Raw genomic sequence first — 55,156 nt, 5'->3', positions numbered from 1 at the left:
CGTCTTATCCTCGGGCTCTCCCAGGAAGGACGAGGGACCGGTGACGGACAGCACCGATCCGATCTTCACGGTGTTCTGCGCGAGGGCGCCATGGGCGAGGCCGAGGCTCATGGCGCCGGCCGCCAGCGCGATCTTGAGCGTTGCTTTTGTCTTCATCTGTTTCCTCCTGGTTTCTTGTTGAATGTTCTTGTTGTCGCGCGAGCGATCAGGCTGATGACGGCCCTGGGGATCGCTGCAATTTCAGCTGGGTGATGTCGGGAGCAGCGACCGCTCCTCGGCAGATCGGCGTTGAACGATCATGCCGGCGCGAAGGCGCGGGGTTCAGGATGCCGGACACCCTTTGGTCGTCGAAACATGCCATCCCGTTCTGCTCCATGAAGGACCGAGTGTTGGCTCATTGACGCTGCTTCCCTCATCAATATAATTGACCGGACGGTTGGTCAATACTAAACAAGGTGCAGGACAGACTGCTTCCCATCGGCGACATCCCTGGAGGGCTATGGTGGAGAATGATCTCATCCTCACGGAGCGGCGGGAGGGGTATCGCGTCATAACCCTCAACCGACCCGATCGCCTCAACTCCTTCAACGAGGCGATGCATGCGGCGCTGATGTCTGCCCTTGTCGAGGCGGAGGAAGACCCTGCATGCCGGGCGCTCGTTCTCACCGGGGCCGGGCGCGGCTTCTGCGCCGGGCAGGACCTTTCGGACAGGGTTTTCACGCCGGGCGAAGTGCCGGATCTGTCCTCGACCCTTGAGCGCCTCTACAACCCGCTTGTGCGCAAGCTCCGCGCGCTGCGGATGCCGGTCATTTGCGCCGTCAACGGCGTTGCGGCCGGGGCTGGCGCCAACATCGCGCTCGCCTGCGACATTGTTCTGGCAGCGCGTTCCGCGAAGTTTATCCAGGCTTTCGCCAAGCTCGGCCTCGTGCCCGATTCAGGCGGGACCTGGTTCCTGCCGCGGCTCGTCGGCCCAGCGCGCGCGCGGGCTCTCGCTCTCCTCGCGGAGCCGGTTCCGGCCGAGCGGGCGGAGGCCTGGGGCATGATCTGGAAGGCGGTCGATGATGCAGGCTTGATGGAGGAGGCGCATCGCCTCGCCGCGCATTTCGCAACGCAGCCGACGGTGGGCCTGGGCCTCATCAAGCAAGCCCTGGATGCCTCGGAAACGAACGACCTCGACCGGCAGTTGGATCTGGAGCGGGATCTGCAGGGCCAGGCAGGCCGGACGCCGGACTACCGCGAAGGGGTCACCGCCTTCTTCGAGAAGCGCCCCGCGAAGTTCACCGGGAGAGCCTGATGGACGCGCAAGCTCCCCGTTCAGATACTCCTCCAGGTGAAGTCGCCGAAGCCTGTGCGCGGGCCATGTGGGCCGACGATCAGGCCAGCCAGGGCCTCGGCATGGTGGTCGAGCGCGTCGCCCCCGGCGAGGCTGTTCTCTCGATGACGATCCGCCCCGAGATGACGAACGGCCACGGCATCTGCCATGGCGGCTTCATCTTCACGCTTGCCGACTCGGCCTTCGCCTTCGCCTGCAACACCTACAACCAGCGCACGGTGGCCCAGCATTGCGCCGTCACGTTCCTGCAGCCGGGCCGGCGCGGCGATACCCTCACGGCCCATGCGGTCGAGCGCAACAGGTCGGGCCGCTCCGGGATCTACGACGTGACGGTTCGCGACGGCAGGGGCGAGGTCGTCGCTGAGTTCCGCGGTCATTCGCGCACCATCGCCGGCACGCTCCTCGCGCCGGAGACAGAAACGTCCGAAAAGAACGAATGAATGGGAGGTTCCCTTGCATCACATCCCACTCCGCAAACTTTCCGAACTCCAGCCCCACGCGAGTGCTCTCGACCGCTTCGAGCAGGCCTCCCGGGACGAGCTTGCCGCGTGGCAGCGCCAGCAGCTCGCGTGGACCCTGCGCCATGCCTATGAGAACGTGCCTGCCTACAAGGCGAAGTTCGATGCGGCGGGCGTCCACCCGGACGATTTCAAAGATCTGAGCGATCTCGCCAAGTTTCCCTTCACCACCAAGGCGGATCTCCGGGACAACTATCCTTTCGGCATGTTCGCCGTCCCGCAGGACCGGATCGCCCGTGTCCACGCCTCCTCCGGCACCACCGGCAAACCCACGGTCGTAGGGTACACCAAGCGCGATATCGGCACCTGGTCGGACGTGGTGGCCCGCTCGATCCGGGCGAGCGGCGGGCGGCCGGGCATGAAGGTGCACGTGGCCTATGGCTACGGTCTCTTCACGGGCGGACTGGGCGCGCATTACGGCGCCGAGCGTCTGGGCTGCATGGTCATTCCCATGTCGGGCGGCATGACGGAGCGACAGGTGCAGCTGATCGACGACTTCAAGCCCGACGTGATCATGGTCACGCCGTCCTACATGCTCGCGATCCTCGACGAGTTCAGGAAGCAGGGACTCGACCCGCGCAAGTCCTCGCTCAAGATCGGCATCTTCGGCGCCGAGCCCTGGACGAACGCGATGCGGTCGGAGATCGAAGAGGCTTTCGACATCCATGCGGTGGATATCTACGGCCTGTCCGAGGTCATCGGGCCGGGGGTCGCCTGCGAGTGCATCGAGACCAAGGACGGGCTCCACATCTGGGAGGATCATTTCTATCCGGAGATCATCAACCCCCATACGGGCGAAGTCGTGCCGGACGGGGAGGAAGGGGAGCTCGTCTTCACCTCGCTGACCAAGGAGGCGATGCCGGTCATCCGCTACCGCACCCGCGATCTCACCCGCCTCATGCCGGGAACCGCGCGCACCATGCGCCGCATGGAGAAGGTGACCGGCCGCACGGACGACATGATGATCGTCCGAGGCGTCAACGTGTTCCCGAGCCAGATCGAGGAGAAGCTGCTGGCGATTCCGACCCTGTCGGGCCACTACCAGATCGTTCTCACCCGCGAAGGTCGGATGGACCAGATGGAGATCAAGGCCGAGATCAGGCCGGAAGCGGATTATCCGGAAACCCGCAAGGCCGCCGCCGAGCGCTTGAGCCAGACCATCAAGGATACCATCGGCATCACGGCCCACATCAACATCCTCGACCCTGAAGGGATTGAGCGCTCGCTCGGCAAGGCGAGACGCGTGATCGACCGCAGACCGAAAGAATAGACACCTCTATGGCCCGTACCCGCGCCACCGACTACGACGACAAGCGCCGAGCGATCCTGGATCGCTCGGCCGAACTCTTTGCCGAGCACGGCTACGATCGTGCCTCCATGAGCAGGATCGCTGAGGCGTGCCGCGTCTCCAAGGCGAACCTCTACCACTACTACAAGGACAAGGAGGAGCTGCTCTTCGACGTGATCCGCTTCCACCTGGAGGAGTTGCTCGAGGTGGTGGAAGCTGCGGATCGCCCCGACTTCGCACCCGAGCAGCGGCTGAGAGCCCTCGTCGCAGCGATCCTGGAGGCCTACCGGGATGCGGATGCCGAGCACAACGTGCAGATCAACGGCCTCAGGCTCCTGCCGGCCGACCGGCAGGCGGAGCTCAAGGAAATGGAACGGGAGCTGGTGCGCATCTTCTCCGAGGCGGTGGCCGGCGTCGCGCCGCAGCTGAAAGGGACCAAGCTGCTCAAGCCGGTGACCATGTCCCTCTTCGGCATGGTCAATTGGCACTATCTCTGGTTCAAGAGCACCGGCGGGGTGACGCGCGCGGATTATGCGGAGCTCGTCTCGCAGCTGATCGTGGACGGCACCCGCAACCTTCATGCGGAACCCTCCGCCTCGCCCAGGCGGGCGACAGCTGCGGAATAGCTCTTCCGGAGTTCCTCTCACATTCTCGGTGCCTGACCGGGCACGCTCGATGATGCGAGTGTCGGCACCGAAAGGCCGAACCGGGTCAGGACCGGGTGAACGATCTCCTGCCACCGAGCGAGGAGCTCCTCCCTGCCCTTCTGGCGCAGGCCATACTTGCGATGCTGGGCGAAATGATCGGAGGAACTGCTGCCGAAGGTATCGGCCACGCGCGGGTACCAGTAGTTCACGGAAGCCTGCGCATCCGTTCGGTCGTGACCGCGCTCCAAGGCCGCCTGCAATCCCTTCTCGCCCAGCTCTGCATGGCGCCGCTCGACCGGCAGGATGACGGCGAGGGTGTCGGCCAGCGGCTGGTATGAGCCCCGGGTCAGCTCGTCGAGCTGCACCACGGTCGCCTGCCCCATCAGGCAGTTCATCACCACCGCGTCGACCCAGCCATTGATCGGGTAGTGGAACACGTTGAGGCGCATGTCGCCGTCCATGCGCCGGGTGCCGAGATGGACGCTGCGGTCGAGGCGCGAGGCCCAGGGATGCGCTCCCACATATTGCGCCGTGTTGGCGCCGAACTGCTCCATCAGCCCCAGAACCTGACGGGCATGATCGAATTTTTCCAGAACGATGTGGGTGGCGATGATCCGCTCCTTCAGGCCCGGCGCCAGGTTGATGCAATCGGCAAAGCCCGAGGCGCCAGCCATTTCCGAATCGACGAAGATCGCCATCAGGCGCATCAGCTCCCCGCGGTAGCGGGGCGTCACGTTGTCCGGCGCGCTCAGGCGGCCGCCGCCGGCTATGAAACCGATGAGGCTGTCTTCATCGACCATAGGAGCCCCCTCCTCACTTGTCGAAATCGACCAGGATCCTGTCGCTGACCGGATAGCTCTGGCAGGTCAGGATGTAGCCGCGGGCGATCTCGTAATCCTCAAGGGCGAAGTTCGCGTCCATGTCGACCTCGCCCTCGACAAGCATCGCCCGGCAGGTGGAGCAGACGCCGCCCTTGCAGGCATAGGGAACCTCGATGCCTTCGCTCGTCGCCGCATCGAGCACGGAGGCCGTGCCTTTTTCGAAAGACAGGGTGCGGGCGCGGCCGTCGAGAATGATGGTCGCCTCGCACATGTTCCGGCGATCGTCGGCCTTCGTCTCCTCGGGCCTGCGCTGCCGGCGGCTTGGGGTGGAGGTGGCGAAAAGCTCGAACTTGATGCGGCGCTTGTCGAGGCCATGCTCCTCGAGGCTCTGCGCCACGCCCAGCATCATGTCCTGGGGGCCGCAGATGAAGGCCGTATCGATCGAAGAGACGTCGATCCAGTGATCCAGAAGCTGGTCGCACTTGTCCTTGGTCAGGCGGCCATTGAACAGGTCGATGTCCTGCTGCTCGCGGCTGAGGATGTGGATCAGGCTGAAGCGGTCGAGGTGCTCGTTCTTGAGATCCTCCAGCTCCTCCCGGAACATGATCGATCCTGAAGCGCGGTTGCCGTAGAAGAGCGTGAAGGACGATTGCGGTTCGGCAACAAGCGTGGTCTTGATGATGCTGATGAGGGGCGTGATGCCGCTTCCGGCCGCGAAGCCGACGAAGTGACGCTTGCGCTCCTTGTCGAGCGGCACGAAGAAGTTGCCCATGGGGGGCATGGCTTCGATGATCTGCCCCGGTGAAAGCCTCTCGCTCGCCCAGTTCGAGAAGACGCCGCCCGCGATCTTCTTGATCCCAATGCGAAGCCTGCCGTCCGTCGGTGCCGCGCAGATCGAGTAGGATCGCCGCACCTCGTCGCCATCGATGGTGGTGCGCAGCGTCAGATACTGCCCGGGCGAGAAGCGGAACGCCTCCTTGTGCTCCTCCGGCACGTCGAGGGTGAGCACGATGGCGTCGCGGGTCTCACGTCTGACATCGGCAACGGTGACGGGATAGAACTTTGTCATGGAGCAGCGCTCGTTTCAGATGCACTTGAAGTAGTCGAAGGGTTCGAGACAGTCGCGGCACTGGTACTGCGCCTTGCATGGGGTCGAGCCGAACTCGCTCACGCGGTGGGTGTTCTCGGATTTGCAGCGCGGGCAGGCGACGACCAGAGGCTTGCGCAGAAAGCGATCAAAAGGAGAGGGACTATCACCCGCCCTCTCGGCGGGAGGCGCAATGCCATAGGCTTCGAGCTTCCGCCGTCCCTCCTCGCTGATCCAGTCCGTCGTCCAGGGCGGCGAGAGCCTCCGCTCGATCCGCAGGTGCTCAAGTCCCTTTGCGCGCAGGGCAGCCTCGATGTCGAGAGCGATGACGCTGGTCGCGGGGCAACCCGAATAGGTTGGCGTGATGGCCACGACGAGTTCGTCATTCTCCCAGCGCACCTCGCGGACGATGCCGAGATCCATGACGGAAACTGCCGGCACCTCCGGATCGGGAATCTCCTGCAGCCAGGTTCTGACCTGGCCCAGGTCCGGTTGCGTCAAGCTGCCGGTCATCGGTGTCCAGCTCCCTACCACACCGCGTTGGGATAGGCCCGCTGCAGGAATTGGAGATCGGCGAGGATATAACCGAGATGCTCGGTATGGATGCCACGCTTGCCGCCGCGCTGCGCCCAGCCCGGCTGCGGCAGCGCCAGCGTCGCCTCTTCCGCGGTCGCGCGCACAAGATCGAGCCAGGACTCCTGCAGTGCGGATGGATCTGGACCAAGGCCGGCCTGGATCATGGTCCGGTCGATCTCGTCTGCTTCGAACAGCTCGCCCGTATACATCCACAGATCGTCGATGGCCGCCTGCATGCGACGATGGCTCTCCTCCGTGCCGTCGCCGAGGCGCAGCACCCAGTCGCGACTGCGCTCCAGGTGGTAGGCCACCTCCTTGAGGCTCTTCGCAGCGATCTCGGCGATGCGGCTCTCCTTCGAGCCGGTCAGGCCCTGCAGCTGCAGGTAATGCCAGGCATCGAAGTAGAACTGACGCGCCATGGTCATGGCAAAATCGCCGTTCGGCTGCTCCACGAGGAGAAGGTTGCGGAAGTCGCGGGCGTCGCGCAGATAGGCGAGCTTGTCGGCATCCCGGCCCTTGCCCTCGATCTCCCCGGCCAGGTTCAGCCAGAGCTGCGTCTGCCCGATCAAGTCCAGGGCGACGTTGGAGAGCGCCAGATCCTCCTCAAGGGCCGGCGAATGGCCGCACCATTCCGACAGGCGGTGCCCCAGGATCAGGGCATTGTCGCCGAGGCGCAGGAGGTACTCGAAGAGGGCTTCCTGCTCGTTCATCACATATGCCCCAGCTCTTCGGGGATCTCGTAGAAGGTCGGGTGGCGATAGACCTTGCTGTTGGCCGGGTCGAAGAGCGGCCCCTTCTCACCGGGGGAGCTTGCGGCGATGTCGGAGGCCTTCACCACCCAGATGCTGACGCCCTCGTTGCGGCGCGTGTAGACATCGCGCGCATTCTTGATCGCCATCTCCGCATCCGGCGCATGCAGGCTGCCCACATGGCGATGGGCGAGACCATGCTGGCTGCGGATGAAGACTTCCCAGAGCGGCCATTCCTTCCTGTCGGTCATCTCTTCCTCCCCTCACGCGGCCTTGGCCTGAGCCCGCGCCGCCTTCTTTGCGGCGTAAGCCTCGGCGGCCTCGCGCACCCAGCGCCCTTCCTCATAAGCCTTCACCCGCGTACGCAGGCGCTGGCGGTTGCAGGGTCCGTTGCCGGCGATCACCTGATAGAACTCCTCCCAGTCGACCGCACCGAAATCGTAATGCCCGCGTTCGGCGTTCCACCTGAGATCCGGATCGGGCACCGTGAGCCCGAGATACTCGGCCTGCGGCACCGTCTGGTCGACGAATTTCTGGCGCAGCTCGTCGTTGGAGTTGATCTTGATCTTCCACTTCATCGACTGGGCACTGTGCACCGAGTCCGCGTCGGACGGGCCGAACATCATCAGCGACGGCCACCACCAGCGGTTCAGCGCATCCTGGGCCATCTGCTTCTGCTCAGGGGTGCCGCGGGCAAGCTTCATCATGATGTCGTAGCCCTGCCGCTGGTGGAAGCTTTCCTCCTTGCATATCCGGATCATGGCGCGGGAATAGGGCCCGTAGGAGCAGCGTTGCAGCGGCACCTGGTTCATGATCGCGGCCCCGTCCACGAGCCAGCCGATGGCGCCGATATCGGCCCAGGTCAGGGTCGGGTAGTTGAAGATGCTCGAATATTTGGCCTTGCCGCTGTTGAGCTGCTCCATGAGCTCGTCGCGGCTCACCCCGAGGGTCTCGGCGGCGCAGTAAAGGTAGAGGCCATGGCCCGCCTCGTCCTGAACCTTGGCGAGCAGGATGGCCTTGCGCTCCAGGGTCGGCGCACGGGTGATCCAGTTGCCCTCCGGCTGCATGCCGATGATCTCGGAATGGGCATGCTGCGAGATCTGCCGGATCAGGGTCTTGCGGTAGGCCTCCGGCATCCACTCCTTAGGCTCGATCTTGATGTCGGCGTCGATGCGCTCCTGGAAGGCACGCTCCTCGGGGGACATCTCTTCACTGGACTGGATCCGATCGACGCCCGTCTTCACCATCTGTGCATACATGGCGCTTCTCCCTGCCTCGATTTGTCGTGCCCCGCCCCGGGCCCGCTCCGCAGGCCGCCAGGACTTCCCTGCCGGACCGGAGCCGCTCCTATGGGCGCATATTCAACGCTGTTCCGGTCATCGGCGCTCCACTGAACAAGCAGCATGGTCCCGTGGGCGCCTGACGAGCCCCTTTAATATGTCACATAAAATGGATTATTCAAGAATTTTTTGTAACATATCCTGCAGAGATCGGTCACTGCAGGGCGGTCTCAAGGGATGCAAAGCGCTGTTGGAAGGAGCTGCCAGGGGCAGGGAGGGGACCTGTGTCGTTCTGGGCGTGAGCATCGATCCAATGCTCCGAGGCCTGGAGCAGGGTTCTGTAGATCATGCCGCAGAGGGAGCGGGCGGCCGTTCCCGCCCAGGGTGTCGGAAGCAGTTGGGCTGGCAGCAGCGGGTCCTTCAGAACGGCACGGCGGTAGTCGTGGATCAGGAGGATACGCACCAGAAGGGCATCGAGGTTTGTGAAGACAGCCCCGCTCCGAAGGGCTGCGAGGATGCCCGAATAGGTGTCGATGAACCGTTCGTAGCGTCCTTCGATCTCCGCCAGGGGCCAGGCGCGTTCCACGAGCCGACGGGCGGTCGCCGGGTCGGCCGGGGTCGCAGCAAGCCGCAGGAACCCGCCCTCCCTGCTCCCAGGAGCCGAGACGGCGATCATGAGATCGGGCCCCAGAGTTCCATATCCTGCCTCGGTGAGTTCGGTCCTGATTGCGCTGCGGTCCTGGACGTTGTCGAGCAGGACAAGATCGAAGGAGCCCGCCCAGTCCTGGGGCGGCTCCGCATAAATCCGCTGGGTGGCCTGGGCGAAGGCTCCCTGCCCCCGAGGCGTGAGCCGGTAATAGCTGTTTCGCCCCACCTTCCAGCGCTCGAACCAGCCTTCGGATACCAGCCGGGACAGGGCCGTCCTCACGAGCGTGTCGCTGATGCGGAAGGCGCGCATGATCTCGTGCAGGGTAGCCAGGGACAGCACCCCACCCCGGGGCATGACCGCATCCCCGAAGACGGTCACGATGAGAGAGCCCGCCCGAATCGGTGTCCGGTCATGGAATGCGTCGAGAAGATCGTCCACGAATGCGGTCATCCCCGCCTGCTCCGGTGCCTTGCCTGATAGGGCTGGCTTTGCCCCGCCCCCTCACCTACCGATTCTCGGCCATCCCTGTCGAGCCGCCGGCTCGTGAAACAGCGGCAAGACGCCTTGACTAACCGACCGGTCGGTCAATAATGCCGCAAAGATGCGGCTCCCCTGTAGCCGCCATTCATCACGCCAAGGTGTCCCATGAGACTTGAGAGCTTCGTTCGCGGAAGTTGGATGTCGCCCGGCCAGGAAATCGCCGAGGTTCGCAGCGCAGTCACCAGCGATGTGGTCGCCGAGGTCGCCAATGGCGGGCTCGACATGGGCGAGGTGCTGGCCTACGCCCGGCAGGTGGGCGGTCCCAACCTGCGGCGCATGACGTTCCACCAGCGCGCCGAGATGCTCAAGCGCCTCGCCCTCTATCTCACGGAGCGCAAGGACCAGCTCTACAAGCTCTCATACCAGACCGGAACCACGCGCTCCGACAACTTCATCGACGTGGACGGCGGCATTGGCACGCTCTTCGTCTATGCCTCCAAGGGCCGCCGCGAGCTGCCGAACACCACCTTCCTCATCGATGGCGCCGTCGAACCCCTGTCGAAGGGCGGCAGCTTCGTCGGACAGCATGTGATGGCGCCGCTGCACGGGGTCGCCGTTCACATCAACGCCTTCAACTTCCCCTGCTGGGGCATGCTGGAGAAGCTCGCGCCTGCGATCCTCGCCGGCGTGCCGGTGGTCACCAAGCCGGCGACCATCACTTCGTACGTGGCCCATGCCCTCGTGCGGATGATCGCGGAATCGCGCATCCTCCCTGAAGGCGCGCTCCAATGCATTGTCGGCTCTACGGGCGACCTGTTCGATCACCTCACCTGCCAGGATGTGGTCTCCTTCACCGGATCCGCCGACACGGCGCAGAAGCTGCAGCGCCACCCGGTCATCGCCCGCGAGTCCGTGCGCTTCATCGCCGAGCGCGACTCGCTCAACGCCGCGATCCTGGCGCCGGATGCCGGACCGGGCACGCCGGAATTCGACCTCTTCATCAAGGAAGTCGCGAAGGAGATGACCGTGAAGGCGGGCCAGAAATGCACCGCCATCCGCCGCGCCATTGCACCGACCGAGCACGTGCCTGCCGTGATCGAGGCCCTGCGCGAGCGACTCGCGAAGGTCACCGTCGGCAATCCCGAGCTCGAGAACGTCCGCATGGGTCCGGTGGTCGGCCTCGGCCAGCGCCGGGACGTACTGGCCCAGGTGGCGAAGCTGCGGAGCGAAGCCGACATCGTGGTCGGCGATCCGGAGAATTTCGCGGTCGAAGGCGCCGACCGCGAGCGCGGCGCCTTCATCCCGCCGCTCCTGCTGCACTGCCCGGACCCGATCCGCGCCAAGAACGTTCACAGCGTCGAGGCCTTCGGCCCCGTCTGCACCGTCATGGGCTACGACGGAATCGAACAGGCCATGACCCTGGCGAACCGCGGCGACGGCAGCCTCGTCGCCTCCGTCTACACCTACGATCCCGCCATTGCGTCCGATCTCGTCTTCGGCATCGGCGCCTTCCACGGCCGCCTGGTGCTCATCGACCGCGACTGCGCCAAGGAGCAGACCGGCCATGGCTCGCCCATGCCGCACATGGTCCATGGCGGCCCGGGGCGCGCCGGCGGCGGCGAGGAGCTCGGCGGCATGCGCGGCGTGCACCACTACATGCAGCGGACGGCGCTGCAGGGCTCGCCCGCCATGCTCTCCCGCGTGACGCGGAGCTGGATCAAGGGAGCGCCGATGGTTCAGGAGGGGCGGCATCCTTTCCGCTACCATTTCGAGGATCTCGCCATCGGCCAGACCTTCATCTCGAAGGAGCGCACGATCACCCTGGAGGACATCGAGCACTTTGCCGAGTTCACCGGCGACACCTTCTATGCCCATATGAGCGAGGAGGCGACGAAGGACCACCCGTTCTTCCCCGGCCGTGTCGCCCATGGCTACCTGCTCCTGTCCTTCGCCGCCGGCCTCTTCGTCGATCCGGATCTGGGGCCGGTGCTGGCCAATTACGGCCTGGACTCCCTGCGCTTCATCCGGCCCGTGCAGCCGGGCGAGACCATCAAGGTCCGCCTCACGGCGAAATCCAAGTCGCCGCGCAACGAGCAGTACGGTGAAGTACGCTGGGACGTGGAGATCACCACCGACACGGGAGAGACGGTCGCGACCTATGATCTCCTGACCATGAACGCGGTGCGTTCATGACGGACCTCTCGTCACCGTCGCAGGCGGGAGCCGGTCCGGTCCGCCTCGTTGCCGCTTCTCCCGTTGCGGTGATCGAGATCGACAACCCGCCGGTCAACGCCACCTCCCAGGCCGTGCGGGCCGGCCTGCTCGCCGCGATCCATGAGGTCGAGCGGGATGCCGAGGTCGAGGCCGTCGTGATCGCCTGCGCCGGCCGCACTTTCGTGGCTGGCGCCGACATTCGCGAGTTCGGCCAGCCCCCGCGCGAGCCGCACCTGCCCGATGTGATCAACGCCATCGAGGCCTGCTCGAAGCCGGTCGTCGGCGCCGTGCATGGAACGGCTCTTGGCGGCGGCTGCGAAATCGCGCTGGCCTGCCATGCCCGCATCGCCGATGCCGGAGCGGGTCTGGGCCTGCCCGAAGTCAAGCTGGGGCTGGTCCCCGGCGCCGGCGGCACGCAGCGCCTGCCCCGACTCATCGGCGTGGAGGCGGCCCTCGACCTTGTCTCGAGCGGGCGAACCGTGAAGGCGGCCGAGGCCCTGCGCCTCGGATTGGTCGACCGAATCGCCGGGCAGGATCTGCGACAGGAGGCGATCGACTTTGCCCGCGAGCTGATCGGCAAGCCGATCCGGCGCACCGGCGCGTTGCCTGCCAATGGCATGGAAGCGGAAGCTGCTGCCAAGAAGCTGCTTGAAATCCGCCGGAAGGCCCGCGGGGCAGAGGCTCCCGGCAAGGCGGCGGAGCTCGTGCTTCTCGCAGCGAGCCTTCCCCTCAAGGAGGGCATGGCCCGCGAGCGGGAGACCTTCCTGGAGCTGCGCTCGTCCGATCAGTCGGCCGCCCTGCGCCACGCCTTCTTCGCCGAGCGCGAGGTCGCGCGGGTTCCGGGCTTCGACTCCGCCGAGCCCCGGCCGGTGCAGCGAATCGGCGTCGTCGGCGCCGGGACCATGGGCTCGGGCATCGCCATCGCCTTTGCCGATGCCGGGTTCGAGGTGAAGGTCGTGGAGACGAGCGAGCAGGCGCTCGCCGCGGGACAGGCGCGGATTGCCGATATTTATGAGAAGCAGGTCGCGAGCGGCCGCCTCACGGCGGCAGCGCGGGACGAGCGGCTGGGAGCGATCCGGTACGGCGTCGGGGTCGATACGCTTGCTGACCGGGATCTCGTGGTCGAGGCCGTGTTCGAGGATCTGGAGGTCAAGCGGGCCCTGTTCCGCGAGCTCGACGCGATTCTTCGGCCTGGAACGATCCTGGCAACGAATACCAGTTATCTTGACATAAGCCTGATCGCGGATGCCACTTCGCGGCCGGCCGAGGTGGTGGGGCTGCATTTCTTCAGCCCGGCTCATGTGATGAAGCTCCTCGAGATCGTCCGCACCGACCGCACCGCCGCCGACGTGGTGGCGACGGGCCTGGCGATCGCCAGGCGCCTGCGCAAGATCCCGGTCGTCTGCCGGGTCTGCGACGGCTTCGTCGGCAACCGCATCCTCTCGCGCTACCGCCAGCAGGCGGAGTACCTGCTCGAGGAAGGCGCCCTGCCGCATGAGGTCGATGCGGCATTGGAGGCGTTCGGCTTCCCCATGGGCCCCTTCGCCGTATCGGACATGGCCGGGCTCGACATCGCCTGGGCCCGCCGCAAGCGCCTTGCTCCGACACGGGACCCGCGGGAGCGCTACGTGGACGTCGCCGACCGCCTCTGCGAGGCGGGCCGGTTCGGCCGCAAGACCGGGGCCGGCTGGTACCGCTACGAGGGCGGCAGGCGGGAGATCGATCCGGTCGTCACCGCACTTGTGGAGGAGGCCTCGCAAAGGCGTGGGCTGAGGCGTCGCCCGATCCCGCCCGAGGAGATCCAGGCCCGCATCCGCGCGGCCATCGTCAACGAGGCCTGCAAGATCCTCGACGAGGGCATCGTCGAGCGGCCGCTCGACGTCGACGTGGTGATGATGCACGGCTATGCCTATCCCGCCTGGCGCGGCGGGCCGCTGTTCGAGGCCGACCGCATCGGCCTGCAGCCGATCCTCGATCAGGTGATGGAGCGCGCCGGGAAGGACGGGCCGGGCTGGGAGCCGGCCGCCGGCCTTGTCAGCCGGGCCGCTTCGGGGGCAAGGTTCTATCCGTAGGCCCGCTTCGGGACCATAAGAACAACGGTTGGGGGAACATGAGCACGTTCGATCAAGCCGCCGCCGAGCGCATGCTCGCCGACGTTTTCGCGCCCTGGATCCAGGATCTCAACCTCTCGATCGAGAGCCTCGGTGCCGACGGCGCCGTGCTGCGCATGCCGTTCTCGGAAAGGCTGTGCCGCGACAACGGCGTGATCTGCGGGCAGGCGCTCATGAGTCTGGCCGACACGGCGATGGTGTTCGCGGTCTCGTCCGCCGGCGGCGCCTACCGCCCTATGACCACCGTGGACCAGACCATGCACTTCCTGCGCCCGGCGGCGAATGCCGCCGTGCTGGCGGAGGCGAAGGTCGTCCGCCTCGGGCGGACCATGGCCTTCGGCAGCGTGACGCTCACCACCGACGGCGATCCACGGCCCGTCGCCATCGCGCAGCTCGCCTATGCGCTGCTGCCGGAGAGCAAGTAGGCCCCGCTCAGAACGGCAGCGCCACGCTGGTCTTGATCTCCTTCAGGATCACGTTGGTGCGCACGGTGCGGATGCCGGGCAGGCGGAACATGAACCCGTCGAGGAACTCGTTGTAGGCGTGCATGTCGCGCACCACCACGCGCAGGTGGTAATCGGCGTCGCCGGTGGTGGCGAAGCATTCCAGCACCTCGGCGCGCGCTGTCACACGTGAAACAAATTCGTCCACGAACTTCGCATCGTGCCGCTCCAGCGACACGTGCAGAATGGCGGAGGTGGAAAACCCCGCCTTCTCCCGGTTCACCAAGGCCGAATAGCCGACGATCACGCCGGTTTCTTCAAGCGCCCGCACGCGCCGCCAGCAGGCGGAGGTGGACATGCCCACGTCCTCGGCGAGCTGCTGGTTCGTGGTCCGCCCCTCCTGCTGCAGCCGCGCCAGGATATGCTCGTCCTGCTTCTCCAGCATGGCGCGTTCCTCCTTGGTATTTTCTACCGTTTATAACGCCTCGATACGGAACATCTACCGCAGACAAGCTTCCATGAGGAACAAATAGGAAGCACCTACCAGCCGTTCGGGACTATCCTAGGTAGCCAGCAAAGGGGTGCTGCCCCTTCGGGAGTGAAGCTGATGACAAGCGTTGCCCGCCTCGACGATTACCGGCTGTCCGACCGCTACGCCCGCGAGACGGGCCGGGTGTTCCTCACCGGCACGCAGGCCATCGTGCGCATCGTTCTGGACCAGGCGAAACGGGACCGGCTGGCGGGCCTGAACACGGCGGGCTTCGTCTCCGGCTATCGCGGCTCCCCGCTCGGCGGCGTCGATCTCGAGTTCTGGCGCGTGAAGGAGCAGCTCGAAGCGCACCGGATCGAGTTCCTGCCGGCCGTCAACGAGGACCTCGCCGCCACCGCGGTTCTCGGCTCGCAGCAGGTGGAGACGGACCCGAACCGGCAGGTCGAGGGCGTGTTCGGGCTCTGGTACGGCAAGGGCCCCGGCGTCGACCGCTCGGGTGATGCTCTTAAACACGGCAACGCCTATGGCTCCTCGCCCCATGGCGGCGTGCTGGTGGTGGCCGGCGACGACCATGGCTGCGTGTCCTCGTCGATGCCGCACCAGTCCGACGTCGCCTTCATGAGCTGGTTCATGCCGACGCTGCACCCCGCGAGCGTCAGCGAGTACCTGGAGTTCGGCGAATACGGCTATGCGCTCAGCCGCTTCTCCGGCATGTGGGTGGGCTTCAAGGCGATCTCCGAGATCGTGGAATCCGGCACGTCCGTCGACCTTCGCCCGCCGCGCCGCTTCATCGCCCCCGATTTCACGCCGCCGCCCGGCGGCCTTCACTACCGCTGGCCGGATCTGCCGGGGCCGCAGATCGAGGAGCGCATGGAGGCGAAGAAGCACGCGGTCTATGCCTTCGCCAAGGCCAATCCCATCGACCGGCGCATCTACGACATCAGGGATGCGTCCTACGGCATCGTCACCACCGGCAAGGCCCATCTCGACCTCATGGAGGCCCTGCGCCTCATCGGCCTCGACGAGGCCGCCTGCCGCTCGCACGGCATCGACATCTACAAGGTCGGCATGGTCTGGCCCCTGCCGCTGCACGATGCGATGGAATTCGTGAAGGGCAAGCGCGAGATCCTCGTGGTGGAAGAAAAGCGCGGCATCATCGAAAGCCAGTTCAAGGAATATTTTTACGACTATCCGGGCTCCAAGCCGGAGCGGATGGTGGGCAAGCACGACGAACTGGGCCAGCGGCTCATTCCCTGGACGGGCGAGCTCTCGCCGCGCTTCCTCGCCGGCGTGCTGGCCAAGCGCCTCGATCCGATCTTCCCCGATCTCAATCTCGCGCAGCGCGTGGCGGCGCTCACGCCGGATCCGGAGCGCGTGATCGCCGTGCCCGGCGCGACGCGCACGCCCTATTTCTGCTCCGGCTGCCCGCACAACACCTCCACCAAGGTCCCGGAAGGCTCCAAGGCGCTCGCGGGCATCGGCTGCCACTTCATGGCGAGCTGGATGGACCGGGAGACCTCGTCGCTGATCCAGATGGGGGGCGAGGGCGTGAACTGGGCCGCCTCCTCCCGGTTTACGGGCCAGGGCCACGTCTTCCAGAACCTCGGCGAGGGCACCTATTACCATTCCGGCTCCATGGCGATCCGCCAGGCCATCGCGGCGGGCGCCAACATCACCTACAAGATCCTGTTCAACGATGCGGTGGCGATGACCGGCGGCCAGCCGGTGGACGGTCCGGTCAGCGTCTATGCCATCGCCCACAGCGTGCGCTCGGAGGGCGTGCAGCGCATCGCTCTCGTCTCGGACGATCCCGACAAATTCGCGCAGGCGGATCTGCCGAAAGGCGTGACGATCCACCACCGCGAGGAACTCGACGCGGTGCAGCGGGAGCTGCGCGAGATTCCGGGCGTCACGGTGCTCATCTACGAGCAGACCTGCGCCACGGAAAAGCGCCGCCGCCGCAAGCGCGGGCAGATGGAGGATCCCAAGCGCTTCGCCTACATCAACGATCTGGTCTGCGAGGGCTGCGGCGACTGCTCGGTGGCCTCCAACTGCCTCAGCGTGGAGCCGAAGGAGACGCCCTTCGGCCGCAAGCGCAAGATCAATCTCTCCACCTGCAACAAGGATTTCTCGTGCCTCGAGGGCTTCTGCCCCAGCTTCGTCACGGTGGAGGGCGCGACGCGCCGGGCGAAAACCACCTCGGGCTTCGATGCGGCAGCGCGGGCGTCGAGCCTGCCGTCCCCTGCCCTGCCCACTCTGGAAAAGCCCTTCGACCTGCTCGTCACCGGCGTCGGCGGCACGGGCGTGGTCACCATCGGCGCGCTCATCAGCATGGCGGCGCATCTCGAGGGCCGCGGCGTGTCGGTGCTGGACTTCACGGGCTTTGCGCAGAAGTTCGGGCCGGTGCTGAGCTACCTGCGCATCGCGGCGCGTCCGGAGGACCTCAATCAGGTGCGCATCGACCAGGGCGCCGCGGATGCGCTGATCGGCTGCGATCTCGTCGTCAGCTCCTCGCCCAAGGCCTCCGGCACCTACCGGCACGGCACGCGCGCCGTGATGAACACGGCGGAGATGCCCACCGGCGACGTGGTGCGCTTCCGCGATGCGGATCTGGCGAGCCGCGCGCGGCTTCGCGCCATCGAGCGCGTGATCGGCGCGGGCAACATGGCGACAATCGACGCCAATGCGCTCGCCGAGACGCTGCTCGGCGACACGGTCTTCGCCAATGTGATGATGCTGGGCTTCGCCTGGCAGCAGGGCCTCGTGCCGGTCTCGCTCGAGGCCCTGTCGCGGGCCATCGAGCTCAACGGCGTCGCGGTCGAACGCAACCGGCAGGCCTTCGCCTGGGGCCGTCTGCTCAGTGCCGATCCCGCTGTCGTCCATGAGATCGCCGACGACAGGCCGGAGGAGCCGGAGACCCTCGATCAGGTGATCGCGCGGCGTGTGGCCTTCCTCACCGCCTACCAGGATGCCCTCTATGCCGGCCGCTACGAGATGATGGTGTCGCGGGTGCGCCGGGCCGAGAGCGCGCTCGGCTCCGAGGCGCTCGCCGATGCGGTGGCGCGCTCCCTGTTCAAGCTCATGGCCTACAAGGACGAGTACGAGGTGGCGCGCCTGCACATGGAGACCGGGTTCCTCGACAGGCTGCAGCAGGAATTCGAGGGCGACTTCACGGTGAAGTACCACCTCGCGCCGCCGCTGCTGGCCTCAGGGACCGACGCGCGGGGACGCCCGAAGAAGCGCGCCTTCGGCCCCTGGATCCAGACACCCATGCGGGTGCTGGCCAAGATGAAGATCGTTCGCGGCACGGTCTTCGACATCTTCGGCTACACGGCAGAGCGGCGTAACGAACGGGCGCTGATCGGCTGGTACGAGGCCCAAGTCGAACGCATCCTCCAGAACCTCGACGCACAGCGTTTCACCGATCTGCTGGCCATCGCGAAAGCCCCAATGGACATCCGCGGCTACGGCCCCGTGAAGGAGGCGGCCATCCACAAGGTGCAGGCGGAGGTGGAGCGCCTGTGGTCGCGCGTGGCGGAGCAGCCGGAGGTGATCGACACCCGCCCGCGCGAGGCCGCGCACGCGTGAGTCTTGCCGCAGGCGCCCGCACTGCATCCCGAACCGGAGCGAGCGCATCTTCCCCCCTTGCGGGGAGGACGTGGGGGTGTGAGCGATCACCTCAGAAGGTCTGGCACCTGTTCACCTCTCCCTGAGGGAGAGGTCGACGCGCGTCAGCGCGGCGGGTGAGGGGTTAGTGTCCTCTCCGGCACACGCTCACCCCCTCACCCTCGCTCGACCTCTCCCCGCCGCAGGTCGGGTGTTCCCGACCTGCGCACCAGAAACGGATCTCGGGAACACCCGAGATCCGGGGAGAGGTGATCGGAGCCACGATCTGAAAGGGTAGCGCCGGCACCCCCACCCTCGATCCCTCCCCACAAGGGGGAAGGAAAATCACGCAGAAGCGTTCTGGAACGGCTGAGCCGATGAGCCGACCCTATGCCTCCGGCGCGAGGCTCCTGCGGGCTCTTGCCGACATGACGTTCTGGAGCGCGGCGATCAGGTCGTCGGGCCGGACGGGCTTGTGCAGGAAGGCCGCGTTGGGCGGCAGGTCGCCGGGACCCGGGCCGGTCTTGCCGGAAATGACGAGGACGCCCACCTCGGGCCAGCCCTGCCGCACGAGGCGCGCGAACTCGAAGCCGTTGATGGAGCCCGGCATGTTGACGTCCGTGAGGACGGCGTCGATCTCCGGCCGCGACTTGAGCAATTCGAAGGCCTCGTCGGCGTCCTGGGCCTCGACCACCCAGAACTCGGCCTCGCGCAGGATGTCGACCTGCGTCAGGCGGACCAGGGGCTCGTCCTCCACCAGGAGGACGACGGGTTGCTTCACGATGCGGCGATGGGGCTTCATGTTCCATCAAACGGGCATTTCGGTGCCCGGTTCCCGACACCTGCACAGGCGTGAGAGGCGAGCCTGCCCCATTTTGGGGAGCGTGGGCGCGCGGCGGGAAACTACCTCGCCTTGGCCGCGAGCTGCCTGATTCGGTCCACCACGTCCTGGGACGGGTAGGGCTTCTTCAGCAGGGGCCCGGCCTCGCAGAGGGTTGCCGCGATATCCGCCGAGCGCTCCACGCCCGAGGTGAGGATGACCTGGATCCCGGATTTGTGGGCCCGGACCCAGCGGGCCAGGGCGAACCCGTCCATGCTGCCGGGCATCTCGACGTCGCTGAACACGATGTCCACGGCGACCTCGGGCGATTCCAGGATGGCGATGGCCTCCTCCGCGTTCACCGCCTCGTGGACCCGGTAGCCGCATTCGCGCAGGTAGTCGGCGATGACGAAGCGGATCAGCACTTCGTCCTCGACCACGAGGATCGTCAGAGGGGGGGCGTCGGCCTTGGCCGAGAGATGTGTCGATGTTGTGCTCACGCCAGGCTAACCGCTGAGCTTTTTGCTTGGTTCCAGCGGTCAAGCTTCCGGAAGCTCCGGCCAGTTCAGGCTGCGCGCGATGGCGTCGACGACCTCGGGAATATGGTAGGGCTTGAGAAGGAAGGGGTCCGGGACCTCCTCGCCCGTTCTGGTGCGGGAGGAAAGAATCACCCGGATCGGACTCGCGCTGCTGCGGGCCTGACGGGCCACCTCCAGACCGCCCCCTTCCCCCGGGAGATCGAGGTCCAGGAAGAGCAGATCGATCCCCACGGCCCCGAGCACCGTGAGCGCCTCCCCGGCGGAACCGGCTTCCAGGACCTTGTACCCCTTGAAGCGCAACTCGTCGCTGACGAGGCAGCGCAGCCGGGCGTCATGTTCGACAACGAGAATGGTCGGGGGTGTCCGGCGTGGAAAGACCGTGACCGATGCAGCGCTCATACCTGCCCCATACGCCTTACAATAAGCCGGACAACGTGCAGCCGTCCCAGGGGTTCTGCCGCAGGTGTGCGTTAAGTCACCGCGCAGGCCAGATTGGCACAGCCAAGCGGAACCGTCTATCAATGGCCACGTTTGCCTCCTGTCCCGTCCTCTTGTCGCGTCGTCACCGTGTCCGATCAGCAAGCTTCTGGCATTGTTCTCCTCGTCGAAGACGAACCGCTCGTGCGGCTGGTCACGGCCGAGATTCTGGCCGATGCCGGCTTTCGCGTCATCGAGGCGGCAGGCGCCGAGGAGGCCCTGAAGGTTCTCAAGGCCGGCGTCGAGGTGGACGTGCTGCTCTCCGACGTGGAAATGCCGCCGGGGATGAACGGCTATGGGCTTGCCTGGGAGATCCACCGGCTCCATCCGGAGGTAGCGATCCTCATGACCTCCGGCCGGGAATGGCCGGGGCCGAACGACCTGCCTCCGGGAGCGGCCTTCCTGGCGAAGCCCTGCCCGAACGGGATGCTGGTGGCCCATGTCCGATCCGCCGCCCACCGGGTGCGGGAGGCGCGGCTGCGCCTGAAGCTGGAAAGCGGGCCCGACCCGGCCGCCCGCACGGCCTGAGCCGTCCGGCCCCTCTGGGGCAGGCGCAGCCCGGGTGAGCTGCGCCCGATCCCGGGCCTTACGCGGCGCGCACGCCCTGAAGGAAGTCCTCCACCTGCCGGGTGAGGGCGGACGAATTGGCCGACAGCTCGCCGGCCGCCGCCAGCACTTGGGAGGCCGCCGAGCCGGCATGGGTCGCGGCGCCCTGCACCTGCACGATGCTCTCGCTCACGTCCTGGGTGCCCCGCGCCGCCTCGCTGACATTGCGCGCGATCTCCTGGGTGGCGGCCTGCTGCTCCTCGACGGCGGCGGCCACGCTGGAGGCGATCTGGTGCACCTCCTCGATGGTCGCGCTGATCTCGCGGATCGCCTCGACGGCGCCCTTGGTCGATTGCTGGATCTGGTTCACATGCGCGCTGATGTCCTCGGTGGCGCGGGAGGTCTGGTTGGCGAGCTCCTTCACCTCCGCGGCCACCACGGCAAAACCCTTGCCGGCCTCGCCGGCGCGGGCCGCCTCGATGGTGGCGTTGAGCGCCAGGAGGTTCGTCTGGGCCGCGATGGTGTTGATGAGGGCGACCACCTCGCCGATCTTCTGCGCCCCGTCCGCGAGCGTCGCCACCAGCTCGTTGGTCTTGTAGGCGTTCGCGACCGCGCGGGCCGCCGCGGCCGAGGTCTGCGACACCTGCGAGCCGATTTCGTGGGAAGAGGCGGCAAGCTGCTCCGCGGCCGCAGCCACGGCCTGCACGTTGCTGGAGGTTTCCTCCGCCGCCGCGGCCACGGAGTTGGACTGCTGGTTGGTCTGCTGGGCGGTGACGGCCATGGTGCGCGCCGTCGCCTCCATCTGGTGGGCCGCGGCCGAAAGGTGCTGGACGAGGCCGCCCACGCTGCCCTCGAAGCTCTGCGCCAGGGACAGCATCTCCAGACGCCGGCGCTCGGCCGCCTTCTTCTCCGCCTCCGCCTGCTGATGCCGGAGCCCGTCCGCCTCCTGCATGGCGGCGGCAAAGACCTGGGTGGCCTTCCAGATGTCGCCGATCTCGTCGGGGCCGGCGCCCACCTTCGGAAGATCGTAATTGCCGGAGGCGAGCCGCTGGAGCGCCTCCGTGACCGACCTCAGCGGGCGGGCGATCTGCCGCTGGCCGACGAGCCATCCGAGCAGCAGCGCCAGCACGGTGCCGCCGAACGCGCCGCCTGCGAGGAGCATGAGACGCTCGCGGTAGATCTCGTCCGCCCGCTGCGCGACGGCCTCGACCTCCTCGCCGCCCCGCTTCGTCAGCGCATCGATGCTGGCCTGGAAGGCCTTTCTGTTGGCGCGGTTGGCCTCGTTGTTGCCCTGCGCGTTCGCCGCCTCGGGCGAGACCTCGGTGCCGAGCCGCACGGTCTCGGACCGGAAGGCCTTGAAGGCCGCCGCATCCTTGACCACCGCATCGAACAGCGCCCTGCTGGAGCCCGGAACGATGGGCTCCCACGCCTTGAGGAGGTCGTCGATCTCCTTGAGGCTGGCGAGCAGCCCGTCGCCGAACTTGCGGGCCTCCTTGGTGTCCTTGGCCGCATAGATGCCGCGCGCCTCCATGACCACATGGGTGACGAGCCGGTTGAGGCGCTCTCCATGGAAGGCCCGCCGGGAGGCGAGCTGCACGTCCTCGATGGCTTGGTGGTAGGTCTGGACGGTGCTCATGCCGATGGCAGCCGTCACGACGGCGATCAGGGCCAGCGCCGAAACGAGTGCAAAAATCTTCGTTCTGATCTTCATGGATTCCCCGGCAGGTCGGCGGCGCAATGTGGGTGGATGGACAGGCTTCATCCAAATCACAAGGCGCTTGTGCGGAGCTTGCCGCGGGCTCTCGACATCACATCATTTTCTCTACGGCAGGTGATGAATTGTTAAGTATAAGCTCATAGGAATGATTGCGCGTAATTCTAGATGCGGCGGTCGTCATGGGTATTCGGTTCGACAAAGTCTTGGAGCAGGTCGCCAGAGCCGGGCAGACGGGGGGCGATGTCGTCGCCCTCGAGAGCAGGGAGCGGAAGATCCAGCGGATCGAGGAGCTCATCCGCGCCCGCGAGGCCACCGGCGACCGCATCGTCATCTGCCTCGGCCTGGCGCTGACCCTCTCGGCGATCGGCCTGCCGGTCTATGCGCTCCACTTCAGCGAATCCCACATCTATCTTCAGGGTGCCGGCGACATCGTGGGAAGCAGGGGCGTCCTGGCCGCCCAGACGCGCTCCGCCGAACTGAGCCCGGCGACCACGGGATCGCTGAAGAAGTCCTCCGGCGCGGGCGACCTCGCCCCCGGCAGCAGCGCCGAGGCCTCCGCGGCGTCGAGCGGCGCGCGCACCCAGTTCCAGAACTACGTGATCCACCGGGCTACGGGCCAATCCGCCTTGATCGAGGGTCCGGAAGGATTGTGGTGGGTGACGCCGGGCATGACGCTGCCCGGCATCGGCCAGATCATCTCCATCGAGCGCTCGGACAGCGGCTGGGTCGTGCTGACCTCGGAGACGATGATCACCCAGCCTCCGGCCCCCGGCCCGTCGAGCTGATCGCGCAGCACGGATCCCGCAACGCAGGAGAGCGACCTCGGCCGCTCTCTTTTCATGTCTGGTACTCTGCCGGGTGCAGGACATCGTCTGCCGCTGGCGGGTCGCTGCGTCAGCGGCGGAACCTGCCCTCTCCCGCCGCGCACGCCGTGTCAGCGTGTCGCCGTCACGATCGGCGCGGCCTGGTTGCCGAGCCAGACCCATGCCGCGCTGTCGGAGCCTTCCCGCTTCACATAGCGGTATCCGGTCTCCTGCCACGGCAGCACGGCCTTGCGCTTGTTGTCGAGGATGAAATCGCCCCGGTCCGTGCGCGCCATGAGAACCGCGTGGCCTGCCCCGAGCTCGTCGATGACGACGGTCATGCGCAGGGCGCGATGCGGCAGTCCGGCATCGGTGAGCATCCGGCGCTTGAGCAGCTGGATGTCCTCGCAGTCGCCGAGCCCGTCATCGGGATAGTCCCACCGATCCGCCACGCCCCAATGATCTTGATCGGTGACGGGAAGGATCGCCTTGTTCACGCGCTCGTTCACCTCGACGATGAGGCTCCAGATCTCCTGGTTAAGCGCGATGACGGCTCTCTCGGAAGGGTTGTGCGCGCATTCCGCCGGCATCTGCTGGCAGAACTGGATCCAGGCCGGCGTGGGGCCCGCCTGTCCGGCCGTATCGATGGCGTCGGCCCGCGCGGGCAGAAGCGACGGCGCTCCCGCAGTGGCAGGTCCGGCGCCCGCCGAACCGCAGAGACCTGCGACGAGCGCGATGGCCGAAACCATGAGACGGGCGCCGCCGAAACGATGCCGCTTACTTCCATCCTCCGAAACGATCTTGCCCATGCCCCTTACCTTTGCCGCTTTTATTTTCAGCTAGGCTGTCAGCAGCAAGAATTATTCGCAAGCGCGATCTCGCGCGCAATTTCAGAACAGCTCAATACTGTTGAATTTACGCAACAGAACGCGAGTTCTTAACGAAGTATTGCCGACATCCTCTTCGAATGGAGAGGAAGCCCGTTTCGTCGCCGCGTTGCTGCGCGCCGTTGCATCCTGACCGTCGCGGATGATGCGGGAGCAGCAGGAGACTCGCGGCCCTTCTTTGAGGACATTCGATTGCTTTACCTTGTTGGCAGGCAGCGTTTCATGTTCCGCACCGTCATCTTCTATGATGGGCAAAGCAGAGTGCGGAGGTCGGGAATGGGCATGAAGAGAGGTCTTGCTGCCGTCGCAGGCGCCCTCGTGGCTGGCGGATGCGTGCCGGCAGCCTATGAAGCCCCGGCCCTCGCATGCACGGAGCATATCGGCAAGCCGATCTCGTCGCGCATCGCGGCGCTGGGCCCTCCCCGCCGGGTGTATCGCATCGACACCACGCGGGTCGGCTACGTGTTCGAGTCGCGGGAGGTCCGCTATGTGGGAGGCGAGCCCTACTACACGGTCAACTACCTGACCCATGTGGACAGGAAGCGGGCACCCGTGCGGCCGGTGACGACAACCTGCACCGGCCTGTTCATCACGCACGCTCCCACCGACGCCATGCCGATCTCGGAGCGCATCGTCGTCGACATCGTTCCCTGAGCCCTGCGCCCGCCGCCGGCCGCATGGGCGACGGCTACACGCCGCCGAGCCTGAGCTTCGCGATGCTCATCATCAGATCGACGCCGATCCCCTGCTGTGCGGAGGGATCGAACAGCATGGATGTGGGCGACGCGAGCGCCGTGGCGGCGTTCTTGGCATCCCACATGGCATTGAAGCGCTGGATGAGCTTGTCCACCTTCTTGGGATCCTGAAGATCCTTGACGTTGATGTGCTTCTCCAGGTTGCGCACCTGCAGATCCAGATCGGCTCGGGAGGCCGCCTCGGGAATGCCGAAGGTGGTCTGGACGAATTTCAGCAGCGCCTTGTCCGCCAGAAGGCCCATGGGGGTGGTGACGGACGAGGCCTTGCGCTTGAAGTACATGGCGAGCTGAACGCCCTGATTCTGCTCGCCCTCCTTCTTCTCGAGGGTGATCTGGATGTATTTCTCGACGGCCAGCGTGGTCGCGCTCTCGGCCGAGGTCGCGGCCGCTCCCTTGCCGACGAAGTCGAACGCCTTGGCGAATTCCTTGTAGAGCGGATTCGACATCTTGTTCGCCATGCTCAGGGGGTTCTTCACGCCCTCCTGGAGAAGCTTCTTCATCAGCCCCTTGCCGTAGGAGAGCTCCTCCAGGCCATAGGCCTTCATGGCGAACTTGAAGATCCGGTCGTTCTTGATGAACTGGTCGATGGTCTTGATCGACTTGATGTTGGCCCGGTAGTAGTCGATCTCGCGCTTGATCGCCGGATCCTTCTCGATCTGCGTCTTCGCACGCGCAAGATTGGTCGTGAGGATTTGGTAGCGCGACGATGTACTGATCATGGTGCAGCGTTTCCGATGTTCGGCATCAGGACCTTCGGCGGAGCACGGCGAGAGGCTTCACCCTCGCCGCCCGCCGAAGATAGAATCGCAATCCTTCCTGAACCTTTCGGCCAGGTTCCTCGTGTCGGCCGCGTTGAGCCGGAATTCGAACGTCGTCGTCTCGTAGCGATAGTTCGACAGCTCGACGGTCAGGCTGCGCGCCCCGGCCAGCTTGTCGACGAAGGCATCGACCTCCTTGCGGTCGGGGATCTGGACGTGCCGGTCGCGGTAGATCCAGTGCCCTACCTCCGGCGTGCCGCCGTCGAACCAGTAGACCGTGCTGCGCCCCCGAGGACCGCTGCGCCCGAGATACTGCCTCTGGCGCACCGCCGCCGTGATGAAGGCAACGGGCGGCTGGTCCTCGGCCAGGACCTGCCTCTGGCAGGTCAGCCAGAGCAGCGCTCCGTCCTCCCCCTGCAGGCGGGCAAAGGCCGCTTGAGGCTGCGCATCGGAATCGTGCTGCAGCACGTAGTCCCAGGCTCCGAACCAGGTGGCGATCGCATGGGCATCGCTGCGGCAGGCCAGGAAGGCGGCGAGCGCGGCAAGACCGAGCCTTGCCATTCCTGCGCGGCCGCCGCCGAACATTGACTTCGTCAGCACTGGGAGACCCTCTCCAACGAAAGAAGCCCCGCCCTTTGCAAGGCGAGGCTCCCTTTCGAGTGAAACTCCGGCTCTTACTGGAAGAGCTTGAGGATCATCTGGCTGTTCTGGTTCGCCATCGAGAGAGCCTGCACGCCGAGCTGCTGCTGGGTCTGCAGAGCCTGGTTGCGGGTCGACGCCTCGTTCATGTCGGCATCGATGAAGGCGCTCACGCCGGCGGTCAGCGAGTCGGAGAGCACGCCGATGAACTCTTCCTGGGTCTCGAGCAGGGCCTTGTTGGCACCGAGCATCGCCGAACCCGCGCGGAGGTCGTTGATGGCGGTGTCGACGGCCTGCAGGGCAGCCGCGACGGTCATGCCGGCGCCGGAGGAGGCGGTCGCAGTAACCGTGCCGCCGATGGTCGTGGCCTGAGCGGAGAAGTTCTGGCCGGCGATCTTCGAGGTCAGGCGCAGCGTGCCGGTGTCGGTGACGGTGGCCTGCACGAGCTCACGGAGGGTGGCGTCCTTGTTGATGCTGTCCGCAACCTGGGCGACGGTGGTTTCCGTGCCAACCGTGAAGGTCGCCGCCGCACCGCCGAGGGTGAACGTGATCGTCTCGGTGCTGGCAGGGTTGCCGTCAACGAAGGTGAAGTCCAAGCGAGCGGCGGTTCCGGCGATGTTGATGCCGGCCACGGCGCCGAGCTTGCCGCCCGTACCAGCCGCAGCATCCGTGAAGAGGTTGACGGCCGTGGTGTCGATGTTGAGGGTGTTGACCGCCGCCGTGGCGCCGGAGCCCTCGAACGAGGTGACGAGCTTCACGTTGGCAGGGGTGCCCTCGAGCCAGTTCTGGCCGTTGAAGACGGCGGAGCCGGCTGCGCTCTTGAGGCCTTCGATGCTGGCCTTCAGCTCGAGCTGGATGGCGTTGAGGTCAGCGCCAGGGTTGGAGCCGGCCGTCAGCTTGCTCTTCATGGTGTCGAGATACTTCAGGCTCTTGTCGATCGCCGAAGTATAGGTGTCGATCATCGCCTTCGACTGCTTGATCGAGTCCTTCACGGCGCTCAGCGCACCGTTGTCCGACTTCATCTTCGTGGCGATCGACCAGTAGGAGGCGTTGTGGGAAGCCTCTCCGACGCGCAGACCCGTGGAGATCTGGTTCTGGTTCTTGTTCATGGCAGTCTGCGTCGCCTTCAGCGACTGCAGGGCGGTCATGGCGGAGAGGTTCGTGTTGATCGAAGACATGTGCTTTTTCCTTGAATGGTGAGTTTTTTAAGGAAATGTCGGACTCTAACCGACCCAGCGGACTGGCATCATGCCTCGAGAAGAACCTCGATCCGCTGCTCACATGACATCCGGGCTCATACCGGCAAAATGGATCGGCATCATGCCTTGCCTTCGAAAGAAGGCGTACCATAGTGCTTAACAAGGCACCTGAAGGGAGCGGTTCGTTCCATCCCGGCGCTTATGCTTCTTTTCTACCGAGGGCCTTGCCTTGCGTCAAGCGCTAAGAACAGGCTTCGTGCGTTTTTCTTTGTTAACTCTTTTTTAACCAAGACGATCATCTTGCCGCCTCAAGTAAAAGCCAGTCGAGATCTTTGATCTGCTCTCGGCTGAAGACCGGCGGCAAGGCTCAAGCCCTACCGCACGGCCGATGCAAGCATGCGCGGCGCGCCGGCCCCGGACGTCTTCGTATAGAGGCCGCGATGGGCCGCATCGAGCGTCAGGGCATCGGTCACGCCGAGGATGGTCTCGGAGGCGCCGAGCAGAAGGGAGCCGTCCGGCGCCATCGTGTTCGCGATCCTGCGCAGCACATCAGCCTTGAGCGCCGCATCGAAATAGATCAGCACGTTGCGGCAATAGACGATGTCGAAGGTTCCCAGGCGGCTGAAATCCTCGATCAGGTTCAGGTACCGGAAGTCGACCATGGACCGGATCTCGGGGGAGATCTGCCACTGGTCCCCGACCTGGGCGAAGTACTTGACGAGCAGGCGGGCCGGCAGGCCGCGCTGGACCTCGAACTGGTTGTAGAACCCGGCCTTCGCCTTCTCCAGAACCTCGGTCGAGATGTCGGACGCGATGATCTCCACCTGCCATCCCGCCATGCGGGCAGCGGCTTCCTTCAGGAGCATGGCGAGGGAGTAAGGCTCCTGCCCTGTCGAGGCGGCCGCGCACCAGATCCTCAGCCTGCGGCTCGCCGCACGTTCCTTCAGGTACTTCGGCAGCAGCACGTCCTGGAACAGGTCGAACGGCGCCTTGTCGCGGAAGAAGAAGGTCTCGTTGGTGGTCATGGCCTCCACCGTCGCCTTCTCGAGGGCGGACGAGCGTCCGCTCCTGATCTCGCGCACCAGATGCGACAGGCTCTCGATCTTGAACCGGGAGCAGACCGAGCCGAGTCGGCTCTCCACGAGATACCGCTTGTCCGCGGACAGCGACAGGCCCGAGCGAGCTTTCAGAAAGGCTCGCAATGCTTCGAATTCCGCCTCGGTCATTTCGTCAGTCCTGAAAAGATGCTCTTGAGCGATGGGCCGATCGCCTCCAGGGGCAGCACTTCATGGGCTAGCCCCGCCTTCGCGATGCTGCCCGGCATGCCCCAGACGATGCTCGTCGCCTCGTCCTGGACGATGACGGTCGCTCCCTCGGCGACGAGATGGCGGGCGCCCTGCGTACCGTCGGATCCCATGCCGGTCAGCACCGTTGCCAGGGCCGAGGCGCCGAACACGGCGGCCGCTTCCCGGAAGAGCACGTCCACGGCGGGGCGGCAGAAGTTCTCGAGCGGCCCGTCGTTGAGCCGGATGACCGCCTTGCCGCCGGACGACGTCACGCCCATGTGCCGCCCGCCCGGTGCCACCAGGATCTGCCCCGGCGCGACGATCTCCCCATCCTTGGCCTCCCTCGCGGGGATTCGGAGCAGGGCCTCCAGATGGGACGCGAAGACGGCGGTGAACATCGCCGGCATGTGCTGGACGATCAGCACCGGGATTCTCGGCAGGATGGGCTTCATGTCCAGGAGAACCCGCTCGACCGCCCGCGGCCCTCCGGTCGAGGAGCCGATGAGGAGGCATTGCGGCTTTGCCGAGACCGGCCGCGCAGCCGGCGCGACGGCGGATGCGGGCAGCGGCGCAGGCGCCGCAACCGGGGGCCGCGCGATGCGGCTCCTCGCGTGTCCGAGGGCGCGCAGCTTCTCGATCAGCTCGCGCTTGAAATCCGTGGCTCCTCCGGCAACGCGCGCGGACTCGGGCTTCGCCAGGTAGTCGACGGCGCCGAGGGAAAGGCACTTCAGCGAGATCTCGGCATTGCGCTGGGTGAGGGTCGAGATGACGATGACCTTGCTCGCCGGATGCGCCTTGAGGATCATGGGCAGGGCCGCGAGCCCGTCGACCTCGGGCATCTCGATGTCGAGGAGGATGATCTCGGGCTTGGCGCGGCCGGCCGCGTCCACGGCCATGCGTCCGTTGGAGGCGGTTGCGACCACCTCGAAGCCGCCGGCCTCCGCGAGCCACCGGCCGATCATGCCGCGGATGACCGCGCTGTCGTCGACGATCATGATGCGGGTGGGGACAGCCTGCGCAGGCCCGGCCTGACTGGAGAGGGGAAGGGACATGGCTCTATCCTGCGGTTGGCGCCGTCAGCAGGCCCAATCCTTCGAGCTTTGCTGCGAGAATGCCCTTGTCAAAAGGCTTCATGATGTATTCGTTCGCTCCGGCATTGAGGGCCCGGGTGATGTACTGCACATCGTTCTCGGTGGTGCAGAACACCACGACCGGATGCTGCCCCTCCGGCGTTGCCCGCAGGCGCGTGAGGAAGGTGTAGCCGTCCATCACGGGCATGTTCCAATCCAGAAGGATCAGGTCGGGCATCTCCGCCTGGCAGGCGAGGAGCCCGACCTCCCCGTTCTCGGCCTCCGAGACCCGGAAGGAGAGGCTCTCGACGATCTGGCGGGACACCTTGCGAATGACCCGGGAGTCATCAACGATCAGGCAATGGTTCATAAAAAGTTCCTGGTTAGACCCGCTGCCGGAGTCAGGAGCGAACAGCGGACTTGTCGACGAAGTTGAAATTCTCGATCAGTATTTCTTTGACGATTTCGGCGCCCAATCGCTTGTTGACCTTTTCGCGCACGCTGCCGATCATCCCGTTCACGTTGTACCGGGACAGCTTCCTGAAATCGAGCGTGTCGTCGGCATAGACGTGGCGAAAGACCTCGTCCTGGATGAAGGCTTCGGGAGGAACCGAGATCTCGCGCAGGGTCTTCGCATCCGCCGTGAAGACCAGATTGGCGATCACGTAGCCCTGCACGGCGTTTTCCGCGATGATCGGGATGTTGACGGGCGGCAGCTTCTTGTACTGCAGCCCTTCATAGGTTCCCTTGTCCTCGGTCTGGGGCTTGCCCACCGTCCAGGTGATCGCCGCATAGCAGGACCCCAGCGTGACGGCGCAGACCCAGAACCCCGCGATGACGTTCTTGATCATCCGCCGTAGCCCGCCTTGTTGATATGGGCGGAATAGGTGCTGTCGGATTCCGCGTTCTGGATCGCGGTGGAGATGATCGTCGCCACCTCCTGCACCGCCAGCATGTGCCGGCGCAGGATGTCCTGGTTCTGCTCGATCTTCTCCTTGAGCCCCTGAAGGCGCTGGGTGGACTTAGGATCCAGGGTAGCGATGTCGGCCGTTCTGACGATCCGGCTGATCTCGAGGAGGCACTGGCTCTTGCGGCGGTTGAAGTCGTCGAGATTTGAGAGATCGCGGGCCATGAGCGCCGATGTCTCCATGTCCAGCGTCTCCTCGAGACGGTCCAGCGAATTCATCAACATCTTACAGATCCTTCTTCACGGCGTATGTTCAGCTTTGCGGTCAGGCCTTGTTCGGCATGCGGGCGACAGGATTGGGTCCCATGGGCGAAGGCGCGCCGCTGCCCTGAGGATCCGGCCGGTTCGCGCCTAAGAGACTCTTCGCAATTCCGATCCCGCCTGCCCTCGAAATCTGCGCGCCGATCTGCTCGGCCAGCATGGATTTCCAAATGGAGCCCGCAGTTCCTTTTCCGTAGGTGCTCTCCGCTTCCTTCGGGAGCATGGATTCGACGAAGGTCTGCAGGATATAGGCCTCGAATTCCTGGTGCGCCTGCTTCGTCTTCTGCGCGGCGGTCGACTCGGCATCGTTGCGCAGGGCGTTCCGGAGCGTATAGACGTCGCTTCCCGCCATGAGCGGACGCCCGGCTACCGACTTGATGGCATCCTCGAAGCTTGCGCCGTCAGCCGGCGCGGCGCCGTCCAGGAGCTTCTGCGTCGCCGCCTGGTAGCGGGCAGGGTCCGCCGCGCGGGCGACATCCTGGACGATATCTGAGGGAAGGCTGATCGCCATCTCGATTCCCATGGCTCAAGGAGATGATGAAGAAAGGTTTACCGCGTCTAGCTTACGGGAAGCTTGCGCTCTTGCCCCTCGCCATCGCTTCCAGGATCGAGGCGAGGCTCTTCTTCTCGTCGTCGCGCCGCTGCTGATCCTTCAGACCCGACAGCATCTTCTCCGTGCGCTTTGCCTGCATGCCGCGGTCGAGCGCAACGGCCCTCTGCGCGGTCTTCGCCGTCTCGACGCGGGTCTCCTGAGCCGCCAGCGCCTGCAACCGCCGGGAGGCGACATCCACGAACAGGCCGTGAAGCGTCTCGTGATCGTTCATCGTCTCGATGATCGCCTCCTGCGCGGCCTTGAGCTCCATGGCCTCGCGCTCGAGCTTGGACAGCTTCAGTTCGGCCTCCTTCTGCAGGTGCTTCTGCACCTTCAGGATCCGGTCGATCTTGCGAACGCGCTGCTTCATCGGTCTATCCGTTCCTCAGCCAGGCGGAGAACGCTTCCATGAACAGGAGAATGTAGTCCTGAGTGGCGAAGTACAGGACGAACAAGCCGCCGATCATGACGAAGGGCGTCGCCAGGAAGTACACGGGGATCTGCGGCACCAGCTTGTTGGTCAGCCCGACGGCGAGGTTGACCACGACGGAGTAGAGAATGAAGGGGCTGCTGATCCTCAGGGCAAGCACGAAGGCCGCTCCGATCTGGTCGACGAGCTGGGCAAGCGACACCTGCGTGCCCAGCCCCTCGCCTACGGGCAGTCGGCCATAGGATTCGACGAGGCCGCGGAGAAACTCCCAGTGCAGGTCGGAGAGGAAAAGCACCGCGGTGGCGACGATCATGATGAACGAACTGATCGGGGGAAGCGGCTCCGCCTCGTCGATGGGCGCGCCCGGCATGCCGCCGAGGCCGAGCGCCATGGCGATGCCGCTCACAAGGGTCTGGAGCGCCAGGAAATAGACGCGGCCCAGGAGCCCGATGAGCAGGCCCGTCAGGGTCTCCGAACCGATGGAATAGAGCATGGCGGCGGGAACCTGGGATCTCACCTCCGGCCCGATCCTGTCCAGGAGGGCGGGAGCGAGCGCCAGGCTCGCCGCCAGGGCGATGAACAGGCGGATCTGAACGGGGATGCGGTTGCTCGAGAAGCCGGGCGCGATCATCAGGCACCCGCCGATCCGGCAGAAGATCAGAAAGATCCCGAGCAGGATCTCGGGAGCCTGCAGGGTCACGAGATGGTACCCAGCGAGTTGATCTCGACGCCGCGCGCGATCTCGAGGTGGGACAGGACCGGCAGGGACGAGAACATGCGCTCGATGATCATCCGAACATAGGGGCGTGCATCGGGAGCCGTCACGAGGGCGAAGGTCTCGACCTGCCCCATGCGCTTCTTGATCGCCTCGGAGGCTTCCGCGCCGAACTGCTCGACCAGCCGCGGATCGATGTCGAACTCCACCACGTCGCCCTTGGCATCCCGCTTCAGACTCTGGTGGAAGGCGATATCCCACTTGTTGCCGAGGCGCAGGACGTTGAGGGCCCCTCCCCCGGCGAGATCGCCGCAGATCTGTTGCGCGATCCTCACCCGCACGTGCTCCACCAGCTGCTCGGCCCGACGGGCATGGGGCGCGATTTCCGCAATGGCTTCCAGGATGAGGCTCAGGTTCCTGATGGAGACCCGCTCCGCGAGAAGAAGCTTCAGCACCGCCTGCAGGCCCGAATAGGAGATCTGCGACGGGCAGATGTCGTCAAGGAGGCGCTTGTACTCCGGCTCCAGGCCGTCCAGGAGGTTGCGCACGTCCTTGTAGGACAGGAGCTGGGGAAGGTTGTTGCGGATCACCTCGCTCAGATGCGTGAGTAGAACCGAGGCGCCGTCGACCGCGGCGAAGCCCTGCCGCTTGATCTCGTTCAGGTAGACATCGGACACCCACAGGGCCTTCATGCCGAAGGCGGGCTCGCGCACCTCGTCGCCGGGAACGTCCGGAACGGGACCGTCGCCGATGACCACGAGCAGGTCGCCCGGTCGGACCTCCTGCGTGGCGACCACCGTGCCGTGGATCTTGATCTGATAGCTCTTGGGCGGGATCATCAGGCTGTCGGAGAGCTTCACGTCGGGGAGGACGAAGCCGAAATCCTGCGCGAACTTCTTGCGCATCTTGCCGACGCGGTGGGCGAGGTCCCCATGCGAGCTCGCGAGATGGGACGCCAGATGCTTGCCGAGGCAGAGCTCGATCTCCGCGATCTTGAGGGATTCCTTGACCGAGTCCCGCGACTCCAGCAGGTTCTTCTGCGCCTCCTGGGCGATCCTCGCCTGTTCCTGCGCCTCCTGGTTCGCCCTCTGCTTCGGGATCGAGTAGGCGATGAAGCCCATGCAGCCGCCGAGCAGCAGGAACGGGATCATCGGCAGGCCGGGCACGACGGCGAAGACGAACATGAGGGCCGAGGACACCATCAGGGCCCGCGGATAGGCGCCGAGCTGATCGAGCACGGCCTGCTGGGCCTGGCCGCGCGTGCCGCCCTTCGACACCAGAAGGCCCGCAGCCAGGGACACGACCAGGGCCGGGATCTGGCTCACGAGACCGTCGCCCACGGAGAGCTGGGTGAAGACGTCGGCCGCCTTGGACAGGGGCATGCCGTGGCGGGTCACGCCGATGATGATGCCGCCGAAGATGTTGACCGCGATGGTGATCAGGCTCGCCACGGCCTCGCCGCGCACGAATTTCGAGGCACCGTCCATGGAGCCGAAGAAGGCGCTCTCCTCCTCGAGCTCCCGGCGCCGCTTCTGCGCCTCCTTCTCGTCGATGATGCCCGCCGACAGGTCCGCATCGATCGCCATCTGCTTGCCGGGGATGGCATCGAGGGTGAAGCGGGCGCCCACCTCCGCGATTCGGGTCGCGCCCTTCGTGATGACCAGGAAGTTGACGGTGATCAGGATGATGAAGACGACGATGCCGATGACGAAGTCGCCGCTCATCACGAACTGGGAGAAGCCGCTGATGACGTGGCCTGCCGCATCCACGCCCTTGTGCCCGTCGGACAGGATCAGGCGGGTCGAGGCGATGCTGAGGGCTAGCCGCAGCAGGGTCGCGATCAGGAGGACGGTGGGAAAGGCCGAGAACTCGAGGGGCTTCTGGATCCAGAGGGCCACCATCAGGATGAGGACGGAGAGCGCGACGGAGAACGCGAGCCCCATGTCGATCAGGATCGGCGGGATCGGCAGGAACAGGATGGCGAGGATGCCGACGACCGCACCCGCAAATGCCAGGTCCCTGCTACGAGGTTGTGGTGTGACGACGCTTGCTTCCATGTGCCTATCAGCTCAGCGAAGAACGATGAGACGGATCAATGCACCATGAAGCTTGCGCGGAGGTCGCAACAGGATTCCGGCTAGAACCCTGTTACGATCCGGTCGTAGACCAGCTCCGTGAAGGCGAAGATCTGCGACCCCACGAAGGAGCCGGTGACCAGGGTGACGACCAGGATGGCGATGATCTTCGGGATGAAGGTGAGCGTGACTTCCTGGATCTGCGTGAGGGCCTGGATGAGGGCGATGACGATGCCGATCACCATGGCCGCCGCGACGGCGGGACCCGCCGCGATGATGACGGTCCAGATCGCGGCGCGGACCAGCTCGAGGGCGTCGACTTCGTTCATGGTCAGCTCACCACGATGCCCGGGCCCAGAAGGATCTCGGAGCCGTTCGAGAGTTTTGCAAGCGCACCCTCGCTCGTGATCATGACCGACGAAACCTGGCCGGAGACCTTGCCGTCGGCCGAGGTGACGGTCCGCCCGATGACGCTGTCGGCCTGCAGCAGGGAGGACGAGGCCAGCAGCGCGTCGAGCTTCGCATTGCTTTTGACCGTCTGCTCGACCTGGGAGAACGTGGCGAGCTGCGCCATGTACTCCGTAGACTTCATCGGCTCCGTAGGATCCTGATTCTTCATCTGAGCCATCAATAGCTTCAGGAAGTTCTCGTAGGTGGCCGTGGAGGGGCTGCTGGCGGCATTGGCCCGCTGGGTTGCGGCGGCTCCCGAAATGGATGTCACATTCATGATGGCGCTCCCGGTTCAGGCGGCCTGGATGGCAGCGGAGGCTTCCGCCGCAGGTTCGGAACGCTCGATGGGCTCGAACAGGGTGCGGATCACCTTGAGGGCCTCGAAGGCCCGGTTGGCCTCGACGAACTCGCCGGCCTTTCTGAGCGAAGCCTTGGTCTCCTCGTCCGCCGCTGTCTCGATGAGCGCGTTCTGAAGATGACGGAAGGCTCCCATGACCTTCTCGGCTTCCTGAGGATTGATGAGGATCGACTGCACGACGAAGTACAGCTGGCGCATGGGCGTCGTCGCATCCGTGATCTGGAGAACGTGGCTTTCCAGAAGGAAACGTGCCTCGTTGAGAAGGCTCAAGGTCACCTTCTGGCTCACCGTCAGCACGGCTCCGTTGATGAAGATCCGCTCACCCGCCTTGAGTGAGAACCGCATCTTGGCTTTCATTTCAGACCCTCCTGGATCATGGTGTTGATGTCGATCAGGGCTTCGAGGCTGTTGTGCTCGCCCCGCACCACGCGGTCCGACTCCCGCATCACCCAGAGGCCGATGGAGATGAGCTGCCCCTTGAGCTGGTCGGGAAGGCCGTTGTCGGGGTGCCCGAGATCCTTGATCAGAAAGGTCCAGAGCCGCTGAAGGAAGACGATGGCCTCGATCATTTCCCGGGACTGCGACGGCATTCCCTCGGCAGCCTTCATCAGCTTGATCGCGCGGTCGAAGAGCTCATACTCACGCTGCCGGCAGTCCCTGGACGAGTCCTCGATGACTTCAGCATAGGAAAAACGATACATTACTGACTATCCTGCTTTCAGATGAACTTGACCAGGCTGAGGTTCTTCAATTGCGCCGTCAGGGAGTAGGAGGTCTGGATCTGGGTCATCAGCTGATCGACCCGGATCTTGGCCTCCGCCGTGTCGACGGCTTCCAGGTTGGTGATCTTCTCGTCGAGGATCGTCTTCTGCAGGCTCATCCGCTCCATAGCCTGCTCTGTCTTCTCCTGCACCACGCCCAGGCGCGACTGGACCGCGGTGATGTCTGTGACAGCCTCGGAGAGGGTGTCCACGATCCTGTTGACCAGAACCTCGCGGGTCTGCTCGTTGAGGTTCTCAAGCCCCAGGTCGAAGGTCATGGTATAGGCCATGGCCAGCTTCCGGAACGCGCCCTCGTTGGCATTGACGGAGGTCTCGACCTTCTCCTTCGTCGAGATCTGGCTCTGGATGTTCTGGCTGGATGCCCCCGACCAGTTCGTCCAGTTCGCCCCCTGGAAGAGGTTGCTGAACGCACCGTCCAGGAAGGCCTCCATCTCGGCTGGCGTGATGGCTGAGACCGCCGCGGCGCTCTGTGCGAAGCCGAAGCCCGCGGGAGGCGGCGCAGCGAAGGCCGCATCGAGTGCCGCCTTGGCCGCGGAGGGCGCAGCGCCGTTGCTGTAGCTCGCGACCGGCTTCTCCTGGGTGTTGAGTCCGCCGAAGATGTATTGCTCGCCCACGTTGCTGTTGAGAGAGGCGATCATGTTTTCCAGGCTCGTCCGCGCCTGATGCTTGATCGCGTCCACGCTCGCCGCCCGGATCGGGGTTGCGATGAGCGCGTCCCTGAACTTGTTGGCGTTGCCTCGGATCTGGTCGAGGGCCGTCGTCGTCGACTTCATCCTGAGCAGAGCGGTGGTGTTGCTGTCGATCAGCGCGTCGAACTCCGCCCTGTTCTGGCGCAGCGAGAGGGTCTGCCCGGTCTTGTAGCCAAGCTTGAGGCCCACATCGGCCTCCCGCCCCGAGACCAGCTCCTTGTTGGCCTTGATCAGGTTCGTCTGAAGCTTGTCGAGAGTCGAGTTCGATGACTTCCAGAGCGTCATCGTCGAAACGAAGGAGGTTCTCATGGCTTAGTTGACCGCACCAAGGAGGGTTTGCAGCATTTGGTTGATCACGGAGAGAAGCTTCGCCGATGCCGAGTAGGATTTCTCCAGCTGAAGCATGAGCGCCGTTTCGTCATCCATGTTGACGTCGGTCGCGTTGGACAGAGCTTCGGAAGCAAGCCCGAGAAGCGTCGCCTTGTACTCGACGCTCTGCGTGGTGCTCTGGCGCGTCGCCTCGAGCCAAGCGCCGGACGACGAAGCGAGCCCCAGGAGCGAAGCCGCGTCTCCGAAGCCGAGACCCGGATCGATGGGCCGCCGGGTAGACATTTCCTCCGTCAGCGCGGACAGCCGCTCGGAGAAGGCTGCGTTGGCGTTTCCGGCAGGATTGTAGGTGTAGTCGGCGCCGTTGATGCCGCCATCCCGGATGTTCTCGTACTTGCCGCCCTTCAAGGGGTCGACTGCGCTGTTCACGGCGATCCTTGCGGCGAGACCGGCAGGCGCGGGAGTTCCCGGCACTCCGGCTGCTGCGGGAAAGGTGAACAGGCCCGGCATATCGGGCTTCGCCGCCGGCGTCTGGTCGCTTTCGGCAAAGGCCCGGATCAGACCGCGCGCCAGCTCGTCGAGCTGCTGCTGATAGGTGACCGTGATGTCGTCGCGAAGGCTCACCAGGCCGACGAGGTTGCCGGAATTCAGAGGCATGGCGGCGCCGGGTCCCGTCACCCGGATGCCGTCGATGAAGACATCCGCCCCGGCCATCCCCGGAGCGAAGGCGCTCGTCTGGGTGAACGTGACCGGCCGCGCCAGCCTGTCCACCAGCGGAACGCCGCTGTCGGTATAGAGGGCGACATCGTTTCCGGCCCGCGGCACGACGGTGACTCCGATCTCCTCGGAGAGCTGCGCGATCAGGCTGTCCCGGGTGTCCATGGCGTCGCTGACATCCGCGCCGAGGGCAGCACCGCTCATCACCTGCTGGTTCACCTTCTCGAACTTGGTGAGCAGATCGTTGATGCGGGCGACCGAGTCGGCAATGCCGCGATCGGCCTCCTTGCGCAGCGACTGGATCGCCGCCGTCGCATCGTTCAGGCTGCCCGCCATGTCGTATGCGGATTTGACGAAAGCTTGGGCCAGATCCACGTTGTCGGGCGCATTGGCGTATTGCTGAAGGGCGCCGTTGAGCACCCCGATGCGAGCGGCCGGAGACTGGTCGAGCTCGGGGTCGCCGATCGTCTCGCTGAGCTTCTTGAGGCCTTCGAGCAGCGCCTTCTGGGTCGCCGCGTCGGAGGTGGTCTCCAGCATCTTCGACAGCAGGGCCCTGTCGCTCGCCCGGAGAACCGTCACCCGCGCTCCCCCGGCCTCGGTGGTCAGGGCGCCGATCTTGCGGGAGTAGTTCGGGTCGGACGCTCCCGCCGTGTTGCGGGAGACGACCGCCATCTGGGACTGGGATGCCTGAAGCGACGAACGTGCCGTATTGTAGGCGACAGACAGTGACATGGTCAGCAAGCCCGGGGCATGAGGGGAACGGTTACCGCTTCAGGTTCATGAGAACGTCGAGGAGTTCCGAGCCGGTCTGGAACACCTTTGAGTTCGCCGTGTAGCTGGTCTGCGCCTCGATCATCGCGGTCAGCTCGGTTCCGATGTCCACGTTGGACCCTTCCAGGGCGCCCGATGCGATCGATCCGAAGCCGGAGGTCTCCGGGAAGCCGACCTGGTAGCCGCCCGAGCTCGCCGTCGTCTCATAGACGTTGCCGGCGCGCGGCGAGAGGTTGTCGGGGCTCGGAACCGTGGCGAGCGGGATCCGGTAGGCGGCAACGCGCGAGCCGTCCTCGTAGACGGCGTAGACCGTGCCGTCGGAGGCGAACTCGGCATCCTTCACCGCGGAGGGGGCATTGCCGTTCGCAGTGCCCGTGACGCTGTAGTCGCCGGCGAGCTGGGTCATGCCCTTCATGTCGAGATCGAACGTCTCGCCGCCCGGGATGCCGAAGCTCAACACGGTCGGGCCCGTGATCTTGCCGTCGGCGTCGAAGTCCAGGTTCATCGTCGTGGTGCCGGTCAGAGGCGCCAGCGGATTGGTGCCGTTCGAGACGGTGATGGTCCATGTGTCCGCGTCGATCTTGGCGAGATCGATGTTGATCTTGATGGGATTGCCCACCTTGTCGAACACCTGGAGCGAGGATTGCTTGCTCACCGCCGGCGGAACCACAGGCGGCTGGGAGAAAGGAAGGTTTCCGTTGAAGGTACCCTTGGTCGATCCTGTGGCCTGCATGCCGAAGGATGACATGTTGACCGGCACGACGCCGTCGAGGCTGTTCAGGGACGGCGCGGCCGGACCTGCCGCCAGGCTGTAGCCCATCAGGGTGAAGCCGGCCGCATTGACGAGGTTGCCGCTCTTGCCGTCCACCACGAAGTTGCCGGCGCGGGTGAGATAGGGAGAGCCTCCCGGATCCGAGACGACGAAGAAGCCGTTTCCGGAGATCGCCAGATCCGTTCCGGACGTGGTGTAGGCGATCGGCCCCTGATCGGCGATCGTATAACGGACGCGGCTCGTCACCGATCCCGAATTGTAGTTGCCCTCGCTCGAGGGCAGGATCAGGGACGAGAACTCGGTCGAGGCGCGCTTGTATCCAGTGGTGCTCGAGTTCTGGATATTCTCAGCGACGGTCCCAAGCTTGTTCGACTGGGCATTCATGCCGGACACGCCGCTACGAAGGACGCCATAAAGACTCATGAAAAGCTCCTACGGTTTCAGGCTGAACTAACACCACGACGCTTGTGCGAGGCTGTTGTTTGATGGGTGTGGCTGCTCATGGGCTACTGCTTGAGGGCCTGGGCCAGATCCATGAACGCGTCCCGGCTCGCGGGCATCGAAGGATCCTGGCGCAGGGCCTCATAGATCTTGGGAACGATCACGACGGCCTGGTCGAGCTCAGGATCGTTCCCTGGGTTGTAGCCGCCCATGAGGCGAAGATCCCGCGTGTCCTCATAGCGCGCGACCATGCCGCGCAGACGCCGGACCAGCTCCTTCTGGTCCGTCGACCAGACATGGTCGGCCAAGCGCGAGATGGATCCCAGGAGGTTGATGGCCGGGTAGCGCCCCTGATCGGCGATCGCGCGGTCGAGCACGATATGACCGTCGAGCGTGCCGCGGATGCTGTCGGCCACGGGATCGTTGTGGTCGTCGCCGTCGATCAGTACGGAGAAGATCCCCGTGATCGAGCCCTTGCCTTCGGCGCCGGGTCCGGCGCGCTCCAGCAGCCGCGGCAGGTCGCTGAAGACGCTCGGCGTGTAGCCGCGGGCAACCGCAGGCTCCCCGGCCGCCAGCGCCACGTCCCGGGCCGCATGAGCGTATCGCGTCACCGAATCGACGATCAGAAGGACCGACTCGCCGCAATCGCGGAAATACTCCGCCACGGCGACAGCCGTCCGCGGGGCCTGGCGCCTCATCATGGGGCTCTCGTCGCCGGTGGAGACCACCATGACGGACTTGTGGAGATTGGCCTGGATCGGCCCTTCGAGAAACTCGCGGACCTCGCGCCCGCGTTCCCCGACCAGGGCCACGACGATGGTGTCAAAACCCTCGCATTTGGCCAGCATGGTGAGGAGCGTGGATTTCCCCACGCCCGATCCCGCGAAGATGCCGATGCGCTGGCCCTGGCAGATCGGCGTGAACAGGTCGATGGCGCGCACACCCGTCTTCAGCGGCTGCTTGACCCGTGAACGGGCCATGGCAGAGGGGGGCTCGGCATCGTTGTGGACGGGAATGGGCCCGGGAACCAGAGGCCCCAGCCCATCGAGCGGCTCTCCCAGGGCGTTGATGACACGTCCCCTCCAGCTGTGATCGGGATGAAGGCCCGTATCGCCGACCACGAAGGCCGGCATCCCCAGGCCTGCCTCGATCCGGCCGTTGAAGGGCTTGACCGTGACGCCCCCATCATCGATGCGGACCACTTCTCCGACCTGGGTCTTGCCCTGGCTTAAGAAGCCCACGCGATCTCCGAGCCTCACGAACCGCGAGAGGCCGGACACCCTGTAATAGGTTGGCGTCACCTCGCGGATGATGCCGCTGATCTGCACCTTGCGCCGCCCCGTTCCCTCGGCGAGAACAAACTCCTCAAGTGCCTGCAGAGCGTTCATGGCGTTCATCAGCTGCTAGGTCCGAGGGTTCTGATGGCGTCCATCAGGGTCGATTCGCTCTCCTGGATCGTGGTCGCGGCGCTCTCGAAATTCCGCTGGACCGCGATCATCTTGGTCATCTCAAGCACCGGGTTGACGTTGGAGCCTTCGCTGTAGCCCTGCTGCACGCCGTTGGCGTTGAAGTCCTGGACGAGCTCACCGGGAATGCTCGAGGTGACGCCCGAATTGCCGAACCTGGCCAGCTTGCTGTCGGCCCTCAGGGTGAACAGGCCGATCGATCCAACCTGGTTGGCGCCCTGGGTGATGGTTCCGTCGCGGCCGATGGTCGGGGCTCCGGCGTTCGGATCGAGCGTAATCGGAGCGCCGCCGGCATCCAGAACCGGATGCCCCTCGAGGGTCAGCAGGTCGCCGTTCTCGTTCATCCGGAAGCGCCCGTCCCGGGTATAGACCGGGCCGCCGGGTCCATTGAACGCAAACCACGCCTCCCCCTGGATCGCGACGTCGAGAGGGTTGTCCGTCTTCACGATTGGCCCGGTGCGCCGCGAAACATAGTTCTGACCGGATGAGGCGAAGGACACGCTCTCCTTCGCGGCCAATGACAGGATCTCCTCGAACTTCACCTCATCCGCGCGGAAGCCGCCGGTGTTGATGTTCGCAACGTTGTTCGCAATCGTGTTGAGGCGCTTCTCCATGGCCACCTGGGCCGACAAAGACACATAAAGCGAGGATTGCATCTCGGAACCTGGACCTGCATGTCTCGTGGGATCTGGCCATCATTGATGGAGCGGTGCCCGACCTGAGGAGGCCCCAACCCGTCCAATGGCCATGATGGGCAAGCTGTAAGGTAAGAGCCTTGCACGAGGCTTGCTCGCGACTTTCCAGCTTCGCACAAGCCTCCGTCGGTAAGACAGCCTTAAGAGAGTGGAAATCGAAGGGGCTTGTACTTTGGGCGTCTTGATCGGACTGGCAGTTGCCATCGGCTCGCTCGTCAGCGGCTACGTCGCCATGGGCGGGCATCTGGCTGTCATTTGGCAGCCCTGGGAATACGTCATCATCTGCGGCATCGCGATTGGCACCTTCATCATCGCCAACCCCATGTCCCTGGTGAAGGACACCGGCCGCGCAGCTCGCGAAGCCATCACCGGGGCTGTGCCCAAGCGGGAGTATTACCTGGAGATCCTCGGCGTTCTCTACGCCCTCATGCGGGAGTTGAAGAACAAGCCGAGGAACGAGGTCGAAGCCCACATCGATCAGCCGGAGGAATCGGAGATCTTCAAGGCCTTTCCGGCAGTTCTCAAGGACAAGGACCTCACCCTGTTCATCTGCGACTATGCGCGTCTGATCATCATCGGCAATGCGCGCCCCCATGAGATCGAAGCGCTCATGGAAGAGGAGATCGCAACCCTGAAGCGGGACCGCACGAAGCCCTACTACTCGCTCTATGCGGTGTCCGAGGCCCTCCCGGCCATCGGCATCGTGGCGGCGGTGCTCGGGATCGTGAAGGCGCTCGGCGCCATCGACCAGGCGCCTGCCATCCTGGGCGGCCTGATCGCCTCGGCCCTCGTCGGCACATTCGTCGGCATCTTCATCTCCTATGCGTTCGTGTCCCCGCTCGCCAACAAGGTGAAGGCCACACGCGAGAAGCAGACCCGCGTCTACGTGATCGTGAAGCAGGCGCTGATCGCATACATGAACGGCGCCCTTCCCCAGATCGCCGTGGAGCACGGCCGCAAGGGCATTTCCGTCGAATACCGCCCGACCATCGATGAGGTCGAAGCTGCAACGACCACGGGCGGCCGCACCGAAGAGCTCAAAGAGGCAGCCTGACCATGAGCGGAACACACAGCGCTACCGATATCCGGGACATGCTTCTGGACTCCGCCGGGCTCTCGCTCGACCGGCTTCCCATGCTCCACGTGATCTTCGATCGCATGACGACGAGCTGCGCCGAGCACCTGCGCCACATGGCGGCCTCGCCGATGTACTACTCGCTGAGCGGGCTCGAGAGCGGCCGCATCACCGAGATTCTGGAGATGTACGAGGCGAACGCCGTTGCTGGCATCTTTCACGCTCCCGAGTGGGACAGCCATATCCTGATCGGGTTCGACCGGGATTTCATCTATACCATGGTGGAGGTTCTCTTCGGCTCGGATGGGTCTGAGCCCCCGGTCGAGGAGGTGAGAGGCTTCTCGAACATCGAGCTGCGGATGGCGCAGACGCTCTTCGAGCAGATCGCCAAGGCCCTGCAGGCATCCTTCTCCCTGGTGGTCGACACGAAATTCAAGCTGGAGCGCATCGAAACCCGCATGGATTTCGCGGTGATCGGGCGTCGCAACAACCAGGCGGTCGCCGCCAAGTTCCTCCTGCAGGCGCTCAACCGCGGTGGCGAAATGTTCGTCATCATCCCGCAATCGGTCCTGAATCCGATGCGAAAGGCGTTGTCCCATGTGGTGACGGGCGAATCCTCAGGCCGGGACCCGCGCTGGATGAAGCAGATCGCGACCGAAGTGAAGAAAACCGAAGTCACCCTCAAGGCCGTTCTCGAAGAGCGCTTCCTCACCCTTGGCGAGATCGCCGGCCTGAAGGTCGGAGACGTGATCGAGCTGCAGGCTACGCCGCGAAGCCGCGTCAAGCTCGAAGGCAACCAACAGGGGCTCTTCTGGTGCCATATCGGGCAGTCGGAAGGATCCTATGTGCTGAAGGTCGATGAGCTCATCGATCAGGAGAAAGAATTTCTCGATGATGTCCTCCCTCGCTAACGCCGTCCTTTTCCTGGCCCTTGTCACGACCAGCGTCATGGTTGCGGTCATGTACCGGAAGCTGAAGAGGCTGGACCAGTATCACAGGGATTACCAGCAGATCCTCGACAAGACGGGCGCGGCCTTGCAGAACGCCCAGCAGGCGGTGGCAAGCTTCGGCGCCGAGGGCAAGGAGACCCTTGCCTTGCTTGGAACACGCATTGAAGAGGCGAAGGCCACCATTCAAAAGCTAGAGGCTCTCAACCGCGATACCCGCCGGGAGATCTCCCTCCATTCCGGCAGCTCTCACTCGTAAGGTCCAAATCCGATGACGAACCCTTTTGACACCAACTCCCAAGAGAAGGTCCTGTGGCAGCAGGAGAGCAGCCTCGGGCGCGGCCTGGACGGCCAGGACGACAAGCTCGGCTCCGGCCGCAATCTCGATTCGATCCTCAGGATCCCGGTCACCATCCAGGTGGTTCTGGGCTCGACGACCATGCCCGTCGCCAACCTGATGAAGCTGGGCCGCGGGGCCATCGTGCCCCTCGATCACAGGGTCGGCGAACCTGTCGACGTGGTGGTGAACGGCCGCACCATCGCGCGTGGCGAGGTCGTCGTCGTGGAGGACGACAACTCGCGCTTCGGCATTTCTCTCACGGAGATTGTCGGACCGCCCACGAATGATCTCAACGGATAAGATGGCAGCAGCGTATGGCCGCGCATGTTCCTATGAAGTCTAACGGCTCCAAGGTCCTGAAAGGGCCCGAGAGGGTGGCGACGCTGCTCTTCGCCATGGGCAAGCCCGCCGCCGGCAAGATCCTCAAGCATTTCAGCGAGGATGAGATCCGCCTCGTCACCAAGTCGGCCGCCATGCTCGGGCCGGTCTCCCCCACGCAGATCGAACAGCTGGTGGAGGAGTTCGCGGCAAACTTCACGGATGGAGCGGACCTGGTCGGCGGAGCGGCCCACATCGAGAAGCTTCTGACGGGCATTCTCAGCCCGGAGCAGATCGCCAGCATTATGAACGAGGTGGTGGGCAACGCGAACAGAAGCATCTGGGAGCGGATCTCGACCGTCTCGGAAAGCGCGATTGCGTCCTATCTGATGAAGGAGCACCCGCAGACGGCGGCTCTGATTCTCTCCAAGGTCAAGCCGTCCTGCGCCGCGAAGGTCATGGCCCAGCTGCCGCAGCCGCTGCGCAACAATCTCATGCGCCGCATGCTGAGCATGAAGCCGATTGTGGACGAGACCATGAAGAACATCGAGAAGACGCTGCATGAGGACTTCATGGCGAACTTCTCGAAGAACGCCGGCGCGGACACCCATGCCAAGATCGCGGACATCATCAACAAGATGGAACGCGAGCACATGGAGGACGTGCTCAACAACCTCTCCTCCGTGCGCCCGAAATCCGCCGAGATCCTGCGCGGCCTGCTCTTCACCTTCGACGACATCGTCAAACTCACGCCGAAAGACCGCACGACGCTTTTCGACCAGGTTCCGCCGGATCGGGTCGTGCTCGCACTCAAGGGCACGAACGAGGAATTCCGCAAGGTTGTTCTGTCGGCCCTTTCATCGCGCGTTCGCCGCATGATCGAGCACGAGCTGAACAGCAAGGAGCCGTCCGCCCACCGCGACATTGCCGAGGCGCGCCGTGCCATCACGGATCTGGCCCTCGAAATGGCCGGCCGCGGGGAGATCGTCATCAACTCAGAGGCCGAGGATGAAGCCTACTTTTAGACCGTCGGCCTCTGGCGATGTCTGATACCGACGACAAGGACAGCAAGACGGAAGCGCCTTCCGAGAAGAAGGTCCGCGAAGCCGTGGAGAAAGGGAACATCCCTTTTTCCCGGGAGGCGCCCATGTTTGCCTCAATGGTCGGCATTCTCATCGCCCTTGCCTTCGCCACCCGCAACAACACGAAGGTCCTGACGGAAAAGCTCTCCCTGTTCATCAACCGGCCCGAGGATTTTCGCCTGGAGAGCGGTTCCGATGCAGCGATGCTCATCCAGGCCGTCGCACTCGAGGTCGGCCAATGCCTGATTCCCGTCATCCTCGTCCTGGCGGGCTGCAGCCTCGCGGCTTCAATTCTTCAGAACGTTCCTTCCATCGTATCCGAAAGAATCAGGCCGCAATGGAACAGGATCTCGCCGGTCGGCGGCTGGAAGCGCATCTTCGGACGCCAGGGTCTCGTGGAATTCGCAAAGTCGTTGTTCAAGTTCGGAACGATGACGATCGTCAGTCTTCTGCTTCTCAAGTCGGAGCAATACAAGGTCTTGAATGCCATGTTCAGTGATCCCTCCCTCCTTCCGGAGCTGATGTTGACCATGGCCATGCGACTGGTCTCCGCCATTGCGATCGCAACGATCGTGCTGGTTGCGGCTGACCTGCTCTGGGCTCGCTTCAAGTGGCACAGCGACCTGAAGATGACGAAGCAGGAAGTGAAGGAAGAATACAAGCAGATGGAAGGCGACCCGATGGTCAAGGCGCGCATGCGCTCCCTGGCCCAGGACCGCAGCCGCAAGCGCATGCTGGCCGCGGTTCCGAAGGCCACCTTCGTCATCGCCAACCCGACCCATTTCGCCATTGCGCTGCGCTACGAGCGCAGCGAGGCGAGCGCGCCAATCGTCGTCGCCAAGGGCAAGGACCTTATCGCCTTGAAGATTCGAGAAATCGCCGAGAAAAGCGGCATTCCGGTCATCGAAGACAAGCCTCTGGCAAGATCGATGTATGATCATGTCGAGATTGACCGGATGATTCCTCCCGACTTCTACAAAGCGGTCGCACAGCTCCTGTTCTACATTCTCACGAGGTCGAAATGATGAGCCTTCGTTCCGTCCACCCAGTAGTCCATGAGAGAGAGCATCTGGACATCGAGGCCCTGGAGGAGGTCCTGGCCTGCAACATCAAGGACGTGATCGCGGATTTCTGCCTGACCGACGCCGAGATCATCCGGTTCTACGTCGACAACCAGCTGCACGGCAACATGGATGAGATGGTCACATCCTCGGCCGAGCTTTACTTCAAGGGCGAGACCCTGTCCTACGGCTATGTGGCGCATGTCAGCCCGGGCCGGGAGGAGACCTCATGTGTCGTGCTCGATATGGAGTTCGTTCACGAGACCCTCACGGTGCAGTTCCAGCTCGTCTTCGGATCGTGCTACATCGGTGTCAAGATCAACGAGGTTCTGCGCGACGGCAGCTCCGGCACGGAAGTGCTCACTCCCGCCTCGTTCGCGAGAATCCTCTCCTCGGCGAGGTTGAGGCCCCTCCCGTCCCGGTTCCAGACTCCCTACTGCCTTGGCGAGTCCACCCGTCATTGATGCCAAGCATCGCCGCATGAGACGCTCTCTTACAGGGACGGGCACGGTCGCCTTGCTGGCCGCCATGGTATCGGCTTGCAACTCGTCGACCGAGGCGCTCTACAAGCAAGGTCCCTGGGGGCCTTCGCATATCAAGAGGACCTATCCGGAATACGATGCGCCCTGGGGACGGCGCGATGCCGAAGCTGATCGCAACCAGCCTGCAGCCGCCGAAACCACACGCCTCCTCGTCATCGAACCGGAGCGTCTGCCGCCGTCGAGGCGCTTGGCGGAGCTCCATCTGGAGCCCGATGCGGCACCGTTGCCGCGGGCGAGCCTGCCTGAGCCGCCCGATCCCGGCATGGCCCCTGCACCTGGAACGGTCCTGCTCGATGGGCCGCCCGCTGGAGCGGCAGAGCTTGGCGCTGCAGCCCAGGCCGATCCGCCGGGTGCCTTCACGCCCTCGCAGCGGGCTTCGTCCTATGCCGGAACATGGAAGGCCACGATCGGGCCGTCATCGTGCCGGATCCAGCTCTCGAGCGTTCCCTCGCTCGATCTCTACAGAGCCTCCACGCGCCAGTGCCCGAACGAGGCCCTGCGCGAGGTGAACGGCTGGACCTTCCGTGACAACCAGATCATTCTGTATTCCCGGGGTCAGGTCATGGCCCGCCTGACGGGCGCCGAGGCCTCGCTCTCCGGCTCTCTCAGCAGCTCCGGCGCTGAGATCAAGATGACCCGATAGCTAACGGGCAGGCATCGTGCTCCGACGGACCCGTCATCCGTCGGAAGCGGTCTGTCCTTGAGCAAGACCGGGAGCATCGGAGCAGAAGGATCGCGCGGCCGGCGTCCACTGGCCGAATCCGGTTGCAACCATGTTGGCGATGACGCGGCAGACATAGCGCTTCTGCGCGGGATCGTTATTGGGGCCCGCGTGATAGCGGGCGATTGCCATCGTCCAGCTGTCGTGGCGCCCTTTCAGCTCCCGGAGGAAGCGTGCGGCGTATTCCACATTGGCGCGGGGATCGAGCATGCTGGCAAGCGACGGGAAGTTCTCGCGATGATAGAAATGGTTGATCTGCATGCAGCCGAGATCGACGAGCCTGGCTCCAGCCCGAGTAGCCTCCTCGAAGCGCTGGATCGCCTCGGCCGCCGACTTCGAGAAGATGGCCTTGCCTTCCACGTTCATGGCGTAGGGCTGCAGGCTTCCGCGACGGCCCGTCTCCGTCAGGCCGACCGAGTAGAGCATGCCGAGAGGAACGCCGTACTTGGATGCCGCCCTCACCATCTCTCTCTCGCACAGGCCGGCCTGATCCTGAGCCTGCGCTGCAGCAGGGAATGCTGCGTCAGAGGTAGACCCCGCCAGTGCGACCAGCGCCAGGAGCCCGATCATCCCTCCGGTCGTTCGGGAGGCCTGTTTCGCCATCTCTGCGGTGTTCATTCTGCCGGCGCTCGGACCCTCCCTGCCCGGGTGCGGCTCCCTGCTGGAATCCCTGGTCCGGCGATGACTGAAGGCGCTGAAATGAACCACGATCATGAGCGGAATTGTCGGCAGGCTGGATGGTGATGGTATCTGGGCGGTAGCCGGATGCGCGCAGGAGGTTGGACAGCTTGTCGGCATCATTCCTGAGAAGTGCCACGGTATCCTCGTTCTCGGCCTGAAGCTCCATCTCGATGCCATCGCCTGCAAGCCGCATCTTGATCGTCACCAGCCCCAGTTCGACCGGATTGAGCTGCAGGTTGAGAACCCTCAGGGCACCTGCTGACGCTCGTGCGACGGCGACCCTGTTCAGGGCGTCACCCTGGAGCCCTGGAGCGTGAGGGGTTGCGGCCTTGCTCACATCCTCGATGACGGCCGAGGCAATCTGCTGAAGCGTCCCGGAGGGGAGCGACACGGGCTCGTTCTTCAGGCCGCCGGCAGCGGATGGCTTCTGAACGTCCATCCGCTCGCCAGGCCGGTCGAGCACCCGGGCCGTCGCGCCCCTGTGTTCCTCTTCGGACCGCTCGCGCGATGTATGATTCTCGAGACCTGGAGCCTCCTGCTGCAGCAGGGCGCCGCCGGGAACCTGCCCACGCGCTCCGGCCGGATCCTTCTTCACGGTCTGGACCTCCGATGCAGGTTCTTCCTGCAGGGCCGGCGTATCGGTGCCGCCTTCCTGCCAGATCGATTCGAATCCCTCGACGATAGGCTTGAAGTGGGTTTCCTGATGCTGGACCGAAACCGCTACTCTATCGCCGAGCACGCCATTGCCGATGCCGATCTCGCTCGGCTCCATGGGAAGCATGAGGGAGGGCGATGAGAAGGGCGTCGATCCATGCTGGCCAGTCTCGGAGCCGTTACCAACCTGTAATGAGGGCAGGATCTTGGGCAGCAGGTTTTCGATCAGCGAGGAGACGATGCTTCCTGCCTGCAAGGATCCCGGAGTCGTCGAGTCGGCAGCTGCCGGCATGTCGGGCAACAGCGCGTCCAACGTGGAAGCATCCGAGCTGAGCGAGGCTGAGAGAGTATCTCCGAGCAGTTTCCCCAAGCTTCCTGCTTCGCCGTCTGAATATGCTACCGCTCCAGACTGCTCCTTCGTGAAACCATCCAGAAGAGCCTCGAACCCGCCCTGGCCGGCTGCCCGCCCGCCTTCCGACTTGCTCTCCGACGCAGAAGGTGCATGGCGCGAGGATTGCGTGTCCATCACCCGAGGCGTCTGCTGTGGAATCAGATCTAAACGGCTCATTCTTTGCTCGACGCCTGGTTCTTGATCATTTTGTCGATGCGGCTCAGCGCATCACGGGCCTTGGATAGCGCCTGAAGCTGGTCCAGCCCTTGCGCAGGGACGGGCTCCGCCGGCGCCCCGGTTGCAACGAGCGTCTTCGCAGGCTCAGCTGCAGCCATCCTGTCGGCCGGCTCCGGCAGCTTTCGAATTTGCTCCGCCATGATCAGCGCATGGGCCAGCAGGCTCAGATCGCTGCCTGCGAGAAGGTTGCGGTCGATGCTGCGCAGATCATCGACGGCGCTGGCGATGGCCTGCGGCGAGGTGATCATCGAGGCGGCGCGGTAAAGCCGCGCCCTTGCGGCGCTGGCCTGGTCCGCGCTCGACAGCTCCTGCGCCTTGTCGGCCATCATGCGGGCGGATGTGGTCAGCCCCTGCTCGAGGGAGGAACGGGCCACCAGGAGGTAGAGATCACGCCTCGCTTCCGGCTCAAGCTCGTTCATCATGGCGACGATGCCGTCGAAGTGGGAGCTCTCCTTGCCGAAATCTATCCGCGTCAGCGCCGAGGCAAGCCGCTGGCGGAAATTGCCCGCATAGATCGAGTGCCGATACCGCCGCAGGTATTCCGTGGCCAGGAAACGAAACTTCTCGATGCGGTTGGTCTGGCTTGCCACAAAGACCTGTCGCCGCAAGGCCGCCTCCTCGAGGAGTGTGCCGGGGGCCTGCAGCCTTACGAAGTCGAGCAGTTCGTCGGATTTCGCCGCGTCCTTGCGGACGATGAGAGCGGACTGAACCAGGGCCAGCTGTGCCCCCAAGGCGGGTGGAAGGGAGCGCGGATCGACGGAGGCGAGAGCGCTCTGAGCTGCCTCCTCCCGCCCCTCCACGTAGGCGAGCGCCCCCTCGACGAGGGGCCTGTCGGTTTCAGTCACGACACCGGATCCGAGCTCGAGCAGCTTCCTCAGGGTGCCGGGATTGCCGCCGCTGAGAACGAACGAAACGGCGGCACGAACATTCTTGCTGTTCTGCCAGGTCTCCGGCGGGAAATCCTTAAAGCGATCGTCGAGAATCCCTAAGAGCCCGCGCTGGCCGAGATGCGCCTCCGTCGAGCCGATCGCAATCTGGTCCTGCATCAGGTGCAGTGTCCGCACCATCTGGACGGGACCGGGCACGGCAGCGGGCGCATCTTTGGGCTCCGCGCCCTGCTCCGGATTGGCGCTGGGGGTTTGCATGCTCTCGCCCATGGCCCCTTTGGGGAGCAGAAGCAGGAACGCACAGAGAGCAGCCCACAAGAGACCTTTCACCCTCATTCCTCCTGTAGAAGGATCTCGACCCGACGGTTCTGATCGGCATTGGGATCGGACGGGATCTTCGGATCCCGCGCCGCATGGCCTTCGACGCGCACGATCCTGCTCTCGTTCAAGCCGCCGCGCACGAGCATGTAGAGAGCCATCTGCGCCCTCGCGTGGGACAGACGCCAGTTGTCGTAGTTGGCCGATTTGAAGGGCCTTGCATCCGTGTGGCCGCGAATGACGATCTTGCCCGGACGGGACTGCAGGATCTTAGCGATGGCTGCCATTGCCTGAACCACCTTCGCATGAGGCTCGGCAGAGCCCACGGCGAACATCGAAAAGTTGAAGTCGTCCGTAAGGCTGATCAGCGTTCCGGCGCCGGTCCGGCGCACCTCGATGTGAGGCTGCGGCGCGGCGTCCCTCGGGATCTGAACCGCCTTGAGAATCTCCCTTTTGAGTTCGGCCGCCTTCTGGTCGCTGGCAGCCTCGGCTGAAACATTCGCAGCAGCACCCGCGTTTGCCCCGGCGGCTGAAGTTGAAGCATGACCCTCGGCCGCTTTGCCGTTAAAGCCCTGAGGCTGCTCCGGCTGCGAAGCGGCAGCCTTGGGAACGCTCTTCTGCTCGGACTTGTTGGCGGATGGCTTCTGGCTCAGGGCAGCGACGGCATCCATCAGGGCTTTCGGCGGTGCAGGCGGCGCCGTCCCGGGCTTCGAAGGCGTGTCGGTCTTCAACTCCTCGACAGGCGACACCTGCCAGTACAAGGGATCGTAGGGATCCCTGAAGGCCTCCCCTGCCTTGAGGCCAGGTACGTCCGTTTCGCCCGGGGTCACGTCCGCTCCGAGCGTGTCCTGCGGGTTCGGTTCGATCTCCTCCGCGATCCTGGCCAGAACGGCATAAGGATCCTGAAAGAGGGCACCTTCCTTGAACCGGGGCTTCTGCAGCTGGTGCGACTTGCCGCCGGTTCCCTCGCCGCTGCCCTTTTCCTTGCCGTCCTTCGTGTTGTCCGTCTCATTGTCCGGCGGCACGTTCTGCGGGTCGTCGAGGCCCTTCTTGTTCGGCGTGGCCTCGGCGAGCCGGACCGGGTTGAAGTAGTTGGCGACCCCGCTGCGGGTTTCCTCGTCCGTCAGGCCGATCAGCCACATGACGAGGAAGAACGCCATCATGGCCGTCATGAAGTCCGCATGAGCGATCTTCCAGGCTCCGCCCTTCATCGCCTCCTCGCCATCGTCGCCTCTGCGGACGATGACGATTTCCTGCTTCTCACCACCTGCCATCGTCACTCAACCTTCAGGGCCTGCTCCAGCCTGCTCGTCCATTGAGCCAGCTGGGTCTGGATGGTCGTATCCTGTGCGACGACGCTGACCTCCACATCATCGCCCGGCGAGAACTCGATCATCCCCACATGAGGATCGAGCGTCTCCTGGATCCGGGCGAGAAGATCGCCAGGTCCGGTCACCTTGATCATCCGGGAGCTGCCATCGACCAGCAGAGTCGCCAGAACCGACTTCAGCTCCGCGATGCTCTGCTCGCGGAATGCGTCCTCGAGAAAGGGCTTTAGAACGTTCGCAACCCTTTCGGAGAGGATCGTCTCGAGCCGTGCAACCGCTGCGGCAATCTGCGCCGCGAGCTGCTCCGCCTGCTGCTCGACCCAGAGTGTGCGCTGGACGCCCAGTTCCTCCTCATAGCGGGCTCTCTCTTCCGCCAGGGCCTGCTCGAGCCTTGCCTCTGCGGCTTTCCGCTCCTCGGCTCTCACTCTGGCCTCGACCTGCCTGGTAAGGTCAGCCTCGATCTCGACCCTCGTCCGGGGCTGCTCCTGCGGAGCCTCTTCGCGAGGAGGCTTGACCGGCCTGAGGATGGCAAGCCCCGCCGTCTCCTTGCCCGTCTGCGGCGTGAAATCCGTCAGGAGGCTGGCGATCGTGCCGGCCATCACGCAGCCTCCCGCCCGAGCCACTGCTTCAGAACCGCGGCAGCCTGCTCCTCACTCAGCTCGATGATCTGCTCGAGGCGGCGCTGAGGAGTGCGCGGCATTTCGATGAGGCCCTGGAGATCGGCGTCCGCCGTGACCTGCAGCGCTGCCTTCTCCATCGCCCTCTCGCGCTCCTCCTCGGCCTCCGCTGCGGCCAGAGCGGCTGCCTGCTCGCGCTGGAGCTCAAGCTCTGCCTGGTGACGCGCCATCAGCATCCTAACGGCAGGACGGAGGCCGAACCAGATCATCATGGCGCACAGGGCAAGAATGGTCAGTGCATTCACCACCGTTCCGAACTGGCGCATCAGGATCTCGGTCAGAGACGGACCTGGGACAGGCTGCAGCACTCCGCCGTCGTCGACGAAGCTGACCGCTGCCACCTTGATCTGGTCTCCACGAGCTTTGCTGAAGCCGATGGCCGACGCGACGAGCTGCTCGATCTCCGCGATCTTGGTCTCCAGCTCGGCGGAATTGGTCTGATCCCCGAGAAGGGAGGCGATCCGCGCCTTGTTGACCAGAACGGCGACAGAGAGATTCTTGATCTGATACCCGTCGCTGATCGTCTGGATGGTCTTGGAGGAGATCTCGTAGTTGGTCAGCTCCTCACGGCGTTGGTTGTCCTCGCTGGAGCTGTCGCCCGACTCGGCGCGGACATTCTCTTCGGGAAGATTCTGCTGGACCGTGGTCGGCTTCTGACCGCTCTTGTTCTGGGATACCTCGGTTTCCTTGATGGTGCGGGTGGAGCGCTCGACCTTTGATTCGGGGTTGAAGATGGTTTCGCTGGTGCTGACCTTGTCGGTGCTCAGACGGGCCGCAACGCTGATCTCGAAGTTGCCGATCCCGAGATAGGGCATCAGGGTGCGGCGCACATTGTCCTGGATTTCCAGGCCTATGGTCTTCTCGAGCCGCGCCATCTTGCCGGTTGACGCATTGGCGGCATCGTCTCCGGACATCAGCAGCGTCCCATCGGTGTTCATGACCGTAACCTTGTCCACGGCCATTCCGGGAATGGCCGCAGCCACGAGGTGCCGGATCGCCTGAGCCGAGGAGGCATCGTCGGAGGGAACGGTGCGAATCACGACGGATGCGGAAGGAGGCTGCTGCTCGCGGCGGAACGATCCCCGCTCGGGCAGGACGATGTGAACCCGTGCGGCCTTGACGCCCTTCATGCCCTGAATGGTGCGGGCAAGCTCGCCCTCGAGCGCGCGAACCTTGGTCACTTCCTGCATGAAGGAGGTGAGGCCGAGGGATCCGAGATCGTTGAAGAGCTCGTAACCGGACTTCGTGCTGTGCGGCAGCCCCTTCTCGGCCAGAAGCATTCTGGCCTGAGCGGTGTTGCCATAGCTCACCAGGATGGCCGTTCCATCGGCGCTCACGTCGAAGGGGATGCCGGATTCCTTGAGGACGGCGCCCATGCGCCCCACATCCTCGCGGTCGAGACCCGTATAGAGCGTTTCCTGAACGGGACGGCTCAGGTAATAGGCCCCCACGCCCACGGACAGGAAAACACCGATTCCGATGGCAGCCAGGGCAAGGAGCCGGCGGGCGCCCAGCTGCAGCAAGCTACTCCATAGTCTTTCGACATGTAGACGACCAGGCATTGGAAATCTCGGTACAGGTGAATGTTGTCGAGATTCCTC

Annotated in this window: 60 protein-coding genes (1 of these 60 running past the window's edge); 19 read left to right on the top strand and 41 right to left on the bottom strand. The window is 64.6% G+C overall.

Features of this window, described 5'->3' with window-relative positions; genetic code table 11:
* Nucleotides 1-111 carry the beginning of an ABC transporter substrate-binding protein gene (locus tag GR303_RS13335; protein ID WP_246205531.1) on the bottom strand. Its footprint begins 1,011 nt before the window's first position, so 111 of the gene's 1,122 nt are visible here — the first part of the coding sequence; it begins with the start codon at nt 109-111; the stop codon falls past the left edge of the window.
* 391 nt (nt 112-502) lie between these two features.
* Here GR303_RS13335 and paaG point away from each other — a divergent pair, with 391 nt between their 5' ends.
* From paaG to GR303_RS13315, 4 genes are read left to right on the top strand one after another with little or no spacing between them, the layout of a single operon-like run.
* On the top strand, nt 503-1,294 hold the full coding sequence (paaG, locus tag GR303_RS13330; RefSeq protein WP_161722870.1) for a 2-(1,2-epoxy-1,2-dihydrophenyl)acetyl-CoA isomerase PaaG: 792 nt from the start codon (nt 503-505) through the stop codon (nt 1,292-1,294).
* Nucleotides 1,294-1,773 (top strand): hydroxyphenylacetyl-CoA thioesterase PaaI, encoded by a 480-nt coding sequence (gene paaI, locus GR303_RS13325; protein WP_161722734.1) that lies wholly within the window; start codon nt 1,294-1,296, stop codon nt 1,771-1,773. The genes paaG and paaI overlap by 1 nt, the downstream gene beginning before the upstream one ends.
* A 13-nt stretch (nt 1,774-1,786) precedes the next feature.
* Nucleotides 1,787-3,121 carry a phenylacetate--CoA ligase PaaK gene (gene paaK / locus GR303_RS13320; RefSeq protein ID WP_161722733.1) on the top strand — a complete coding sequence of 445 codons (1,335 nt, stop codon included), beginning with the start codon at nt 1,787-1,789 and terminating at the stop codon, nt 3,119-3,121.
* Between the two features lie 8 nt (nt 3,122-3,129).
* The gene (locus GR303_RS13315; protein ID WP_161722732.1) at nt 3,130-3,765 is read left to right on the top strand and encodes a TetR/AcrR family transcriptional regulator; all 636 of its coding nucleotides are present in this window, start codon (nt 3,130-3,132) and stop codon (nt 3,763-3,765) included.
* Nucleotides 3,766-3,782: 17 nt separating this feature from the next.
* On the opposite strand, the gene GR303_RS13310 is transcribed toward GR303_RS13315, so the two are convergent.
* From GR303_RS13310 to GR303_RS13280, 7 genes are all read right to left on the bottom strand, one after another.
* Entirely contained in the window at nt 3,783-4,586 is an 804-nt protein-coding gene (locus GR303_RS13310) for a Phenylacetic acid catabolic protein (RefSeq protein ID WP_161722731.1), read from the bottom strand.
* Nucleotides 4,587-4,599: 13 nt separating this feature from the next.
* Nucleotides 4,600-5,676 (bottom strand): 1,2-phenylacetyl-CoA epoxidase subunit PaaE, encoded by a 1,077-nt coding sequence (gene paaE, locus GR303_RS13305; RefSeq protein WP_161722730.1) that lies wholly within the window; start codon nt 5,674-5,676, stop codon nt 4,600-4,602.
* A 15-nt stretch (nt 5,677-5,691) separates the two neighbouring features.
* Nucleotides 5,692-6,207 carry a 1,2-phenylacetyl-CoA epoxidase subunit PaaD gene (gene paaD / locus GR303_RS13300; RefSeq protein WP_161722729.1) on the bottom strand — a complete coding sequence of 172 codons (516 nt, stop codon included), beginning with the start codon at nt 6,205-6,207 and terminating at the stop codon, nt 5,692-5,694.
* 14 nt (nt 6,208-6,221) lie between these two features.
* Nucleotides 6,222-6,980, bottom strand: a complete 759-nt coding sequence (gene paaC, locus GR303_RS13295) for a 1,2-phenylacetyl-CoA epoxidase subunit PaaC (RefSeq protein ID WP_161722728.1) — start codon at nt 6,978-6,980, stop codon at nt 6,222-6,224.
* Nucleotides 6,980-7,270 (bottom strand): 1,2-phenylacetyl-CoA epoxidase subunit PaaB, encoded by a 291-nt coding sequence (paaB, locus tag GR303_RS13290; protein ID WP_161722727.1) that lies wholly within the window; start codon nt 7,268-7,270, stop codon nt 6,980-6,982. The genes paaC and paaB overlap by 1 nt, the downstream gene beginning before the upstream one ends.
* A gap of 12 nt (nt 7,271-7,282) precedes the next feature.
* Nucleotides 7,283-8,278, bottom strand: a complete 996-nt coding sequence (gene paaA, locus GR303_RS13285; protein ID WP_161722726.1) for a 1,2-phenylacetyl-CoA epoxidase subunit PaaA — start codon at nt 8,276-8,278, stop codon at nt 7,283-7,285.
* A gap of 235 nt (nt 8,279-8,513) precedes the next feature.
* Complete coding sequence (locus GR303_RS13280; RefSeq protein ID WP_161722725.1) at nt 8,514-9,398, bottom strand: PaaX family transcriptional regulator; 885 nt, start codon at nt 9,396-9,398, stop codon at nt 8,514-8,516.
* A gap of 195 nt (nt 9,399-9,593) precedes the next feature.
* Here GR303_RS13280 and paaZ point away from each other — a divergent pair, with 195 nt between their 5' ends.
* Genes paaZ through GR303_RS13265 form a run of 3 tightly spaced genes read left to right on the top strand, consistent with a single transcriptional unit; the run spans nt 9,594 to nt 14,178 of the window.
* Nucleotides 9,594-11,621, top strand: a complete 2,028-nt coding sequence (paaZ, locus tag GR303_RS13275) for a phenylacetic acid degradation bifunctional protein PaaZ (RefSeq protein ID WP_161722724.1) — start codon at nt 9,594-9,596, stop codon at nt 11,619-11,621.
* The gene (locus tag GR303_RS13270) at nt 11,618-13,714 is read left to right on the top strand and encodes a 3-hydroxyacyl-CoA dehydrogenase NAD-binding domain-containing protein (protein WP_161722723.1); all 2,097 of its coding nucleotides are present in this window, start codon (nt 11,618-11,620) and stop codon (nt 13,712-13,714) included. The genes paaZ and GR303_RS13270 overlap by 4 nt, the downstream gene beginning before the upstream one ends.
* Nucleotides 13,715-13,752: 38 nt before the next feature.
* A complete protein-coding gene (locus tag GR303_RS13265) occupies nt 13,753-14,178 on the top strand; it encodes a PaaI family thioesterase (protein ID WP_161722722.1) in 426 nt (141 codons plus the stop codon).
* Between the two features lie 7 nt (nt 14,179-14,185).
* Here the strand turns inward: GR303_RS13265 and GR303_RS13260 are convergent, their stop codons facing one another.
* Nucleotides 14,186-14,641: an Lrp/AsnC family transcriptional regulator gene (locus tag GR303_RS13260; protein WP_161722721.1), complete on the bottom strand. Its 456-nt coding sequence runs from the start codon at nt 14,639-14,641 to the stop codon at nt 14,186-14,188.
* 162 nt (nt 14,642-14,803) lie between these two features.
* On the opposite strand from GR303_RS13260, the gene GR303_RS13255 reads away from it, so the two are divergent.
* The gene (locus GR303_RS13255) at nt 14,804-18,274 is read left to right on the top strand and encodes an indolepyruvate ferredoxin oxidoreductase family protein (RefSeq protein ID WP_161722720.1); all 3,471 of its coding nucleotides are present in this window, start codon (nt 14,804-14,806) and stop codon (nt 18,272-18,274) included.
* 406 nt (nt 18,275-18,680) lie between these two features.
* Here the strand turns inward: GR303_RS13255 and GR303_RS13250 are convergent, their stop codons facing one another.
* From GR303_RS13250 to GR303_RS13240, 3 genes are all read right to left on the bottom strand, one after another.
* Entirely contained in the window at nt 18,681-19,094 is a 414-nt protein-coding gene (locus tag GR303_RS13250) for a response regulator (RefSeq protein WP_161722719.1), read from the bottom strand.
* A gap of 101 nt (nt 19,095-19,195) precedes the next feature.
* Nucleotides 19,196-19,612, bottom strand: coding sequence for a response regulator (locus GR303_RS13245; protein WP_161722718.1), 417 nt, complete (start codon nt 19,610-19,612; stop codon nt 19,196-19,198).
* A 39-nt stretch (nt 19,613-19,651) separates the two neighbouring features.
* Nucleotides 19,652-20,050, bottom strand: a complete 399-nt coding sequence (locus tag GR303_RS13240; protein WP_161722717.1) for a response regulator — start codon at nt 20,048-20,050, stop codon at nt 19,652-19,654.
* Between the two features lie 168 nt (nt 20,051-20,218).
* On the opposite strand from GR303_RS13240, the gene GR303_RS13235 reads away from it, so the two are divergent.
* Nucleotides 20,219-20,656: a response regulator gene (locus tag GR303_RS13235; protein ID WP_343038426.1), complete on the top strand. Its 438-nt coding sequence runs from the start codon at nt 20,219-20,221 to the stop codon at nt 20,654-20,656.
* 58 nt (nt 20,657-20,714) lie between these two features.
* Here the strand turns inward: GR303_RS13235 and GR303_RS13230 are convergent, their stop codons facing one another.
* A complete protein-coding gene (locus GR303_RS13230; protein ID WP_161722716.1) occupies nt 20,715-22,385 on the bottom strand; it encodes a methyl-accepting chemotaxis protein in 1,671 nt (556 codons plus the stop codon).
* Between the two features lie 185 nt (nt 22,386-22,570).
* On the opposite strand from GR303_RS13230, the gene GR303_RS13225 reads away from it, so the two are divergent.
* Complete coding sequence (locus tag GR303_RS13225) at nt 22,571-23,176, top strand: hypothetical protein (protein WP_161722715.1); 606 nt, start codon at nt 22,571-22,573, stop codon at nt 23,174-23,176.
* 149 nt (nt 23,177-23,325) lie between these two features.
* On the opposite strand, the gene GR303_RS13220 is transcribed toward GR303_RS13225, so the two are convergent.
* A complete protein-coding gene (locus GR303_RS13220) occupies nt 23,326-24,003 on the bottom strand; it encodes a transglutaminase-like cysteine peptidase (protein WP_246205506.1) in 678 nt (225 codons plus the stop codon).
* 354 nt (nt 24,004-24,357) lie between these two features.
* On the opposite strand from GR303_RS13220, the gene GR303_RS13215 reads away from it, so the two are divergent.
* Nucleotides 24,358-24,735, top strand: coding sequence for a hypothetical protein (locus GR303_RS13215; RefSeq protein ID WP_161722714.1), 378 nt, complete (start codon nt 24,358-24,360; stop codon nt 24,733-24,735).
* Nucleotides 24,736-24,769: 34 nt separating this feature from the next.
* On the opposite strand, the gene GR303_RS13210 is transcribed toward GR303_RS13215, so the two are convergent.
* The 21 genes from GR303_RS13210 to flgF all read right to left on the bottom strand — a co-directional run bounded on the left by GR303_RS13210 (nt 24,770) and on the right by flgF (nt 42,257).
* Nucleotides 24,770-25,555, bottom strand: a complete 786-nt coding sequence (locus GR303_RS13210; RefSeq protein WP_161722713.1) for a DUF1217 domain-containing protein — start codon at nt 25,553-25,555, stop codon at nt 24,770-24,772.
* Nucleotides 25,556-25,612: 57 nt separating this feature from the next.
* Nucleotides 25,613-26,194, bottom strand: a complete 582-nt coding sequence (locus GR303_RS13205; RefSeq protein WP_161722712.1) for a hypothetical protein — start codon at nt 26,192-26,194, stop codon at nt 25,613-25,615.
* 74 nt (nt 26,195-26,268) lie between these two features.
* On the bottom strand, nt 26,269-27,411 hold the full coding sequence (locus GR303_RS13200) for a flagellin (RefSeq protein ID WP_161722711.1): 1,143 nt from the start codon (nt 27,409-27,411) through the stop codon (nt 26,269-26,271).
* Between the two features lie 395 nt (nt 27,412-27,806).
* On the bottom strand, nt 27,807-28,658 hold the full coding sequence (locus tag GR303_RS13195) for a CheR family methyltransferase (RefSeq protein ID WP_161722710.1): 852 nt from the start codon (nt 28,656-28,658) through the stop codon (nt 27,807-27,809).
* Nucleotides 28,655-29,770, bottom strand: a complete 1,116-nt coding sequence (locus GR303_RS13190; RefSeq protein ID WP_161722709.1) for a protein-glutamate methylesterase/protein-glutamine glutaminase — start codon at nt 29,768-29,770, stop codon at nt 28,655-28,657. Before GR303_RS13190 ends, GR303_RS13195 begins: the two co-directional genes overlap by 4 nt.
* 4 nt (nt 29,771-29,774) lie before the next feature.
* Entirely contained in the window at nt 29,775-30,158 is a 384-nt protein-coding gene (locus GR303_RS13185; RefSeq protein WP_161722708.1) for a response regulator, read from the bottom strand.
* 31 nt (nt 30,159-30,189) lie between these two features.
* A complete protein-coding gene (locus GR303_RS13180; RefSeq protein WP_201752041.1) occupies nt 30,190-30,639 on the bottom strand; it encodes a hypothetical protein in 450 nt (149 codons plus the stop codon).
* Entirely contained in the window at nt 30,636-30,980 is a 345-nt protein-coding gene (locus GR303_RS13175) for a flagellar protein FlgN (protein ID WP_161722707.1), read from the bottom strand. The genes GR303_RS13180 and GR303_RS13175 overlap by 4 nt, the downstream gene beginning before the upstream one ends.
* Before the next feature lie 40 nt (nt 30,981-31,020).
* Entirely contained in the window at nt 31,021-31,527 is a 507-nt protein-coding gene (locus GR303_RS13170) for a rod-binding protein (RefSeq protein WP_161722706.1), read from the bottom strand.
* A gap of 52 nt (nt 31,528-31,579) precedes the next feature.
* Entirely contained in the window at nt 31,580-31,978 is a 399-nt protein-coding gene (locus tag GR303_RS13165; protein WP_161722705.1) for a hypothetical protein, read from the bottom strand.
* Nucleotides 31,979-31,982: 4 nt separating this feature from the next.
* Nucleotides 31,983-32,738 (bottom strand): flagellar biosynthesis protein FliR, encoded by a 756-nt coding sequence (gene fliR, locus GR303_RS13160; RefSeq protein ID WP_161722704.1) that lies wholly within the window; start codon nt 32,736-32,738, stop codon nt 31,983-31,985.
* Nucleotides 32,735-34,810 carry a flagellar biosynthesis protein FlhA gene (flhA, locus tag GR303_RS13155; RefSeq protein WP_161722703.1) on the bottom strand — a complete coding sequence of 692 codons (2,076 nt, stop codon included), beginning with the start codon at nt 34,808-34,810 and terminating at the stop codon, nt 32,735-32,737. Before flhA ends, fliR begins: the two co-directional genes overlap by 4 nt.
* Before the next feature lie 80 nt (nt 34,811-34,890).
* Nucleotides 34,891-35,157 (bottom strand): flagellar biosynthesis protein FliQ, encoded by a 267-nt coding sequence (fliQ, locus tag GR303_RS13150; protein WP_161722702.1) that lies wholly within the window; start codon nt 35,155-35,157, stop codon nt 34,891-34,893.
* 2 nt (nt 35,158-35,159) lie between these two features.
* Nucleotides 35,160-35,555, bottom strand: a complete 396-nt coding sequence (gene flgD / locus GR303_RS13145; protein WP_161722701.1) for a flagellar hook assembly protein FlgD — start codon at nt 35,553-35,555, stop codon at nt 35,160-35,162.
* A 15-nt stretch (nt 35,556-35,570) separates the two neighbouring features.
* Nucleotides 35,571-35,993 (bottom strand): flagellar biosynthesis repressor FlbT, encoded by a 423-nt coding sequence (gene flbT / locus GR303_RS13140; RefSeq protein ID WP_161722700.1) that lies wholly within the window; start codon nt 35,991-35,993, stop codon nt 35,571-35,573.
* Nucleotides 35,990-36,337, bottom strand: coding sequence for a flagellar biosynthesis regulator FlaF (gene flaF / locus GR303_RS13135; RefSeq protein ID WP_161722699.1), 348 nt, complete (start codon nt 36,335-36,337; stop codon nt 35,990-35,992). The genes flbT and flaF overlap by 4 nt, the downstream gene beginning before the upstream one ends.
* A gap of 17 nt (nt 36,338-36,354) precedes the next feature.
* Nucleotides 36,355-37,416 (bottom strand): flagellar hook-associated family protein, encoded by a 1,062-nt coding sequence (locus GR303_RS13130; protein ID WP_161722698.1) that lies wholly within the window; start codon nt 37,414-37,416, stop codon nt 36,355-36,357.
* A 3-nt stretch (nt 37,417-37,419) separates the two neighbouring features.
* The gene (gene flgK, locus GR303_RS13125; protein ID WP_161722697.1) at nt 37,420-38,883 is read right to left on the bottom strand and encodes a flagellar hook-associated protein FlgK; all 1,464 of its coding nucleotides are present in this window, start codon (nt 38,881-38,883) and stop codon (nt 37,420-37,422) included.
* A 31-nt stretch (nt 38,884-38,914) separates the two neighbouring features.
* On the bottom strand, nt 38,915-40,117 hold the full coding sequence (locus GR303_RS13120) for a flagellar hook protein FlgE (RefSeq protein WP_161722696.1): 1,203 nt from the start codon (nt 40,115-40,117) through the stop codon (nt 38,915-38,917).
* A gap of 83 nt (nt 40,118-40,200) precedes the next feature.
* Complete coding sequence (gene fliI / locus GR303_RS13115) at nt 40,201-41,523, bottom strand: flagellar protein export ATPase FliI (protein WP_161722695.1); 1,323 nt, start codon at nt 41,521-41,523, stop codon at nt 40,201-40,203.
* A gap of 8 nt (nt 41,524-41,531) precedes the next feature.
* Nucleotides 41,532-42,257, bottom strand: a complete 726-nt coding sequence (flgF, locus tag GR303_RS13110; RefSeq protein ID WP_161722694.1) for a flagellar basal-body rod protein FlgF — start codon at nt 42,255-42,257, stop codon at nt 41,532-41,534.
* A 211-nt stretch (nt 42,258-42,468) separates the two neighbouring features.
* On the opposite strand from flgF, the gene motA reads away from it, so the two are divergent.
* From motA to GR303_RS13070, 8 genes are read left to right on the top strand one after another with little or no spacing between them, the layout of a single operon-like run.
* A complete protein-coding gene (gene motA, locus GR303_RS13105; protein WP_161722693.1) occupies nt 42,469-43,350 on the top strand; it encodes a flagellar motor stator protein MotA in 882 nt (293 codons plus the stop codon).
* A 2-nt stretch (nt 43,351-43,352) separates the two neighbouring features.
* Entirely contained in the window at nt 43,353-44,282 is a 930-nt protein-coding gene (locus GR303_RS13100; protein WP_161722692.1) for a flagellar motor switch protein FliM, read from the top strand.
* Nucleotides 44,263-44,577 (top strand): hypothetical protein, encoded by a 315-nt coding sequence (locus GR303_RS13095; protein WP_161722691.1) that lies wholly within the window; start codon nt 44,263-44,265, stop codon nt 44,575-44,577. Before GR303_RS13100 ends, GR303_RS13095 begins: the two co-directional genes overlap by 20 nt.
* A 12-nt stretch (nt 44,578-44,589) precedes the next feature.
* Entirely contained in the window at nt 44,590-44,958 is a 369-nt protein-coding gene (gene fliN, locus GR303_RS13090) for a flagellar motor switch protein FliN (RefSeq protein ID WP_246205501.1), read from the top strand.
* A 14-nt stretch (nt 44,959-44,972) separates the two neighbouring features.
* Nucleotides 44,973-46,001: a flagellar motor switch protein FliG gene (locus GR303_RS13085; RefSeq protein WP_161722690.1), complete on the top strand. Its 1,029-nt coding sequence runs from the start codon at nt 44,973-44,975 to the stop codon at nt 45,999-46,001.
* A 17-nt stretch (nt 46,002-46,018) separates the two neighbouring features.
* Nucleotides 46,019-47,083: a flagellar biosynthesis protein FlhB gene (gene flhB, locus GR303_RS13080; RefSeq protein ID WP_161722689.1), complete on the top strand. Its 1,065-nt coding sequence runs from the start codon at nt 46,019-46,021 to the stop codon at nt 47,081-47,083.
* Nucleotides 47,080-47,583: a hypothetical protein gene (locus GR303_RS13075; protein WP_161722688.1), complete on the top strand. Its 504-nt coding sequence runs from the start codon at nt 47,080-47,082 to the stop codon at nt 47,581-47,583. Before flhB ends, GR303_RS13075 begins: the two co-directional genes overlap by 4 nt.
* 16 nt (nt 47,584-47,599) lie before the next feature.
* On the top strand, nt 47,600-48,304 hold the full coding sequence (locus GR303_RS13070) for an AprI/Inh family metalloprotease inhibitor (protein WP_161722687.1): 705 nt from the start codon (nt 47,600-47,602) through the stop codon (nt 48,302-48,304).
* Nucleotides 48,305-48,337: 33 nt separating this feature from the next.
* Here the strand turns inward: GR303_RS13070 and GR303_RS13065 are convergent, their stop codons facing one another.
* From GR303_RS13065 to fliF, 6 genes are all read right to left on the bottom strand, one after another.
* Nucleotides 48,338-48,952, bottom strand: coding sequence for a transglycosylase SLT domain-containing protein (locus GR303_RS13065; RefSeq protein WP_161722686.1), 615 nt, complete (start codon nt 48,950-48,952; stop codon nt 48,338-48,340).
* Nucleotides 48,906-50,030, bottom strand: coding sequence for a flagellar hook-length control protein FliK (fliK, locus tag GR303_RS13060; protein ID WP_161722685.1), 1,125 nt, complete (start codon nt 50,028-50,030; stop codon nt 48,906-48,908). The genes GR303_RS13065 and fliK overlap by 47 nt, the downstream gene beginning before the upstream one ends.
* Before the next feature lie 251 nt (nt 50,031-50,281).
* Nucleotides 50,282-51,490, bottom strand: coding sequence for a chemotaxis protein MotC (locus GR303_RS13055; RefSeq protein ID WP_161722684.1), 1,209 nt, complete (start codon nt 51,488-51,490; stop codon nt 50,282-50,284).
* Between the two features lie 74 nt (nt 51,491-51,564).
* Nucleotides 51,565-52,824 carry a MotB family protein gene (locus GR303_RS13050; RefSeq protein WP_161722683.1) on the bottom strand — a complete coding sequence of 420 codons (1,260 nt, stop codon included), beginning with the start codon at nt 52,822-52,824 and terminating at the stop codon, nt 51,565-51,567.
* 2 nt (nt 52,825-52,826) lie between these two features.
* On the bottom strand, nt 52,827-53,477 hold the full coding sequence (locus GR303_RS13045) for a hypothetical protein (RefSeq protein ID WP_161722682.1): 651 nt from the start codon (nt 53,475-53,477) through the stop codon (nt 52,827-52,829).
* Nucleotides 53,477-55,117 (bottom strand): flagellar basal-body MS-ring/collar protein FliF, encoded by a 1,641-nt coding sequence (gene fliF, locus GR303_RS13040; protein ID WP_161722681.1) that lies wholly within the window; start codon nt 55,115-55,117, stop codon nt 53,477-53,479. Before fliF ends, GR303_RS13045 begins: the two co-directional genes overlap by 1 nt.
* Nucleotides 55,118-55,156 lie beyond the last annotated feature (39 nt).

The sequence above is a fragment of the Microvirga arsenatis genome (assembly GCF_009910705.1).
GTDB classification, from domain to species: Bacteria; Pseudomonadota; Alphaproteobacteria; order Rhizobiales; family Beijerinckiaceae; genus Microvirga; species Microvirga arsenatis.
Note: the sequence above shows the minus strand (reverse complement) of the source record. Positions and strands in the feature narration are given on the sequence as shown.

Coding starts and splice junctions, on each gene's coding strand:
- GR303_RS13230 (WP_161722716.1), bottom strand. CDS start 22,385: ATGAAGATCAGAACGAAGATTTTTGCACTCGTTTCGGCGCTGGCCCTG.
- GR303_RS13240 (WP_161722717.1), bottom strand. CDS start 20,050: ATGAGCGCTGCATCGGTCACGGTCTTTCCACGCCGGACACCCCCGACC.
- GR303_RS13265 (WP_161722722.1), top strand. CDS start 13,753: ATGAGCACGTTCGATCAAGCCGCCGCCGAGCGCATGCTCGCCGACGTT.
- GR303_RS13210 (WP_161722713.1), bottom strand. CDS start 25,555: ATGATCAGTACATCGTCGCGCTACCAAATCCTCACGACCAATCTTGCG.
- paaC (WP_161722728.1), bottom strand. CDS start 6,980: ATGAACGAGCAGGAAGCCCTCTTCGAGTACCTCCTGCGCCTCGGCGAC.
- GR303_RS13165 (WP_161722705.1), bottom strand. CDS start 31,978: ATGAAGCAGCGCGTTCGCAAGATCGACCGGATCCTGAAGGTGCAGAAG.
- fliN (WP_246205501.1), top strand. CDS start 44,590: ATGACGAACCCTTTTGACACCAACTCCCAAGAGAAGGTCCTGTGGCAG.
- flgF (WP_161722694.1), bottom strand. CDS start 42,257: ATGCAATCCTCGCTTTATGTGTCTTTGTCGGCCCAGGTGGCCATGGAG.
- GR303_RS13280 (WP_161722725.1), bottom strand. CDS start 9,398: ATGACCGCATTCGTGGACGATCTTCTCGACGCATTCCATGACCGGACA.
- flbT (WP_161722700.1), bottom strand. CDS start 35,993: ATGAAAGCCAAGATGCGGTTCTCACTCAAGGCGGGTGAGCGGATCTTC.
- paaD (WP_161722729.1), bottom strand. CDS start 6,207: ATGACCGGCAGCTTGACGCAACCGGACCTGGGCCAGGTCAGAACCTGG.
- GR303_RS13100 (WP_161722692.1), top strand. CDS start 43,353: ATGAGCGGAACACACAGCGCTACCGATATCCGGGACATGCTTCTGGAC.
- GR303_RS13215 (WP_161722714.1), top strand. CDS start 24,358: ATGGGCATGAAGAGAGGTCTTGCTGCCGTCGCAGGCGCCCTCGTGGCT.
- fliQ (WP_161722702.1), bottom strand. CDS start 35,157: ATGAACGAAGTCGACGCCCTCGAGCTGGTCCGCGCCGCGATCTGGACC.
- GR303_RS13220 (WP_246205506.1), bottom strand. CDS start 24,003: ATGGGCAAGATCGTTTCGGAGGATGGAAGTAAGCGGCATCGTTTCGGC.
- GR303_RS13190 (WP_161722709.1), bottom strand. CDS start 29,770: ATGTCCCTTCCCCTCTCCAGTCAGGCCGGGCCTGCGCAGGCTGTCCCC.
- paaA (WP_161722726.1), bottom strand. CDS start 8,278: ATGTATGCACAGATGGTGAAGACGGGCGTCGATCGGATCCAGTCCAGT.
- GR303_RS13310 (WP_161722731.1), bottom strand. CDS start 4,586: ATGGTCGATGAAGACAGCCTCATCGGTTTCATAGCCGGCGGCGGCCGC.
- GR303_RS13270 (WP_161722723.1), top strand. CDS start 11,618: ATGACGGACCTCTCGTCACCGTCGCAGGCGGGAGCCGGTCCGGTCCGC.
- GR303_RS13070 (WP_161722687.1), top strand. CDS start 47,600: ATGAGACGCTCTCTTACAGGGACGGGCACGGTCGCCTTGCTGGCCGCC.
- paaB (WP_161722727.1), bottom strand. CDS start 7,270: ATGACCGACAGGAAGGAATGGCCGCTCTGGGAAGTCTTCATCCGCAGC.
- GR303_RS13260 (WP_161722721.1), bottom strand. CDS start 14,641: ATGCTGGAGAAGCAGGACGAGCATATCCTGGCGCGGCTGCAGCAGGAG.
- flaF (WP_161722699.1), bottom strand. CDS start 36,337: ATGTATCGTTTTTCCTATGCTGAAGTCATCGAGGACTCGTCCAGGGAC.
- GR303_RS13050 (WP_161722683.1), bottom strand. CDS start 52,824: ATGGCAGGTGGTGAGAAGCAGGAAATCGTCATCGTCCGCAGAGGCGAC.
- GR303_RS13130 (WP_161722698.1), bottom strand. CDS start 37,416: ATGAGAACCTCCTTCGTTTCGACGATGACGCTCTGGAAGTCATCGAAC.
- GR303_RS13075 (WP_161722688.1), top strand. CDS start 47,080: ATGATGAGCCTTCGTTCCGTCCACCCAGTAGTCCATGAGAGAGAGCAT.
- paaI (WP_161722734.1), top strand. CDS start 1,294: ATGGACGCGCAAGCTCCCCGTTCAGATACTCCTCCAGGTGAAGTCGCC.
- GR303_RS13200 (WP_161722711.1), bottom strand. CDS start 27,411: ATGTCTTCGATCAACACGAACCTCTCCGCCATGACCGCCCTGCAGTCG.
- GR303_RS13255 (WP_161722720.1), top strand. CDS start 14,804: ATGACAAGCGTTGCCCGCCTCGACGATTACCGGCTGTCCGACCGCTAC.
- fliI (WP_161722695.1), bottom strand. CDS start 41,523: ATGAACGCTCTGCAGGCACTTGAGGAGTTTGTTCTCGCCGAGGGAACG.
- flgK (WP_161722697.1), bottom strand. CDS start 38,883: ATGTCACTGTCTGTCGCCTACAATACGGCACGTTCGTCGCTTCAGGCA.
- GR303_RS13045 (WP_161722682.1), bottom strand. CDS start 53,477: ATGGCCGGCACGATCGCCAGCCTCCTGACGGATTTCACGCCGCAGACG.
- flgD (WP_161722701.1), bottom strand. CDS start 35,555: ATGAATGTGACATCCATTTCGGGAGCCGCCGCAACCCAGCGGGCCAAT.
- GR303_RS13250 (WP_161722719.1), bottom strand. CDS start 19,094: ATGAAGCCCCATCGCCGCATCGTGAAGCAACCCGTCGTCCTCCTGGTG.
- GR303_RS13315 (WP_161722732.1), top strand. CDS start 3,130: ATGGCCCGTACCCGCGCCACCGACTACGACGACAAGCGCCGAGCGATC.
- GR303_RS13095 (WP_161722691.1), top strand. CDS start 44,263: ATGATGTCCTCCCTCGCTAACGCCGTCCTTTTCCTGGCCCTTGTCACG.
- GR303_RS13085 (WP_161722690.1), top strand. CDS start 44,973: ATGGCCGCGCATGTTCCTATGAAGTCTAACGGCTCCAAGGTCCTGAAA.
- GR303_RS13195 (WP_161722710.1), bottom strand. CDS start 28,658: ATGACCGAGGCGGAATTCGAAGCATTGCGAGCCTTTCTGAAAGCTCGC.
- GR303_RS13185 (WP_161722708.1), bottom strand. CDS start 30,158: ATGAACCATTGCCTGATCGTTGATGACTCCCGGGTCATTCGCAAGGTG.
- GR303_RS13175 (WP_161722707.1), bottom strand. CDS start 30,980: ATGTTGATGAATTCGCTGGACCGTCTCGAGGAGACGCTGGACATGGAG.
- fliF (WP_161722681.1), bottom strand. CDS start 55,117: ATGCCTGGTCGTCTACATGTCGAAAGACTATGGAGTAGCTTGCTGCAG.
- paaZ (WP_161722724.1), top strand. CDS start 9,594: ATGAGACTTGAGAGCTTCGTTCGCGGAAGTTGGATGTCGCCCGGCCAG.
- GR303_RS13180 (WP_201752041.1), bottom strand. CDS start 30,639: ATGATCAAGAACGTCATCGCGGGGTTCTGGGTCTGCGCCGTCACGCTG.
- GR303_RS13170 (WP_161722706.1), bottom strand. CDS start 31,527: ATGGCGATCAGCCTTCCCTCAGATATCGTCCAGGATGTCGCCCGCGCG.
- GR303_RS13120 (WP_161722696.1), bottom strand. CDS start 40,117: ATGAGTCTTTATGGCGTCCTTCGTAGCGGCGTGTCCGGCATGAATGCC.
- GR303_RS13225 (WP_161722715.1), top strand. CDS start 22,571: ATGGGTATTCGGTTCGACAAAGTCTTGGAGCAGGTCGCCAGAGCCGGG.
- flhB (WP_161722689.1), top strand. CDS start 46,019: ATGTCTGATACCGACGACAAGGACAGCAAGACGGAAGCGCCTTCCGAG.
- GR303_RS13055 (WP_161722684.1), bottom strand. CDS start 51,490: ATGCAAACCCCCAGCGCCAATCCGGAGCAGGGCGCGGAGCCCAAAGAT.
- flhA (WP_161722703.1), bottom strand. CDS start 34,810: ATGGAAGCAAGCGTCGTCACACCACAACCTCGTAGCAGGGACCTGGCA.
- paaE (WP_161722730.1), bottom strand. CDS start 5,676: ATGACAAAGTTCTATCCCGTCACCGTTGCCGATGTCAGACGTGAGACC.
- GR303_RS13065 (WP_161722686.1), bottom strand. CDS start 48,952: ATGATCGGGCTCCTGGCGCTGGTCGCACTGGCGGGGTCTACCTCTGAC.